Source organism: Sterolibacterium denitrificans, from assembly GCF_900174485.1.
Taxonomy (GTDB): domain Bacteria; phylum Pseudomonadota; class Gammaproteobacteria; order Burkholderiales; family Rhodocyclaceae; genus Sterolibacterium; species Sterolibacterium denitrificans.
Map to the genome: position 1 here is coordinate 2,931,721 of NZ_LT837803.1, position 57,671 is coordinate 2,989,391.

Consider the following 57,671-nt stretch of genomic DNA (forward strand, 5'->3'; position numbering starts at 1 on the left):
GTTGCCCAGATTGCCCATGAACCACTCGAAAGGCTGGCTGATCCACCAGGACTGGTTGCGGCAGCCCAGATCCTCGGCCAGCTCGACGGCGGCGATGTAGCCGGAGGCCAGATGCGTGGCGCCGAAAGGATGGATGGAGTTGGACAGATACAGGCCGGGAATGAAGGTGCGCGAAGCGCCATTGACGCAAACGCCGGGCAGCGGGCGGTTCTCGCCGGCCTGCTCGGGAATGGCCGAACCGCCGATCATGTTGCCGCGCACGGCGGAAGGATTGGAGTTCTCCTGATCCATGGGCGTGTTGATGTGGCGCTCGATGATCAGATCCTTGAAACCCGGCGCCATCTTTTCGTAGAGGTCGTCCATGGTGTCGGCCAGCGCCTCGCCGAAGCCTTCACGCCAGCTCGACCAGCCGTTGAGCGTCTTGTTGCCCCACTTGCGCGGCGACGGCGGCACGGTGATCCAGGTCGACACCACGTGGTGGCCGGCGGGTGCCTGCGACGGATCGGCCAGCGTCGGATTGAACCAGCCGCCCATGGTCTGGGTCGGCATGATGCCGGCCATCACCTGGCTTTGCGCGTTGCGCACGTCGTCGATCGAGTCCGGGCCGAAATAGCCGACCCAGCAACGCTGGATGGCCGGGTCGTATTCGGCGGACTTGAACACCGGCGCATCCTTCATGGCGTAATACATGCCCAGCAACTGCGGATCGTCGTAGTTGAAGTACTTGATGCGGCGCATCCAGTCGGGGCCGATGACTTCCTCGCCGAGCAGCTTGGTGAAGGTCGGCGTGAGCGTCAGATTCGAGACGATGTTCTTCGCGCGGATTTCCTCGCCGGGCATCAGCGCGTCCTCGGACAGCTTGATGCCGACGGCGCGGCCGTTCTCGACGATGATCTTGGAAACCGGACAGGTCGTCCAGATTTCGCCGCCATGCTTCACGAAGCAGCGCACCAGCGCGTGATTCAGCGCATGCGAGCCGCCCTTGGCGGTATGCACGGCCATCGGGTTCATGCCGCACAGCCCCAGCACGGTGGGCGCCACGCGGCGATTGAGCGGCCACTGGCCGGTGTACTCGCCCAGCGTGCCGGGCACCAGGCGCACCTTCTCGGATTCATAAACGAGTTCGAGCAGCTCGAAGCCGGTCATGCGCATCACGTCGTCGCCGTCGATCGGCAGGCCCAGATGCTTGCACAGGCCGTCGTTCAGCTTGGCGATGCGCTCGGCCAACGCCATGGTCGGGCGCGAATACTGCATCTGTCCATTGATTTCCAGCGCTTCCTGCATGTGCATCATGCCGAATTCCATGATGCGGCCGAGCAGCGCGGCGTCCTTCTCGGAATGCCGCGCGATGCTGGCCATGGTGATGCCGGGGTCCAGCGCCTGCACGGTATTCGTGCCGTCGGCGTGCGGCATGGCGAAGATCACGTCGGTGCCGAGCAGCTCCAGATTGAATTTTTCCAGCTCCAGATCGGCCATCGGCGGGCTCATCGCCGGCACCAGCCAGGTGGCGTGGGTGTTGAACAAAAAGCCGGGGCGGCCCAGCTCGATGGTGTCGCAGTGCGCGCCGCACTGGCCGCGCGCCTCGAACACACCGACCGACAGACCGGCTTTCTGCAGATAACAGGCGGTGGTCAGGCCGTTGATGCCGCCGCCGATGATGATGACATCGTAGTTTTTCATTTAGGCTCCATCGTTCCATCGCGCCATCCACCAACGGACGGCGCTTCATCAATCAATGCAAAACGGGTTGTGGCGCACGCACAGCAAGGTCTGCCGCACCCGGCAGGCCCGCGCGCAGCGCCGGCACGGCAACGGCTCAGGCCGCTGCTTCGATCTCGGCTTCGATGTCTTCGGCCGTCTCGACGGCCACCAGGCCGTTGCGGGTACGGCGCATCGTTTTGGTCGGCGCGTCGAACGGACGGACGGCATTCTGTACGCGTTCCTGCACGGTCTTGCGCACTTCGGCCAGCGACGCCTTGCCATCCGCCTGGTGCTGGACGCGCTCCTTGCCCCAGTGATGGCTCCTGAAGCGGTTCAGCATGGCGCGGAAGACGGCCTTCAGCGTCTGCGGATGGAAGGCCAGCTTGAAGACGGCCGGGTAATCGTCCTCGCAGAAGCGGATGGAAAAGTCCCAGGTCACCGGATCGCGGATGATGCCGACGACGACCAGCTCGTTGCCCTCGATGACCACTTCGTATTCACGAAAGTCCATCACCATCTCGCGGCGGCCCAGGCCCTTGGATCGCAGTCTCATGATATTTCCTCCCAAAAATTTACCAACTGACAGTTCAAAGATTCAACGACGCTGCACTGCGGCATTGCGACACCAGCCAATCAAACAAAGACCATGCAGGATCGAGCACGACAAGCGGTTTACAACGTACACCTGAGAATGTTTACATTGTAAGCATGATGCCGGCTTTGTCAAGAATCGCAAGTCTGTTTTTCGGCGCCAGCCTCGGCATGAATCACCCGGAACCACTTGGAGCCACCCCAAAAAATTCTGCCGCAGCGCTCTTGAAATCCACCTGCGCTACCCAAATCATTGGCACTCGTCAGCAGAGAGTGCTAACATTCCCCGCTGTTCCAAATTAGCCAGGGTGGCCTGCCACCCTTATCCCTTCGTTATCTACAGGAGAAACTTCATGAAAATCCGTCCCTTGCATGATCGCGTGATCGTCAAGCGCCTCGAAGAAGAACGCAAGACCGCCTCCGGTATCGTCATTCCCGACACCGCCACCGAGAAACCCGACCAAGGCGAAATCCTCGCCGTCGGCACAGGCAAGCTGCTCGACGATGGCAAGGTTCGCGCGCTCGAAGTCAAGGTCGGCGACCGCGTGCTGTTCGGCAAGTACTCCGGCCAGACCGTCAAGGTCGATGGCGAGGAGCTGCTGGTCATGCGCGAAGAAGACATCATGGGCATCATCGAAGCCTGAACCTGCCTCAACGAATACAACCTACTGACAATCAAGGAGAAATCTGATGGCTAAAGAAGTCAAGTTTGGCGATTCCGGTCGCAGCCGCATGGTCAATGGCGTGAACATCCTCGCCGATGCAGTCAAGGTCACCCTCGGCCCCAAGGGCCGCAACGTCGTGCTGGAGCGTTCCTTCGGCGCCCCGACCGTCACCAAGGATGGCGTTTCCGTTGCCAAGGAAATCGAACTGAAGGACAAGTTCGAGAACATGGGCGCGCAAATGGTCAAGGAAGTCGCCTCGAAGACCTCCGACATCGCCGGAGACGGCACCACCACCGCCACCGTGCTGGCCCAGTCCATCGTCCGCGAAGGCATGAAGTATGTGGCTGCCGGCATGAACCCGATGGATCTCAAGCGCGGCATCGACAAGGCCGTCATCGCCACCATCGAAGAACTGAAGAAGCTCTCCAAGCCCTGCTCGACCAGCAAGGAAATCGCCCAGGTCGGCTCCATTTCCGCCAACTCCGACAGCGACATCGGCGAGATCATCGCCAATGCCATGGACAAGGTCGGCAAGGAAGGCGTGATCACCGTCGAAGACGGCAAGAGCCTGCAGAACGAACTGGAAGTGGTCGAAGGCATGCAGTTCGACCGGGGCTATCTGTCGCCCTACTTCATCAACAACCCGGACAAGCAGATCGCCATCCTGGACAATCCCTTCATCCTGCTGTTCGACAAGAAAATCTCCAACATCCGTGATTTGCTGCCGGTGCTCGAACAAGTGGCCAAGTCCAGCCGGCCGCTGCTGATCATCGCCGAAGACGTCGAAGGCGAAGCCCTGGCCACCCTGGTGGTGAACAACATCCGCGGCATCCTCAAGACCTGTTCCGTCAAGGCCCCGGGCTTCGGTGACCGCCGCAAGGCCATGCTCGAAGACATCGCCATCCTGACCGGCGGCACGGTGATCGCCGAGGAAGTCGGCCTGAGCCTGGAAAAGGCTACCCTGGACGATCTGGGCCAGGCCAAGCGCATCGAAATCGGCAAGGAAAACACCATCATCATCGATGGCGCCGGTGTCGCCGACGACATCCAGGCCCGCGTCAAGCAGATCCGCAAGCAGATCGAGGAAGCCACCAGCGATTACGACAAGGAAAAACTTCAGGAGCGTGTCGCCAAGCTGGCCGGCGGTGTTGCCCTGATCAAGGTCGGCGCGGCCACCGAAGTCGAAATGAAGGAAAAGAAGGCCCGCGTCGAAGACGCCCTGCACGCCACGCGTGCTGCCGTCGAGGAAGGCATCGTCGCCGGTGGCGGCGTGGCCCTGCTGCGCGCCCGCGCCAATATCAAGACGCTCAAGGGCGACAACCACGACCAGGACTCCGGCATCAAGATCGTCCTGCGCGCGCTCGAGCAACCGCTGCGTGAAATCGTCGCCAACGCCGGCGAAGAGCCGAGCGTGGTAGTGAACAAGGTCGTCGAAGGCAAGGACAACTTCGGCTACAACGCCGCGACCAACGAGTACGGCGACATGGTGGCGATGGGCGTGCTCGACCCGACCAAGGTCACCCGCACCGCGCTGCAGAACGCCGCCTCCGTCGCCGGCCTGATGCTGACCACCGACTGCATGGTGGCCGAACTGGTCGAAGACAAGCCGGCCATGCCCGACATGAGCGGCATGGGTGGTATGGGCGGAATGGGTGGCATGGGCGGAATGATGTAAAGCTGCCCGTCGCAGCGGTTGTGCAGTAGTTCATTAGCGCAACCGCTCGCCACAATCGAGAAAACCCGACTAGTCGTCGGAATGCCGTTCACTTTAGCCAGTGAACGGCATTTTTCATTTCACTATGACTCCAGTGCCGCATTTCGCTGGACTACGCCAAAGCCAGATACAGCAGGTTTATCAATGACCTGGGCGAGTTCACCATATGCCGGTGCTTTCCGAAACCTGACCCGACTTTCCCGCCGAAGGCTCCTATGAGGCTCCCAGGAATCGGGCCATTCCGAGGAGTCATCATGGCAAAACTCAAGCTCACCAAGTCCGCCGTCGATGCGGCACAACCCCAGGCGCAGGCCGTCGAACTCCGAGATACGCTGGTGCCCGGCTTCCTGTGCAAGATTACCCCAGCGGGCCGCAAAGTGTTCATGCTCCAGTACCGCACGAACGCGGGCGAGCGCCGCAAGCCTGCCTTGGGCCAGTACGGGGAATTGACCGTCGAACAGGCCCGCTCGCTGGCGCAGGAGTGGTTGGCCCAAGTGCGCCGAGGCGGCGACCCCGCCGCCGACAAGGCAGCCGCCCGCAAAGCCCCCACGGTCAAGGAGCTATGCACGAAGTTCATGGAGGACTACTCCGAGCTACGCAACAAGCCAAGCACGCAGGAAGGCTACCAAGGCGTCATCGACCGCAACATCATCCCGATGCTCGGCCGTATGAAGGTTCAGGACGTGAAGCGCCCGGACGTGGCTGCAATGATGAAGAAGATGGTCCACAAGCCTGCCGACGCGAACCGCACGTTCAGCGTCATGCGCCGCATGTTCAATCTGGCCGAGGTGTGGGGCTACCGGCCCGATGGCACCAATCCGTGCCGCCACGTTCCGATGTTTCCCAACGGCAAGGCTACCCACCTCATCAGCGATGAGGACATGGGCAAGCTGTTCCGGCAATTGGACAAGACCGAGGCCGAGGGGCTGGAGAACTCCGTCATCCCGATGGCAATCCGCCTGCAATTCGCGTTTGCCGGTCGGCGCGGCGAAATCGTCACGCTTCAATGGGACTGGGTGGACTTCGAGAACCGGCGTGTCGTCTGGCCCGACAGCAAGACCGGCGGCATGTCCAAGCCCATGAGCGAAGAAGCCCACCGGCTGCTTTCCACGGCACCACGCCAAGAAGGCTGCCCTTATGTCCTGCCGTCCCCGACCCATCCCGGCCAGCACCTGACCACGGGCGAGTATTACAACGGCTGGAGCCGCGTGCTCAAAGCCGCTGGCGTGACGCATGTGGGTACGCACGGCATCCGCCACCGCTCTGCAACCGACATTGCCAACTCGGGCATTCCGGTCAAGGTCGGCATGGCGTTGACGGCGCACAAGACCGTGGCAATGTTCATGCGCTACGTCCACACCGAGGATGACCCGGTGCGCAAGGCTGCCGAACTGGTGGCGAACCGGCGCAAGACGATCACCGGCGCATCGCCACGCTCCGCCGAGGTAACGGCAGCATGACCCCGCAGCCGCTTGCGGCAGGCCAGTCCAATTCGCCAGTCGGTGTCTGGCGAATCCTGCGCAAGGCGCCGCCTGCCCAAGTTGTCGTGTCGCTGAAACGACAACTTGGGCATGGGTCGGCCATCCTCTCACCTTGACTTTAATTCGTCTATAAACGAAAATGGCCACACACCGAATCGAGCACTACCTGACAGCCGACGGGCAGAAGGATCTCTACATCGACTGGCTGGGCCACCTGCGGGATGGCAAGGCCAAGGTGGCGATCATCCGGCGTGTGGCCCGCATCGAGCAAGGCAACTTTGGCGATCACAAGTTCTGTCGTGATGGCGTGTGGGAGCTACGCATCGACGTTGGGCCAGGCTACCGAGTCTATTACGCCCAGTCGGGGCAGCGGCTCGTGCTGCTGCTCTGCGGTGGCGACAAGCGCACGCAAGACACGGACATCGACCGTGCGGTGGACTACTGGCAGGACTGGCAACGGAGAACCGACGAATGAGAAGCAGAACCCATGACGAAGCGATGGCCGAGTTGTATCGCGGCGATCCCGCGCTCGCGCTCGACGTCATCAACGGCATTCTTGAAGACGGCGACCAAGCCGAACTGCTGACCGTGCTGCGCCAGCTCGCGCAGGCGTTCGGCGGTGTGCAGGCGGTGGCCGAACAGGCGCACCTGAACCCGACGCAGCTTTACCGCACGCTTTCTCCGAAGGGCAACCCAGCCTTGAACAGCTTGACCGCCATCCTCAAGGCGATGGGCCTACGGCTGGCGGTACAACCGCTATCCCCTTCGGGTCCTCCTGCTCATATCGCCTGACCGATCATTGGCCATGCCAGCGTGAAATCAATCCCTGCGCCAGGACTGGAGGAAATCCGGAAGCGGAAACTGGCTCTCATGGCAGCCATAGAGAAGGGTCGTACACGCAAGTGGACTCTTCGGTTGTGGAGCCAGTTCATCAGAGCCCGGGATCTGCATCGTTGCGTGTGCTGTGATTCGAGCGACAGGATTCAGGCTCACCACGTCATTCGGAAGACGCTCTATCCGCTGGGAGCCTTTGAGACGGGCAACGGCGTTACTCTGTGCCACGAATGCCACTGTCGGGTGCATGCCGAGTTCAATGGCAGGCCCGACTTGTCTCTTCCCCTTGGTGCCGAGCAAGGGGACGATCAGGATGAATGGGCATTCCTCTTCGGGCTTCTCCGAGATGATGCTGTTCGGCGCGGCCTTGATGAGGACGAGTTCTACCATCTCGGCAACCATATTCTTGAGTTCTCCATGCGTTATCAGGGCTACGAAGAGCTCTATGAGATGGCTATGCGAGGCGAGATGAGCCGCATTCGATTTGCTCATGAGATCTGGAGGCCCATGCCACAAGCTTGGTACACGAACCTCGTCTCCGAGCTTGTTCGGTTGAACCTGTTGAGCTCGGGCGACGGGGAGAGTGAGTCGTAGCAGGCTCAACCACAATTTGTTAAGATCATGAAATCATGAAACATGGACGGAATTGATGTCTACAGGTGCTTCCGACAAAGTGGCCGATCAAGGTAGAAATGATGCCGAATCCAAGGATGTTTCCCTTCAGGTCATGGTGCCTGCGCATATCAAGCGGGAGGTGAGCTTGAAGGCAGCACAAGAGGGAACGACACAGAGAACCATCATTCTGAGCGCTTTGAAAGCCGTCGGATTCATGGTGAAGGATGAAGAGCTCTGCGACAAACGGAAGATGCGCTGATGGCAACAACCAGCAAACCCTCTGATGATTCGCTCAAGCTGCCATTCCGGCCGCGTGCACGATTGCTGCAGCTCCTGGGTGATCAACTCATCGGCACCCCCCGCTTGGCGGTCTTTGAACTCGTCAAGAATGCATACGATGCAGATGCTGAAACCGTCACGGTGACGCTCAAGGGTCTTCGCACCGCGAACCCAACCATCGTCGTAGAAGATGATGGCGATGGCATGGCACTTGCCACCATCAGGGATATCTGGCTCGTGCCTGCGCATGATCATCGTGAACTGCAGCGCAAAGCATTGAAAAGAACCCGGTTGAATCGCCTGCCCCTCGGAGAAAAGGGGCTGGGACGCTTTGCCGTGCATAAGCTGGGCGATCGCATTGAGCTGGTCACGCGAGCAAAGGGCCAGTCCGAGTGTGTTGTCCATATTGACTGGTCCGCACTTATCGAGAAGCAATTCCTCTCTGAAGCTGTCGTCAACGTGCTGACCAGATCACCTGAAGTGTTCAAGGGTGCGAAGACTGGGACCAAGCTGACTATCAGCAAGTTGCGTGAAGCGACATGGACCAGAGGCGAGGTGCGGCGCCTGCTTCGACAGATCACATCCATCGCATCACCTTTCACTGATCGCTCGGATCGCTTTGAAACCGAATTGAAGGTTCCCGATCACCCGGATTGGGTGTCGGGAGTACCGGATGTTGATGTGCTGCTCAAGCGTGCGCCTTGGCACTTTCGATTCTCATTTGAAGATGGGCGACTTGAATGGTCGTACGAATTCAGGGGCGTTACCGGTATCAAGCTGGCACCCAGGAAAATCCCAGACAGAACAGGAGCATTGCTGATCGCACAGGAGCGAGATACCGATGTTTATGGAACGGATCAGGGCACCAAGTCGGCAAAGCCGAAAAGGATAACGGCTGACGCTTCTCTCTCCGATGGCATCGGGACGGTGAAGGGCGAGTTCTATGTATTCGATCGCGATCACGACATCCTGACTAGGTTGGGAGACAGTCAACTTGTTCAGAATTTTCTTGATGAAAGCGGTGGTGTTCGCGTCTACCGAGACAGTATCCGTGTCTATAACTATGGAGAGCCAGGCGATGATTGGCTTGGACTGGATCTTCGTCGTGTCAACACACCCACGCGAAATATCAGCCGGAACATCGTGGTAGGCGCGATTGATCTTTCGCTTGAGCAAAGCCATCAGCTCACCGAAAAGACTAACCGCGAGGGTTTTGTTGAAAACGACGCATATCGGCGGCTCAGGCAGATCGTTCTTGGCGCACTCGCAGTTCTTGAGGTCGAGCGCAAGATAGACAAGGACAATATCCGCGCATTGACCGGAAAAGGTCACGATCCCGAAGCGGCAAACATTGCTCAGCCTCTTCAGGCTTTACGCGATGCTGCCAAGAAGCACCGCCTATCCAAAGAGCTCGATCCGCTGATCAACAAAGCGGAAAAAAACTACAACGAGATGCGTGACACGATGCTTCGAGCTGGACTATCCGGCATGGGGCTGGCCATCGTTTTTCATGAAATCGAACAAGGTGTTCGCGTCCTTCATGACGCCATAGAAGGGGGGCGGAGCCGTGAAGCTGTACAGGTGCAGGCGCGAGAACTGGTCCGCATCCTTGATGGGTTCAGCGAACTGCTGCGTAAAGGTGAGCAACGCCCAAACAGCATCAAACACCTGATCAAGCGAGCGAGGGATATCAACCGTGTCAGGTTCCGTAATCACGAAGTCAAATTCGTGTGCCCGGCTTTGGAAGACGGCGTTCCGGATATCGAAAGAAATTTCGCTTTCGGTCTGCTTCTTGGGGCGCTGAACAACCTGCTCGATAACGCTTTCTACTGGCTGCAAGTACGTTGGCCGGATGGCCAGGGGAAATCTCCCCGAAAGTTGTATATCAATATCGAAAAAGATTTTGCCGAGGGGCCTGCGATCATCGTTGCGGACAATGGACCGGGGTTTCAGGATGACCCTGAGCGCTTGAGACGCCCCTTCTTCAGTCGCCGACCCGATGGCATGGGAGTCGGTCTTTATTACACCAACATGGTCATGGAGCTGAATGGCGGCCGCTTGGTCTTCCCCGATGCTGACGAGGCCAATGTCCCTGATGGCTTTGATGGGGCAGTGCTCGCACTTGTATTTGGGAAAGGGGGCAAGAATTGATCTTCTCGGCACCGCGTTTCGTCGTCGTGGACGACAGGGACCATCATCTTCTGGCCATCACCAGAACGTTCCAGCTTCTTGGCACTCCGTGCATGGGTATAAGGTACGACCCGGCTGAAGAATTGAAGCAGGATCATTTCAAAGGGGTTCGATGCTTGTTCATGGATCTTCATCTTGTTGATGGTCAAGCGAGCACTGACCAGCGACGGCACTATGGTCTGATTGCATCAATTCTGGAGGACAACATCAGCAGGAATGGCGGCCCCTTCATTCTCTACAAGGGCTTCCCCGCGAAGGTCAAGGATGAAATTGCCGAGGGTGTTTCGTTGTCTTTCTCCTGAAGCGCGCAGCGCTTCACTGATGTAGATGTTGAATTGTTCGTGCCGTTGAATCTCGCCCGCAGGGCGCACACTGGCCGTATCGGTGTTGCTGCTCCGGTTTCGCAGGAACTGCGCATGCTGTGGGTGCAAGGTTCGCGACGGCGACACTACAAACGGTCATTGACGCGACTTTCTTGCCGCAGACCCTGATGAAAGACGCACGCCGGGGGCTCCATTCGTTAGTCGAGGATATCCTGCACGTAGGCAGACTCCTTGAATTAATCGAGCATTCCCCAGCGCAGGTCTTGAACCTGTTCCCATCAACGCAGCCATCCCACGTCACTTGGCACAACACCTTCAGCCATCGATCCCGGCGGGCACTATGCCCCCGCCGCAGCCTCCTGGCCGTACAACCGGAAATCGTCCCCGCGCCGCAATACCGCCCAGGCCAACCGCGCGTTCTTCGCCGCCATCGCCACCACGGCCTTCCAGTAACCACGCCGCCCTTCCACATCCCTCGTCCAGCGGCTGATGGCGTCTTCCTTCTTCCTGCCACTTTGCAGGACGGAACGGGCGCCCAGGATCAGCAAGGTACGCAGGTAACGATCCCCGGCCTTGGTGATCCTGCCAAGCCGTTGCTTGCCTCCGGAACTGTATTGCCCCGGCACCATCCCCAGCCAGGCGGCGAACTGCCGCCCGCTGGCGAAATCATGACCATTGCCCACCGTGGCCACCAAGGCGCTGGCCGTGGTCGGGCCGATGCCGGACAGTTGCATCAGGCGCCGGGCATCGGCGTTGGCCTTGGCGCACCCGGCGATATGCCGGTCGTATTCCGCAATACGCGCGTCCAGCCGTTCCAGGTCGGTGATCGCATCGGCGACGACGATGTTGCAGGAGCCGGGCAGGTCTTCGAGCAGATGGACCAGTTCGCGGCGCACGGTGTCGGCCTTTTGCGCCAGCACGATGCCGATCTCCGCAAGCAGGCCGCGCACGCGGTTGATGAGCGCCGTGCGCTGCTCGACGTAGCCTTGCCGGGCACGATGCAGGAACAGTTCGCTTTGCTGCTCGATGGTTTTTACGGGCACAAAGCGCATGGCCGGACGTGCCACCGCTTCGCAGATCGCCGCCGCGTCGGCGGCATCGTTCTTGCCGCGCTTGCCGGACATGCGATACGGCGCGACAAACTTTGGCGCGATCAGCCGCACATCATGGCCTTGCCGAGTCATCTCACGTGCCCAGTGGTGCGCACCGGAACAGGCTTCCATGCCAATCAGGCACGGCGCCAGACTGGCGGTCACCTCCAGCAGCTTGACCCGTTTCACCGCCGGACGTTGCAATACCACCTTGCCGGCGCCATCCACGCCGTGCAGTGCGAATATGTTCTTGGCAAGATCAATGCCGAGCGTTACGATTTCCATGATTTCCTCTCCCGAGTCGAGTTGATGAGCGTTGTCAGAAACCCCATCTTGGCACTTCGTTGCCGTTCCCGTGCATTTCCCGCACGGCCGGCTCGGGACGGGGAAGTCCCTTTCATTCGTTGTATGGACGGAACATGAGCACCTCAGTGCAGAACTTCGGGATTATCTCGATCAGAACATAGACGCCGAGAAACCCTATGCGAGGCCACTTGCCGTTCTCAGTCTCGCAAAGGAGAAGTTCATCAATGTCGGGGATGGAGACATCGCCAATCCGGAAGAGTTGAAACAGGCAGTCCACGACGCAGTTGTCGCGAATCCGCAGATTGCAGCATTACTTGGATGGGAAGCGGATGTGTTGCTCGCTGCAGGAGATACGCTCGCCGAATTGCTTAAGCTCGTTCCTGCTCAGGAGCGGGTTAGTGCTTCCTTCCCCGGGGCGCTCGACACCATTCTCAGTCGTCTTGCGCGCGAGGCAGTGGGCCGCCCCAATGTCGAGGTCAATCACCGCACTGCCATCACGACCGCGTTGGCTCCCATTCTCGCCGACCGAGTGCTGAATCAGGAGGTGTCTCCAGAAACCGCCGAACTCTGGAAGAAGGCTGTCACGCGGCACAACGACGATTCCCTCAAGGATGCATCAAACCAGGAGGCCGGATGTGTCAATCGGATGCTGCATGTGGCGGTTCCTGGCTCGGAAACCATTCTGGCGACAGATTGGGGTGCTGTTGTCGAGTTGAGCGAAGACATCTGGAATTCGGACGAGCAACTGCGTCAAGTGTTCGATGGTACTCGTATTGAACTTCTTGAAGAGGAGTTCAAGATCAAGGCTGCCGATCATGACAAATGTCGACCTTATTTGGTTAGGGTCGGAGCCGCTTGTGATTATGCTCAGAAGCGGCGAGGCCCTTTAACTTATCTTCTGGGGCTTGAGATTCCCACCGACTTGAAGCGTAGTGCTTCAGCACCTGCGGCAGAGTGGAAGTCTCCGGCTCTCGTGTTGGATGGAACGCCATCTCCATTCCGTTTGCATGTGAACGTGCGATTTTCCTTGAGCCGCCCTGCAAGTGCCTGCGAGGCTTGGAAGATCAGATACCGTCTCCGCGAACAGTTGCTGATGCTCCTTCTTTCGCACTCCAATGGGTATACGTCCCGGCCGGGGATCGTACAGTTGCCGTCCAAATGATAGCGCTGCCCATGGACATTTTTTCGCCAGATCAACGATCCAGGCTGATGTCTCGTATCAGAGGCAAGGATACGAAGCCGGAACTATTGGTCCGACGAGCAGTGCATGCTCTCGGTTTTCGCTTCCGGCTGCATCGTCGCGACCTACCTGGGAGTCCGGACTTGGTGTTTCCATCTCGGCACAAAGTCATCTTTGTTCATGGGTGTTACTGGCATCGGCATCCGGGCTGCCAATACGCCTACACACCGAAATCGAACATGGCGTTCTGGCAGTTGAAGTTCGACGCCAACGTCACCAGAGATCGGCTGGCCCTCAGCACGCTTGAATCTCTCGGATGGGGCGTTCTGGTGATCTGGGAGTGTGAGACGCATGACGCAGAAGCCTTGCGTGCTCGGTTGATCGAGTTCTTGAGGGGAGATGAAGCATCGGAAGAGGGTAGCCATGGAAAACAATGAACACTTGGCAAAGCGTAAGCTCGAAAGACTGGCGTCCGGGGCCGCCCCGAAAGTACTCGAACTATGTTCGGGTTGCGGTGGACTGTCGCTGGGCTTGAAGACTGCAGGCTTCGAGCTTGCAGCTCATGTAGAGAGCAACGATGAGGCAAATGCCACATACGCACTGAATTTCGCTCCGGAGAATCCTGCGCAGGCGAAGCAGTGGGCTATCTCCCGTGACATGGTGGCTCAATCAATGAGTGATCTCATCACAGATTTCGGATTGACCGGAGGGCCACGCGAAGCTTTCGATGTCCTGGCGGCAGGACTGCCATGTCAGGCGTTTGCCCGTATCGGAAGATCCAAACTTCGATCTGTGACGGGAGATGAGGATGCATTCAAGAACGATCCCCGCGCATCCCTTTATCGCCGCTTTCTGGAAATTGTGGACGAAACCCGACCTCTGGTCATTCTGGTTGAGAATGTTCCGGACATCATGAATTTTGGCGGTCACAATGTACCTGAAGAGATCGCAGAAGGGCTCCGGGTTCGTGGTTATGTTACTCGTTATACACTGCTTAATGCGGCGTTCTATGGCGTTCCTCAGCTTAGGGAAAGGCTCTTTCTTATTGCTGTTGACGTCACCCTTGATGTGATTCCGGAATTCCCTTCGCCGACCCACTTCATGGAATTGCCGCGTGGCTATGAAAGCAGCCGTGCTGTAGCTCTTAAACACGTCAAGGATGCGGGTTCGCACTTCTCCCCCATCCCTTCCCCTGCAAGCAAGTTGCCTTCTTCGATAAGCACCGAATTGGCCTTGGCTGACCTTCCCTTCATTTCCGATCATCTGAGGGATACGACGATCATCAGAAAGCGGAAGGTCGCAGACAAGTTGCCGTATCGTGAAGGCAGCACACCATCCGCGTACGCCCGCCTGATGCGCGATTGGCCCGGGTTCTCTGCTTCCGATAACGTGAGCGGCAATGTCGTGCGCCTGACCACACGTGACTTTCCGATCTTTGGTCGCATGCCCCGTGGAGCAGACTATCCTGTTGCACTGCGCATTGCGCAGCAACTTCTGGAAGAAAAGCTACAGCAGGAACATTTGCCGCCACGGCTAGGGACTATTCGTTACCGGGCTCTGGAGAAGGCAACGATTCCTCCTTATGACGCAAGCAAGTTTCCCAACAAGTGGTGGAAGCTTGATCCGGATGCTCCCTCTAGAACCCTGACAGCTCATCTTGGAAAGGACACGTATTCGCACATCCACTATGACGGACGCCAGAAACGCATGATCTCCGTCCGCGAGGCAGCACGACTTCAGTCGTTTCCCGATGGATTCGAGTTTGCTGGAGCCATGAATGCGTCTTTCCGTCAAATTGGCAATGCGGTTCCTCCGATGCTTGCACTCGCTGTCAGCAAGGCACTTATGGAGACTATTGAGCAGGCGATTGCAGGACGGGATTCCTCCAACCGTCGAGTAGCATGATTTCGCTCTGACTGTGCCGCTAGAGCTATCGCGAAACATAGGCATGCAGCTGTAGTAGCGCATCTTGCCAATACTGCGTCCCGGCGTGCCGCCGTCGGATTCGCGGGCTGCGCCAGCACTTCATGCCGAATCGCGGTCATTCGGCTTTGCCCCATGACACCTCCGGCCCGGCTTGCAGCTTTGTCCACCTAGAAACGGGCAAACTGTTCCTGTTGAGCGTGATGAATCTGACATCGTTCGACAGCCGGTATTTCAGGCCGGCCAGCGCATCACGTGATCTGCGTTGCACGGCGGGTGCGGCTGGAGTCCCACCCATGATGGCAGCCGACTCGCTGCACGTTGCCATGCATCTTCTCGTGCCATCGGGCGTGCCGACCCAGTGGTTTTCCGCCTGTCATCGCGCGTGCAGTGCGAGCGCATCCGCGCCGCACTTCACGCTGCCTTCCCATGTGCAGGTGTCTTACCTCGAACGCGTTCGGCCTATGGCTGTCACGGCATTTGCCGGCGCTCTGCCTGCTCGCGCAGCAGCGCCGCCGGGCCGCCGATGCCCGGAGCGCCAGCGAGGGAAAAAGGCGGAAGGCAAGACAAAAGGACGCGGCACCGGGCCACGTCGAAAGCCTGTCTGCACATGGAGGAAGCACGGCACCCCGTGTAGATGGCATCGTGCCTTTGAAATGCGTTAAGCCGCATGGATGCTGGCTTGGTCGCGTACCAGCTACGCGGCAGCACGCCACACAACGCCAGGGCTGCATAGCGTCTAATGGCGTAAATAGGCGTCAGGAGCGAGGGGTAGATGGCGCGGCAACGGCGCGCGCGATGAACCGAGCCAGCGGCCCGGAGGCGGCCTTGTCGGGCCGCAGCAGGTAGGTCTTCAACCGGGGAGACGGCCCTGCCAGTGGGCGACTGGTCACATCGGCAGTTCGGCAGGCAGCGACTTGCAAAGCTCCGACCAGCGCCAATGCGTAGCCGGCCGAAACCAGGGTCAGCATCAGGTCGAGTGAGGCGACCTCCTCGGCCACCAACGGTTCGATGTCAACGGCACGAAGGACGCGCGCAATCTGGCGGCAGTAGCCCTCGCAGATGTGCGAGTCGCACAGCACCAGCGGATAGCGCAGCACTTCCTCCAACGGGATGCGCTTGTGGGTCAGCAAGGGATGGCGCGCGGGAACAGCCACTACCAGCGGATCGCTCCATGCCAGTTCCGCTAGCAGGCCATCTCCCACCTCGTCGGACTGGGCGAAACCCACGTCGTACAGGTCATCGTGCAGCCCCTTGATCTGCTGCGATAGCGGCACTTCGACCAGATGGATATCGACTTCGGGGTCATCCTCGCGGCACTGCATCAGGAAGGCGCTCAGGCGCGGCGGCGTGATACCGTCTGAAAGCGCGACACGCAATTGGCCATCATAGCCAGCAGCGACGGCCTTCACGCTCTCGCGGGCCTGCTGCAAAGCGGTGAAGATGCGTGGGACATGCTCCAGAAACATCTGCCCAGCGCGGGACAGGCGAGTGCTACGCGAGTTGCGGATGAATAGGCGCGTGCCAAGGTCTTCCTCCAGTTCCTTGATAGCGCGCGACAGCGGCGATTGCTCGATGTGCAACCGTTCAGCAGCGCGGGCGAAATGGAGTTCTTCAGCTACGGCAATAAAGCAGCGTAAATGTCGAAATTCCATTGGCAGCCACTTCTACGCGGTCGGAATCGTTCCGCCATCAATCACATACTCCGCCCCTGTGATCGTTGCAGCGCAAGGGGAAGCAAGAAATGCAATGAGGTTTGCCACTTCGATGGGTTTCGATGGTCGCCCAATCGGAATGCCCCCCAACGACTTCATGATGATCTGCTTACCACCCTCGTAGTCGGTTCCAGCCTGTAAGGCGAGTCTTTGTGCCAGGGCGGCGGACGCTTCCGTCTCAATCCATCCAGGAGCCACTCGTACGACACGAATCCCCTTGGGCGCGACCTCCTTCGACAGACTTTTGCTGTACGTCGAGAGAGCCGCCTTCGCCGCCGCGTAGGCGGTAGTCGATTCAGGTAAAGGCAGTTCGCGCTGGATCGAGGTGACGTGAATGACAACGCCTGCGCCTTGCGCCAGCATGCCAGGCAACAGCGCGCGATCTAGCCGGACGGCGGGGAGGAGGTTGAGGCTCAGTTCGTGCTGCCACTCATCCTCCCCCAAGGCAGCAAAGCCACCGCCTGGTGCCATCGAACCACCCACGACATGGACGATGATGTCTACTCCACCAAAGTTGGTCAGCACTGCCTTTGTCACAGTGTTGCAGCCTTCGATGGTCATCAAGTCAGCCGTCACGAAGAAGTCTGCCAACGTATCGGCTGGTTGCTCTCGCGCCGTGGTAAGCACCTTTGCACCGAGTTCGTGGAATAGACCGACGACGGCTTTGCCGACACCCTTGGTTCCCGCTGTCACCAAGACGCGCCTGCCCTGTAGTTCCAGGTTCATGGACATCAGCCGATCTCCAGTGACTTGATCTTGTCGCCATCCAGGCCGAACACGTGATCGAGTTGCGCCGGGCTGCCAGGGAAATTGCCGACGACTTTGGCTGTGACCTTCAAGCGATCTCCTTCTCGGGAGAGGCTGATGGGCTCAACCGTGTACTGGAATGCCTTCTGTGCCTCACGCTGCCATGCTTGGATGGCTACATGCCCCCTATGCGTCTTGCCTTCGTCCACAACGATCGCATCCGATGTGAAGCAATGGGAAATTTGAGAGATGTCCGAGCCATTGCTGATCTCGAAGTAAACGGCGACTGGATCCGGTAGTGAAAGGGGCATGGTTGCGTTCTCGCTGTGATTTACTGTACAAGAATTTTCGCCATATACTTTCAAACTATCAAGAACGCACTAAAAAGTAAGTTACTGAGCCATGGGAAAGATATACACACCCGCCACTGCCGCAGTTGGCGTAGAAGAAGTCCTTCGGCTACTGGAAGGCCGATGGAAGCTGATCATTCTTTTCCATCTATTCGGTGGGCAAGTGCAACGCTATTCCGACTTTGAGAAGCTGATCCCCGGGATTTCTCAGAAGATGCTGGCCCAGCAACTTCGTCAGCTGGAAGCGGACGGGATTGTTTCACGCAAGCTTTATCCGCAGGTACCCCCAAAGGTTGAGTACCGACTGACAGAATGGGGGCAGGCCTTGTGCCCCGCTTTGGATGCAATGCTGAAATGGGCGGAGAAGCGCGAATCGTTGTTGTCAGCACACGACGGAGACGCGACTCAAGAGTCCTCTTGAGCTTTGCGAAGCCTATGCCGTCAGGTATCACGTAGCGCCCGCAGGTAGTGGCAAGGGAAGCACGCCCACACACCAATGCTGGCAGGAAATTCCCGATTTACACGGCACACTGCCGCGATATCTTCCGTGCCGCGCGCCCTGCAACGTGCAGACTGGTTTGCCGTACACCTTGATGCTGCACCCTTCAATCTTGCCTTCCGCCTTCGCCCCTCGCTATCGCTCCGGGCAGCGGTGGTCTATCTAGCGTTGCCGCACGTATACGGTCAGTCAGTTGGCGAGTAGTACAACGGTGATCGCAGGCAAGGCAAGACACCAACGACGGATGGTTGCGTAGAGCCAGCGTGAGATGAAGGTCAAGGCTATGATGATGTGACCTCGCATGCTGCAAAGCCCCTAGGCTTACCGCCGCGAAGCACCTATGCTGCACCTAGTTCGAAAGGTCGTAGCGGCCAACAATGGTCGGAATCTGGCCTAACCGTTTGCCCCACAAGGCCTTTCACGCCGCCGCGTGATCGCACAAAAAACTTGACAGCGGACATTTTTCATTCCTGGTGCAGATCCTGCTGCATGTCCCGACCAAATAGATGAGTTGGGCGCATTGCCGCTTCCTGAATAACGACGGACATCATTGCCCCCGTGCTGTAAAAAAACCACCGTCCCAGCAGGTACGGTGCGCGGCGGCAACCCCGGTCGGCAAGATCGCGCCGCAGCCATCACCCGCCGCCGGCCTTTGTCGCCGAAACGCAGATGGAACACCCCCGGCGCAAGCGCGGTGGGAAATCAAATCGACTCCAGACGGAGGCAGCGCTTCAAAGCCGCGCCTTCCCAATTGCACCTGGCCACCAGGAAAGCCTTGATCGGCGCATCACAAAGAGCTTTCTGATTAGAGCTTTCTAATTTTTGATAATCATTCTCATTTATAATACGGCCTGTTTGCCCTCTAGAACACATGGCTGGGCATGAAATCCGGCATAGAAGGGAATACGCGATATAACCACCCCAAGTTTTCAACCACTGACCTAAGGAGCATATCCATGCCTCAAAAATCCAGGATCTTCCGACGACGTGTTTTCGTTCCTGCCCAAACCACCATGGCCGTCATGCTGGCCATGGGCTATCCGGCGCACGCCTTATCCTCAGAAATCGTGTTGCCGCGCATCAACGTGGTCGCTGGTGGAGAAGACGCCATCGTCAAGCAGCCCGGCTCGGTGAGCATCGTCGGCCCCGCCGATCTCGAACGCATCCAGCCGCTATCCACGGAAGATGCCTTGCGCACGGTGCCGGGCATCCACATCAAGGGGGAGGAGGAATCCGCCATTGTCGCCAATATCGGCATGCGCGGTCTGAGTGCGGCGGACTACAAGTCGCTGATCCTGGAGGACGGCGTGCCGGTCGCCCCCGGCCTGTTCGTGGGTAACCAGCGCTACTACAACCCACGCATCCAGCGCATGGAAGAAATCGAAGTGCTGAAAGGCGCCGCCGCACTGCGCTACGGCCCCAACACCATTGGCGGAGTCATCAATTACAAGACCAAGGAACCGATCGATGGCGTGTCGATTGCAGGACGCATCGGTTCACACAACTATCGGGAAGCCACGCTGGAAGCCGGCGGCAAGTCGCCCTCGGGCGAGGCCAAGGCCGGCCTGTTCTACACTCGCGCCAAGAGCGATGGCTTTCAGGGCAAGGGCTTCGATATGGAAGACCTGATGCTCAAGGGTGGCATGGCACTGGGGAACGACCAATGGGTCAGTTTCAAGTTCACGCACCATGAAAACGACGCCAACATTTCCTATCGTGGGCTGTTTCTGGATGCCTACAAGGCAGGCGCTTCGTACAATCCCGCTCCGGACGACTGGTTTCTGACCAAACGCAAGTCGCTCGACCTCAATCATCAGTGGGAAATCAACCCGGACACGACCCTCAATACGCTCGTATACTGGAGCGACATGAGCCGCGACTACTGGCGGTTCGCGGTCGACAATGCCGCCTCGACCGCCGCCGGACGCTGGGTTTATACCAACACCGTCAATGGCAACAACCGCGCCTTCGAGCGCGTCGGCCTGGATTCGCGCCTCACCATCAACCACAAGAGCTTTGGCTTCAATAACAAGGCCGAGATCGGCGTCCGCATCATGGACGAGGAGATGGTCGATCAGGGCGTTACCGCCACCCGCGCCAATCCGCGTTCGGGAACGATCAGCACAGACCGCGTGGATTCCGCCACCGGCTATGCACTGTTCGGCGAAAACCGTTTCGACGTGACGGACAAGCTTTCGATTACACCGGGCCTGCGCATCGAGCACTACGAGCAGAAGAGGCATGATCGACAAAACAGCGCCAACGACGGAAAAAGCTCCAACACGGAGTACCTGCCGGGCATCGGCGCGACGTACTGGCTGAGCCCGGGTACGCAGCTTTACGGCAGCGTTTACAAAGCATTCTCCCCACCGCTGAACAGCCAGTCGATCGTGACCGGCCTCGATCAGCAACTGGATGCGGAAAAATCACTCAACATCGAAGCGGGAATACGTGGCCAGTCAGGCAAACTCCGCTATGAACTGACCGTCTTCCAGATGGACTTCGACAATCAGATCACCCCGGCCATTTCCGGTGGTCTGACGAATGCCAATGCAGGCAGCACCCTGCATCGCGGCCTGGAAACCGCGTTTGGATACAGTTGGGATAATGGCTTCAGTCTGGATACGAACCTAACCTGGATACCCACCGCAGACTACCGCGAGGATCGCGGCGGCGGCGTAAACAAGGGAAATCGTTTGCCCTATTCGCCGGAGTGGCTGGCGAACGTCACCTTGGCCTATGTCTCTGGGCCGATGCAGGTCGCTCTTGCCGGAAGGTATGTCGATGAGCAATACGGCCACGGCGACAACACCGATCCTATTACCGGCAGCGGCAACAACATCTGGAAAGGCAAGCTCCCGAGCTATCACACCTTCGACCTGACCGGCACTTACGCGCTCAGCAAGCAGTTGAAGCTCACGGCGGCAATCAAGAACCTCACCGACGAGCGTTACATCGCCGGATTGCGCCAAGGCATTTACGCCGGTGCCGAGCGTTCGCTCGAAATCGGGGCCAAGTACGTCTTTTGATCGTCGGATGGCATGCGGCAATACGGCGGCATATGCTGCTCGCCGCATTCCATCTGCTCCTGCCACAACCGGCGCGCCATATAGGGACGGCAGGCGGCCGTCTGTTATCGTCTGCGCGCCAGCAACAACGACATTCCCATCATCATGATGGCCGCCAAATCCACCGTCAGTTACCGCCAGATTGAAATAGACGCAGTGAGACAAAGATAGACGACAAAAAGGCCGGAACCCTTGATTTATCCAGGTGTTCCGGCCTTCATGAGACTGCGTGAGAAGTGTTCTTGGTGGAGACAGGCGGGATCGAACCGCCGACCTTCTGATTGCGAACCAGACGCTCTCCCAACTGAGCTATGCCCCCGTTACTGCATTCTGCCGGCATCCGTGCACATTGATCATACGACCCGGATGCAGGCGGAAATTCTATAAAGCGTTGCAACTGCGGTCAAGACAAGGAGCCCAGGCAAACTTGCCCTGACCGCGGCTTCATGATCAATCGCCGAGCGCTTCGATCGGCGGTGAATCCAGATCGGTCGCATCGGTCTTGCCGCTCGGCATGTTGAGCCAGGCAGCCAGAGCCGGCAGGAAGAAGATAGCGCCGAGCATATTGACGAGGAACATGAAGGCCAGCAGCAGGCCCATGTCGGCCTGGAACTTGAGCGAGGAAAACGCCCAGGTGCCCACACCGATCGACATGGTGATGGCGGTAAATACCGCCGCCGTGCCGCGCTGGCACATCGCCTCGTAGAAGGCCGTGCGCAGATCGTTACCGAGGTGCTCCATCTGATGCTGGATACGTTCGAACAGATAGATGCCGTAGTCGACACCGACACCGACGCCCAGCGCAATCACCGGCAGCGTTGCCACCTTGAGACCGATGCCCAGTGCCGGCATCAGGGCGTTGCAGAGGATGGACACCAGCGTCAGCGGGACGATGATGCACACCGCCGCGCGCCAGGAGCGGAAGGTGATCAGACAGAGCAGGGTGATGGCGCCGAAGATCGCCAGCAGCATGGTGATTTCGGCGGCCTCCACCGCTTCGTTGGTCGCCGCCATGACCCCCGCGTTGCCGCCTGCCAGACGCAGCAGAACGTGATCGTTCTTCTCGTTGGCGATAAAGCGCTTGGCCTCCTTGACGACGTGAGCCAGGGTGGCCCCCTTGTGATCCTTGAGGAAGATCATGACCTGTATCGTCTGGCAGGCTTCGGTATTGATGCCGTATTCGGGATCGTAGGCACGTCCGCCCTGGCGCAGGGCATCGTACGTCCGGCCGATCGCGCCCCAGCGCGGACTACCCTCGTTCTGCGCAGCAACCACGATCTTGCCGATGGTCGGCGCGCTGATGACGGACTGCACGCCATCCACTCCGCGCATGAACAGTTCGAGACGTTCAAGGCTGTTCATCAGCGGATAGTCGAGACAACCCTCTTCCAGTCCCTGCGCCTCGGCGATCACGGTCAGTACGTCCGTACCGATCTGATAGCTCTCGGCGATATCCTTGGTGTCCTGATTGAGGCGCGAGGATTGGCGCAGCTCGGGGAAACCGATACCGATATCGCCGACCTGCAGCTTGCGCGATTCGAGCACGCCGACGACCAGCAGCGCGCCGGCAATGGCGAAGATCACCAGCGCCGGCTTCGGCAAGGTGAATACCGACAGGCGCCACCACAGCGGATGCTTGCCCAGGCCGTCCATGGTGGTCGGCTTCATGGCGCGCTGCTCCAGACTCAGATGCGAGAGGATGATCGGCAGCATCATCTTGTTGGTGACGATCATCAGGAGCACGCCCAGACAGGCGGTGATACCCAGCTCATGGACGATGGGAATCTCGATGTTCATGATCACCATGAAGCCCAGGGCATTCGTCACCAGCGCCACGGTGCCCGGAATGAACAGCTTGCGGATGGCGCTGTGCGCAGCCTCCACCGAGGTCGCGCCTTTCAGCATTTCCAGCTTCCAGGCATTGGTCATCTGCACGGCATGGGAGACGCCGATGGAGAAGATCAGGAAAGGTACGAGCATGGAAATCGGATCGATCCCCATATTGATGACGGGCAGCAAGCCCAGCAGCCAGACCACCGGGAGCAGCGCAACGATCAGGGCCACCACGGTCAGCTTGAGCGAGCGGCAGTAGAAATACAGCAACAGCGCGGTGATGACGAAGGCGATGCCGAAGAAGGTGAATACGCCAAGCAGGCCGGCAACCACTTCACCCACCAGCATGGTGAAACCCATGATGCCGATGTCGATGTTCGGCGTCTCGTACTTCTGCCGGATTTCCTCCATCTTCTTGGAAACTTCGTAGAGGTTCAGGCGCTGTCCCGGATTGTTCGGATCGGTTTCCTGCAATTCGGCAGAGACCATGGCCGAACGCAGATCGGAAGCAACCAGTCGTCCAACTTCACCCGAGCGGGTGACATTGACGCGCACCTGTTCGAGGTCTTCCGGATTGTCGGAAGAAAACTGCGCCGGCACGACCACGTCGCCACGAAAACCCTCTTCGGTCACCTCGACATATTTCACGTTCGGCGTGAATAGCGACTGCAGCTTGCTGCGCTGCACGCCTTCGGTGAAGAAGACGGCTTCGGTCACCTTCTGCAGGGTATCGAGAAACTCCTTGTTGTAGATGTCGCCCTCGCCCTTCCAGCGGACATTGACCAGCACCTGGTTGGCCCCCGGGAAGACGGTCATGTATTTCTCGAACGTCTGCATGTAGGGATGGGTCATCGGGATCATCTTGAGGAAGCCCGGATCGAGCTGGATCCGGGTCATCGACCAGCCAAACCCCAGCGTCATCGCAACGAAGACGACAAACAGCGACTTGCGATGATTGATCAGGAAATCAGCACACAGATCTACAAAGCGACGGAAATACGAAGGCGTCGCGCGGCGGTCTACTGTCGTCATTTCTGCTCCCCCTGCTGGCCGCCATCGAAGTTGTGTATGCCACCGAGACCCGCCGTCAGCAGACGGCCATCCGGCAGGGCGACGATGGCAGTCAGGTTGTTGCCCTTGTTTTCCTGGATCACGTTGAAATTGGCGCCGTTGTCACGCGACTCGAGCATGACGCCGCCCTGGCCGACGATCATGATGCGGCCATCCGGCAACACGGCATGGCCGAACAGGCCAATCGACAGATGAGTCGGAATCTGCGTCCAGGTCGCGCCAAAATCCGTCGTCCGGAAGATGTTGCCGCGCAGGCCATAGGCGATCCATTCCTCGGCGCTCAGGCGAATCAACCCGAACATGGTGCCGCGATAGAACTCGGGAATCGCCTGCCAGGTCTGGCCGAAGTCCGTGGACTTGAATGCCAGGCCATGCTCGCCCACCATCATCAGGTGGCCATCGGCAGCGCCATTCATCGCATAGATGTGGGCATCGCCGATGCCTGGCTCGCGTTTCTCCCAGGTACGGCCATGGTCGTTGGAAACGAAGAAGCGGCCAAAGCTGCCATAGGCAAATACCGGGCCTTCCGCCAACCCCCAGACGCCCAGCAGCGGCTCGGAGAAATCCTTGTCGAACAGCGTTTCGCGCCAGTTCAAGCCGCCATCTTCGGTGAACAGCGCCCAGGCGTCGTGACCAACTGCAACGCCTTCCTTGTCGTTGAAGAAAACCACCTGCGTCAATGCGGAACCACGGCTATCCTTGACCTGCGCTTCGCCCCAGGTCTTGCCCTGATCGTCACTGAGAAGTATGTGGCCCAATTCGCCAACGGCAACCAGACGCTCGCCGGCCATCGTCATGCCAGTTACCGCAAAGTGCTCTGCCGTGATGCGCGTCTCGGCAAACACCGGTGGCGGACGCGAGGCAAAGGAAACATAGGCACCGATTGCCACGATCAATGACATGCCCAAACCAATCAGTAGCCGCATGCTCCCCTCCTTGGCTGGTAAACCAGACGTGTTCGCACTATCCGCACTGTCTTCCCCTCCTGCTTTTAATAATAAATTTTTTGGAATCTAAGATGCCCGCTGCCACCCGGCATCGTCCATACAGAGTAAGACCCGGCGTATGGATTGTGCCGGCATCAGCCTTGCTCCTCAGTTCATCGGTCTCCGCTGAAAAAAAGGGGAGCCGAATACGCTCCCCCTCTTTTCTGATGACATTCGGCAATACGGACAGCGACGGACGCTTGACACTTAGAAGTGATAGGTCGCGTTGAAGGCGACGAGATCACGATCCGAATAGCTGTTCATCGTATGCGAACGCAGATCGTAATCGCCCAGCCACCACGTTGCCGACACACCCAGCGTCAGGTTCTGGCGATAGGTGAAATTGGCATCGATACTGGTCCGCGCGCTGCCCTTGCCCATCAGACCGCTGTTCCAGCCGCCCTGCACGGCACCATTCCCCACCAGTTGGCGCCAGTAGAAGACCGGAATCGACAGATCCCATTCCGGCCAGGGAGTGTAGTCGAACTGCGCGCGCACGACATAGGCCGCCGCATTCTTGTCGAAACGCGGCTCGGCTGGGCCGATGACGTCTTCAACCGACATGCCCGCGAACTTCGGATTGGTCTTGACCTGGTTGAGTATCCAGGGATTGACCGAATAACCCGGCTTTTCGAAGCTGTTGAGGTGCTGCAACGCCAGCTCGCCACCGAGAATCACGTTATCCGCCCTGGTCGCTCCCCAAAGGAAGTTGCCGCCCGACCAGGCGCGCAGGAAGGACACGTTGCCGCTGGTGATATTGGCTCGCGCCAGGTTGTAGTGCAGATTGTTGATCATCATCGGCGCGCCACGGCGATAGGACAGCTCGCCTGCCACCTGCCAGTCACCGAACAGGGTCGAGAAGCTGCCACCCAGCAGCTTGACGTCGTTCATGTAACGGACGGCAAAGTTCGAGTTGAACGGCGTCAGCGCGTTGATCAGATACTCCAGTATTTGCGCGTTGGGATTTGGATTCGGCCCATCGAAATAAGCGAGACCGCCACCTTTCTTCGCATACGGCGTACCAAAACCAAACTCAGGGAAGCCGACGGTTTCCGTGTAGTTCAGGTAATACAGCCCGACATCGGTCATGTCGGTCAACTGATACTTGGCCGCCAGACCCCACTGACCTTTCGAGGTGCGCCCGATATCCTCCGCCCGCCAGGCGCCGTAGTTACCCCAGCCATTCAAGCCCCCCAACTGCAGCCAGCCTAGAGGAATGGTAATGGGGGAAGTATTCGGCAGGAGTTGCAGTTGGGCTGCCAGATTGCTGCCATTGAACCCGGCCAGGCCCTCCCAGGGAAACGCCGACTGGAAGCTCGCACCCGGCCCAAGGAAGTCGCTGGCACTGAAGTAGGTTCCGACCGGCGCCAGCTCGGTTTCACGGAAGCGCCACTTCTTGTAGGCCATCACCGTCAACTTTTCACTGATGCCCAGGGTGCCGTAAATCTGCTCCGTCGGCAAAAAGGCTTCCTGTGCCGGCACCCCCGGCGTCATGCCCTTGACCTGATCCATCGGGTTCATCGAAGAACCGATCCCCTGGAAGAACAGGCCCTCACCCCAGTTGACCACCTGACGACCGACCTTGACGAACAGCGGGTAACTCCCGTCATCCCCCAGTTTCCAACGCCCCTGAACATAGGCATCGAGCAGACGCGTGCGCTGGCCGATCAGACGCCGCGCTTCTTCGGAGTATTCGTTGTGTGGTCCGGTACCGTTGAATGTACCCGGTGCATTGTGGTCGTTGGTCTGGAACAGCTTGGCATCGCGGAAGGCGTTCACCCGGGCAAAGGCACGGTAGTTGTCCTTCGTCACATTCACATCCATCAGGGCGCTGACACGGTTGCTGATCGTACCGTGTTTGTTGGCGACCAACTGGCCATCGTCAGTGTTGTTCTTGCTTTCCATCTGGGTGAACACATCGACCGCCGGGCCCCACATGCTGCCTGTCAGCGGCCAGGTCTTTTTCACCACCCCCGGCGATCTGGAATACTCCGTTTTGTAGTTTTCCATGCGCAGAGGTTCGGCCAGGCGCTTCAGGTTCTGATAGCTGACCTGCAGCGACACATCGATGACCGTGCCATCGTCAAGCTTGATCGGCTCGAAAGCGAGCGCCGAACCACCATACATCGCCAGTAATGCAGGCAACACTTTTGTAACCAAGCCGGTTGATTTGCGATTCATGCACTCCCCCCTGTCAGCTCTTTTATTTATGACAAGCCAAAACTTCTTGCGGATCCGGAGGCTGAAACACTGAACCCGCCTTATCAATTGTCAAGCATGCTGCATCCGCCGATGGTACATCAATCCGGATCGGCGGATTCTACGATGCAATCCGGAATTATGCAAAACCCGCTTTTCGATCGGCGGCTGCCTGCGTGGCCATGACTCCAGCAGCAGCCGGCCTCCTGCATCTGCACTCGTTTCATGTACCCGTTTCATTGCGCGGCAAGATAATTCCCGGTAGTATCCGGCGACTATTGATCCGGCACGGTGATGCGTCGACTCCGTTGGCCCTGAGCCCTTCGATGTGTTCAGGCCGGGCTGCCAAAGGGCCTGGCCTCGACACAGCCCCGGCCCGAACGGAACTGCAAATTTCATCTCACCGGCTCGATAATCTGGCGCTGCCGCCGTGCTGCATCGATTGCCCGGCGCTATCGGCGCCCCCTGCTTTCACATGACCTTTCTCGGCCCCATGGCCGAAGCAAGGTTCATCATCAAAACAACAAACGACATCAACAGGAGAGTAGCGAAATGTCTGATACACCGGATCTGACCCAGGTCAAGACCTCCACCCGCGATCTGGCCGTCATCCAGGAGCGGCTCACGGCCTGGATGGCCAAAACCCTGGGGCCGGGCTCCGAACCCCGGCTATCGGACGTGCGCAATCCCGGCAGCGCCGGCATGTCGAGCGAAACCTTGCTGTTCGAGATGAGCTGGAAGGAAAACGGCGTGCAAAAAACGGGTTCTTTCGTCGGCCGCCTGCCGCCGGCGGAGGATGCTTTCCCGATATTTCCCAAATACGATTTCCCGCTGCAGGTCGGCGTCATGCGCCTGGTCGAGCAGCGCAGCCAGGTGCCGGTGCCCAAGGTGCTCTGGGATGAGCCGGGCTCGGAGGCGCTGGGCATGCCTTTCTTCATCATGGCACGCGCCAGCGGCGAACCGCTGCCGGATCTGCCGCCCTACCCCTACGGCGGCTGGCTGGCCGAGGCCACGCCGGAAGAGCAGCAGCGCCTGCAGAACAGCTCGGTGGCGATGATTGCCGGCATCCATGGCGTCAAGGCCAGCGCCGGGGAAGTCGCCTTTCTCCAGCCCAAGCGCCAGGACGGCTCGCTGATGCGGCGCATCGTCGATGACTGGAAGGATTACTACGAGTGGGCGCGCGAAGGGCTGGACGTGCCGCTGGTCAACGAAATGGCCGCCTGGCTGGAAGCGCATTGGCCGGCGAACGATGGCGGCAATGAAGGCGTGATCTGCTGGGGCGATGCCCGCCCGGGCAACATCCTCTGGGAAAACTTCGAGCCGACAGCCGTGCTCGACTGGGAAATGGCCACCTTCGGTCCGCGCGAGATGGATGTCGCCTGGCTGATTTTCTTCCACAAGTATTTCCAGTACATCGCCATGACCCTGGGCTTCCCCGAAGCGCCGATGGCCGGCTACATGAAACGCGCCGACATCATCGCCGAATATGAACGCCTGAGCGGCGTCAAGCTGCAGAACATGGACTGGTTCCTCGGCTTCTGCGTGCTGCGCATGGCGATGTTCGATGTGCGCATCAGCCAGCGCCAACTGCGCTTCGGCGAGCGTCAGCCGGAAGAGGATCACAACAACTACCTGTTCACCCGCGAGATCATCCGCAAGATCCTGCGTGGCGAAGATCCCTGGGATTTCTGAACGACTGTCCGACAGAAACAACCAGGATCAACCAAGTACAAACTGCAAATCAGAAATCACGACAAACCTCCCGCAGCGGCAGCAGCGCCTGCATCGCTTGCCGCAGCGGAATAATTCAAAGGGAACGGAGATGGCATTCAAAGGAAAAGTGGCCTTGGTCACCGGCGGCGCCAGCGGCATGGGGCAACTCGACGCCCTGCGTCTGGCACGCGCAGGCGCCCAGGTTGCGATCATGGATCTCAACGACAAGGGCCTGCAGGAAACGGCCGCGCAATCGCCGAACATCAAACCTTATCGCTGCGACGTCAGCAATCTGGAAGAAGTGCGTGCCGTGGTCGGGCAGATCGAGAAGGAAGTCGGCCCCATCGACCGCCTGGTGCATTGCGCCGCCATCATGCCGGGACAGTCGATCAAGGACATGCCCGCCGAGCTCCACAACAAGGTGATGGCAATCAACTACTTCGGCACGGTAAACCTCACCAAGACGGTGATGCCGCTGATGGAAGCGCGTGGCGGCGGCGACATCATCCTGTATGGTTCGATGGCCGGCTCCGTGCTCACCCACAATCTGGGCGCCTACAGCGCAACCAAGGCGGCGATCAATGCCTGGGCGGAAACACTGGTGCGCGAAAACCTGGACAGCCCGATCCGTTTCCTTCTGGTCTGCCCGCCGATGGTCAATACGCCGCTGGTCAACCAAGCAACGGAGCATGGCCCGGAAAGCCTCAAGGACTCCGCCAAAACGGGCAAGAACATGGCCCAGCCGCAGGAAATCATCGATGCCGTCGAAGCCGCACTGGAACGCGGCGACTGGGTCGTGCGGCCCAAGCCCGCCGGCTTCATGATGCTCTGGCGCCGCCTGTTTCCAGGTTCGCTATGGTGGGTGATGGAGAAAGCCAACAAGGTCAAGTAGCCCCGCCTCGCGGCTCATTGTCCAAAACGGCACCCCGCATTTTGCGGCGTGCCGTTTTCTTTTGTCCGCCGCGCCCCGGCAGCCGAAATTGGACATAAAAATAGCCAGCTGCATCCAGCCGGCTATTTTCAATGCACTGATTTTTGATTTGTTTGGTCGGGGTGAGAGGATTCGAACCTCCGACTCCTGCGTCCCGAACGCAGTACTCTACCGGGCTGAGCTACACCCCGAACCGATGACACCATGATCCTTGCGCGACCCTCCGGGAAAGGGGGAAAACCGCCGTACCGGCCGTTCACCAGGTTGCGCGAATGAAGCTAGTGATTCCGCGCTATCGCAAAGGCCGCTAATTCTAGCAGGGCTTTTTTGTAATTTGAAGCTTTTAATGTGTCGAGCGCCAAAATGGCTTGCTCAACTTCGTACTCGGCCTGCTTGCGAGTCACGGTCAGTGCGTCGGTACTCTGAATCGCGGCCAGAACCTGGCTGAACTGTTCGCGCCCGCCGGAAAGCAGCGCATTGCGCACACACTCGGCCTGCGCCGCGTTGCCATGCTGCATGACGTGAATCAGCGGCAGGGTCGGCTTGCCTTCGGCCAGGTCGTCCCCCAGGTGCTTGCCGGTATCGGCTTCCTCGCCGGAATAATCGAGCACATCGTCGATCAACTGAAAGGCCGTCCCCAAATGCATGCCGTAACGCGCCAGCCGCTCTTCCATGTCGGCATCGGCGCCGCCCAGCAACGCCCCGAGACGGGCGGCCGCTTCAAACAGCTTGGCCGTCTTGTAGCGGATCACCTGCAGATAGGCTTCGATTTCGATATCGACATTGCGGCAATTCATCAACTGCAGCACTTCGCCTTCGGCAATCACGTTGGTGGCGTCGGCAAGTACCTGCATGACGCGCATGTCGTCCGCCACCAGCATCATCTGAAAGGCGCGGGAATACAAAAAATCACCCACCAGCACGCTGGCCGCATTGCCGAACAAGGCATTCGCGGTTTCCTGCCCGCGCCTGAGTTCCGACTCATCGACGACATCGTCGTGCAGCAGGGTGGCGGTATGGATGAACTCGACCACGGCGGCGAGTTCATGCCGATGGCTGCCTCGATACTCGAGCGCACCCGCCGTAAGCAGCACCAGCGCCGGACGCAGCCGCTTGCCGCCGCCGGCAATGATGTACTCGGCAACCTGGCGAATCAGGAGGACATCGGAATGCAATCGGGCGCGGATGACCCGATCGACCTCGCGCATGTCGGATTCGATCAATGCGCTGACGGAGGTCAAGGAAGAAGCGGAGGACACTAGCGGCAATTCTCGGAAAACCGCGATGTTAGGCGGCACCCGCCGACGCGTCAAGCCATTTTGCAGGCCAAGCGGTTTACTCGAAACATCAAGCCCGCTATAATCCGCGCTCTCAATGCTTCAGCATGGCCAGTTAGCTCAGTTGGTAGAGCAGCGGATTGAAAATCCGCGTGTCCGTGGTTCGATTCCGCGACTGGCCACCACTATTCAGCGCCCAACCGTTTGCGGTTGGGCGTTTTCATTTCTACCTCCCACACACACGACACGCGGGGTGCAGTAACTTTGGTTCGGGTTCTGGGGCCGAGGGGTGAAGGGATGGGCACAGGCATTGCAGGTTTTCTCCATACGAGTCTCCATGAAAAAGACTGTATGGAAACGCCCTCTGAGCAGGAGGATAGCTTGCCAGCGAGCAGCCAGATCCTTCTGCGGCATCATTTTCTCTTCAACCTTTGGCCCCCGTGGGCGTTTGCCGGACTCGGGGCGCTGGTGCTGTTAACAATGAGAGTCGAGCTGTAGAAGTATATTAAAAGCGTAGATATTTGTATATTAGACGAACAATGACGCTTCTACAAATTGACCAAGTACATTGTGAGCGCCATAATTCGCAAAATATGAGATTAAATGCGCCATGGGAAACGTAAGCCATCACCTGTCTGGTCTAGGCAAGCTTGACCGCGAGCGCTTGTCCGCCGTCATGCGCGGCACAAAGGGAACGATCACCAACGAGCAAGCCGCTAGGGTCATGGGGCTTGACCAGGCTGACGCATCGAAGCTGCTGGCACGGTGGTGCAAGAAGGGCTGGTTGTCGCGGGTAGCTCGAGGGCTTTACGTGCCTGTGCCGTTGGAGGCCGAGCGGTCTGATTTGCCACTCGAAGATTCCTGGCTGGTCGCCGTCAGTCTCTACTCGCCGTGCTACATCGGCGGCTGGAGTGCGGCTGAGCATTGGGATCTGACCGAACAGATTTTTCGGACGACGGTGGTGATGACCACGACGCGTCCACGGAATAGAAAGCCCACGCTCAAAGGGGCGGCATTTTGGCTCTCCACCATTGCTCCGGAAAAAATGTTCGGCCTGAAGACGGTTTGGCGTGGATCGGTAAAAGTCTCCGTTTCCGACCCCAGCAGAACCATGCTGGACATGTTGTCCGATCCCCAGCTTGGCGGTGGCATTCGGTCCGTCCAGGACATGTTCAGAAACTACCTCGGTTCCGATGCCAAGAACCTCGGCCAGTTGATGGAGTATGCCGAGCGTCTGGGCAACGGCGCGGTATTCAAACGCCTAGGGTTTCTGTTGGAAACAAACGCTCCGCAGGAGGCCGAGGCAATCGAACGATGCCAGCGCCATCTGACGATGGGCAACGCGCGCATCGATCCGAAAATGCCTGCCGAGGCATTGGTGGTGCGGTGGCGACTCTGGGTGCCTCACGACTGGAAGACGGGGGTGAAGTGATCGAAAAGCAGGAAATCTCGGAATTGGCGCGCGAGCTTTCGCTGGATTTGCACGTCGTCGAAAAGGATTACGTCCTCGGCTGGCTGCTCGCCGGCATTGCCGCGAACCCCGAGCTCTCGGAAAACTGGGTTTTCAAGGGTGGAACATGCTTGAAGAAATGCTACTTTGAGACGTACCGGTTTTCCGAGGATCTGGATTTCACGGTGACCGAGGAAGCCCAGCTCGACGAGGACTACCTGCTGCAGGCATTCCGTCAAATGGCGGAATGGGTCTATGAGCAGAGCGGCATCGAGATTCCTGGAGAACAGATTCGGTTCAAGTTGTCAGTGCTCGACGGCGGTCGGTACGCGGAGGGGCGCGTCTATTACGTCGGCCCTCTCATGCAGAAGCGCAATCTGGCTCGGATCAAGTTCGATCTGACCAGCAAGGAGAAGCTCGTACTACCGCCACAGAAAAGAGCTGTCCATCATCCGTACAGCGACTGCCCGGATGATGGTATCCATGTCTTGAGCTACTGTTTCGAGGAAGTGTTTGCCGAGAAGATTAGGGCCTTGGCAGAACGGGAGCGTCCGCGCGATCTGTACGACGTCGTGCATCTATACCGGCATGATGAGATTCAGCCCGATCGGGGTGTGGTACTCAAAACACTGCAGGAAAAATGCGCGTTCAAGGGTATCCCCGTCCCGACCATTGGGAGCCTGCAGCGCGAGGATGCCAAGATCAAGTTGGCCGCCGAATGGGAGGACATGCTTGCCCATCAGTTACCCGTCTTGCCGGACCTCGAGCAGTTCTGGAATGAGATCCCGAATGTTTTTCGCTGGCTTCATGGCGATGTCGAAAAGCCCTCACTGGCATCGGCGCCAATCGTTGGGTCGTTGGACAATGCGTGGCAACCGCCCGCAATGGTCTATGCATGGCGCACAGCAGTCCCGCTGGAGTCCGTGAGATTCGCTGCCGCCAACCGCCTGTGCGTCAATTTGCGTTATCAGGACTCTTGGCGACTGATCGAGCCGTACTCGCTACGCCGCAGCATGGACGGAAACCTGCTGCTTTGTGCCGTCAAGCATGAAACCGGGGAATCCAGAACTTACCGGGTGGATCGGATTCAAGGTGTCGAGGTCAGCAGAACGCCATTCACCCCCCGGTACCAGATTGAGCTGACCCCGACCGGGCCATTGGCGGCACTGCCCGTTCAACGCCTTGCCGCACCAAGACAATCAATCAACTCGAGACCAAGGGTCTCGGGCAGCCCCACAAGAACGTTGACCGGGCAGACTGGGCCCACCTATGTGTTCAAGTGTCCGAGTTGCGGGAAGCAATTCCGCCGAAAAACCTATGACGCAACATTGTCATCCCACAAGAACAAAAATGGCTTCCAGTGCTTCGGGGGCTTCGGTTCGTTGGTGAAAACGGAATATTGAAAATCGGCATCAGGTACGTGGGCGGGCGTGGTAGAAGCCCGGCCGCTCTCCTCTGAAGCCCCTTCTGGTTGTGATTCTTCCTACAATACCCGAAATGCTTCAAGACACTGGTTCTTTCGGTGAGGGTTCTCCGTCACCAGAATTCGACGCCCAACCGTTTCCGGTTGGGCGTTTTCATTTGCGCTTCCCAAAATTGCATTGCCTTGCCCGTCAATCAGATCGACAGCGCGGTCGCCGATTACCCGCAACCGCCGGATACGGCGCGGTCATCCCGGCCGGACATGAAACAGACGGCGAATTTGTTGACGGCACGCGCGAACAAGCGCGTCAGCGCTCATTCCGTGCGCAAAGCCTCGACCGCGTCCATGCTTGCGGCGCGGCGTGCGGGCAGGACGCCGGCGAGCAGGCCGATGGCGATGGCGATTCCTTCGGCAAGCGCGACGAACTCCAGCGGGGTATGCACCGGCAGGTCGGGCAGCGTGGCGTGAATGATTTGCGCCAGGCCGATGCCGATCGCCAGGCCGAGGAATCCACCGATGGCCGAGAGCACCACGGCTTCGCCGAGGAAGATGCCAAGGATGGTGCGGCGTGGCGCGCCGAGTGCGACCATCAGGCCGATTTCACTGGTACGCTCGGTGACGGCGATGGTCATGATGGTCACGATGCCCACCCCGCCGACGAGCAGGGAGATGCTGCCCAGCGCGCCCACCGCCATGGTCAGGATGTTGAGGATCTTCGACAGCGAACGCAGCATGTCGGCCTGGGTGATCAGGGTGAAGTCCTCGCGGCCATGCCGCGCCTTGAGCGTCGTTTTGATGGCGGCGGAGACATGATCCACCGAAACATTCTCCGGATAGGCGACGCGGATTTCCGATACGCCATCGCGGTTGTAGAGTTCCATCGCGCGGGCGGCCGGGATGAACAGCGTGTCATCGACATCCACGCCGAGTACTTGTCCGCGCGCCTCGAGTACGCCGATCACCGTGAATTGCATGTTGCCGATGCGTACCCGTTCGCCCAGCGGATTGGCGTCGCCGAACAATTCCCGCTTGAGCTTGGCGCCCAGCACCGCCAGCGAGCGGGCGCTGCCCGATTCTTCACGCGGGAGAAACTGGCCGATGCGAATGGCGATCGTCACCACCTTGGGCATGTCGGCGCCCACGCCGTAGAGCGTCGTGCGGCGCACGCGCCCATTTCCGGAGACTTCCGAATTGCCCCAGATCCACGGCGTCACGGCGAGGATGTTGGGCAGATGCTGGAGCGCTCGCGCATCCTCGATGGTCAGCGGCCGCACCGAGCTGGGAATGCCGCTGGCGTGCTGGCCGCCGGTCTTGGTCTTGCCCGGTGAAATGAAAATGGTGTTGGTGCCGAACTGGCTGAATTCACTGAGGATGAAACGGTGGATGCCTTCGCCGATGGAAGTCAGCAGGATCACCGCCGCGATGCCGACGGCAATGCCCAACAGCGTCAGAAAGCTGCGCAGACGCTGTGCCGTGATGGCACGCAAGGCAAGCAGGATGCTGTCGCTGGTTCTCATGGCTGCGTCGTCATGCGCTCATCAATGCTTGGCCAGCGCCGCGACGGGATCGAGCCCGGCCGCATTGCGGGCCGGCGCGACGCCGAACAGAATGCCGCTCACCATGGCGGTACCCAACGCGGCCAGCACGGCCCAGTCCGGCGGAAAGGCAGGGAAATTGGGATACATGTCACGAATCAGCGCAGCACCCAGCAGGCCCAGCACGTAACCCAGGAAACCGCCGGCAATCGAAAGGATGCCGGCTTCGGTGAGAAAGGCGAGCTCGATATTCCGCCGGGTGGCACCCAGCGCCTTGAGCAGGCCGATTTCCGCAGTGCGCTGCACGACGGAAACCAGCATCACATTCATCACCAGGATGCCGGAAACCACCAGGCTGATCGCCGAGATGCCGGCCACGCCCAGCGTCAGCGCGGTCAGCACGCGGTCGAAGGTTTGCAGTACCGCATCCTGGGTGATTACCGTGACGTCGGCCTCGCCTTCATGGCGCTGCTTGATGATGTCGAGCGCCTGCGTTCTGGCCGCTTCGATCGACTCGCGGCTCTTCGCCTCGATGAAAATACGGAACAGGGTATTGCTGTTGAGCATCGACTGCGCCAGTGAGACCGGAATCACCACCACTTCATCGGTATTCGTCCCCAGCGAATTGCCGCTCGGCGCGAACACGCCCACCACCCGGTAACGCCAGCCGCCGATGCGCACCAGCCGCCCCAAGGCCGGCTCCGCGCCAAACAGTTCGCGGCGGATGGTGGAGCCGATGACCACCTCGGCCTGGCCCTGTCCCCATTCGCTCGCCGCAAGAAAGCGCCCTTGGGCAATCTCCAGGGAACGGATGCGCGTGTATTCGGCCGTCGTCCCCAGCACGATGGTTTCGCGCAGTTTGCCGCCGATGCCGATTTCGGTATTGCCGATGGCCAGCGGCGCGACACGGCTGATGGCCGGCGAACGCAGCAGGGACTGGGCATCGTTCAGCGTCAGGTCGCGCGGCGTACTGGTGATTGCATTGGCGGGATTGAAGCCGCCGGTCGATGAGCGGCCGGGCATGACGATGAGCAGATTGGTGCCCAGCGAGGAGAACTCGCGCAACACGTACTGCCGCGCACCGTCACCCAGCGCGGTCAAGGTGACCACTGCCGCCACGCCGATGGAGATCGCCAGCACCAGCAGAGATGTCCGCAACGGACTGCCGAGCGCGGCGTCGCGGGCGAAGCGGATCAGGTCACTCGTGCGCATCGCCCGACTCGGCGGCCCTGGTGGATTTGGCGGATTCGGAAGATGCAGCGGATGCGGCACTGTCATGCTGGAGGCGGCCGTCTTCCATGCGCAACTGGCGACGGGCGCGCTTGCCCAGGTTCATGTCGTGCGTCACCACGATCAGCGTCACGCCACGGCTGTTGAGTTCTTCGAGCAGACGCATCACCTCTTCGCCCGTCGCGCGGTCGAGGTTGCCCGTCGGTTCATCCGCGAGAATCACCGCCGGTTTCATCACCAGGGCGCGGGCGATGGCGACGCGCTGGCGCTGGCCGCCGGAAAGCTCGTTCGGCCGGTGATGGCCGCGATCGTCCAGACCGTAATCCTTGAGCGCCTGGGCCACGCGCAACGAACGCTCCTTCGGCGGAATGCCCGCCAACGTCATGGGCAGGGCGATATTCTCGGCCGCCGTCAGGCGCGGCACCAGATGAAAGCTCTGGAAGACGAAACCGATCCGCTCGCTGCGCACCCGCGCCTGTTCTTCCGCGGACAGCGTGGTCACATCGCGGCCTTCGAGCCGATAGGTACCGGCATCGGGACGATCGAGCAGACCCAGCAGGTTCAGCAGCGTGGATTTTCCGGAGCCGGACGGCCCCATCACGGCGACGTATTCGCCGGCGTCTATGCTGACGTTCAGTTCGCGGAGCGCGTTGACCTTGCTGTCGCCGAGATAGAAAACGCGCTCGATGCCCTTCAGTTCGATCAGGGGTGAGGTCATCGCCTGAGCACCGTCCGGAATCAACGCTGCGTCGCAATGAGCGCCGGCTCTTCGGCCTCGAAGTAGGCGCCTGCCTTCACTCCTTCACGCTCCAGCGAGGTCACGACCCGGTCGCCGGCAGCCAGACCTTCGAGCACTTCGGTGTATTCCCAGTTCGACAGCCCAGTCTTGATCGCGCGCTCTTCCAGCTTGCCGCCGACTCCCGCCACCAGCACCCGGCCGCCTTCCAGCAGGGCCGAGGTGGGAACGCGCACCACCTTGTTGCGCACGTCGAGGATGACTTCGATATTGGCGGTATAGCCGACCAGCAAGCGGGCAACCTCTTCAGGGTTGTCGAATACCGCCTCGACATCGACCGTGCGCGATTGCTTTTCGATGGCCAGGACGTATGGCGCAACCCGCTTGATGTGACCCGGAAAGGATTTCTTCGGCAACGCGTCCAGCGAAATGCGCACCGGCTGGCCCTCGTGGATCTTCGTCGAATCGACCTCATCCATCGGCGCCTTGATGTAGAGGCAGCTCTCGTCGATCAGATCGATGGCCGGCGGCGTCGGGATACCCGGTGGCGAAGGCGTGGAATACTCGCCGATCTCGCCGGTGATCTTTGCCACGGTGCCATCGAAAGGCGCGTACAGGAAGGTGCGGCCCTGCTCGACCTTGACCACATTGACCTGCGCCAGCGCCTGGGCCACGCGCGCCTTGGCCGAGTCGCAGGCGGCGCGCCTGGCGTCGGCTTCCGCCTGGGCGGACTCGCTGCGCGAACTGGAAACATAATTCTGCGCATGCAGCAGATCGAGGCGCTGCGCCTCGCGTTCGGATGCCGCTGCCAGGCTGCAGGCTTCGGCCACGCCCTGGCGCGCCGTATCGACCTGCGCATTGGCCAGATTCTTCTGAGCAAGCTGGTCGTCATTCCAGAGCTTCATCAGCAATTGCCCCTTCTTGACCCGCTCGCCCTCCTTGACCGGCAACTGCTCGATGCGTCCTCCCATCAGGGTCGCCAGTTTGGTGCGGCGGCAGGACTCCACCTCGCCAGCACGCGTGTTGGCAATCGAGGATTCGACCTTGCCAACATCGATTCCCGCAAATACCACCTTGATGGGCTTGGGCTGGGTCAGCTTCCACCAGGCACCGGCAATTGCCGCGATCACGATAAGCCCGAACAGCAGGCGGCCAAGTATGGACGATGTCTTTGAGCTAGTCATGATTACCGGTAGCTGTCAGTACATGGGTTGTCATGGAATGGATCCGGAGCGGGGCGGAGACAAAAACGACGCTGGACGCCGCCGCTCCGCCGAAGCAGGGAGGCCCCATTCTACCCGACTCATTCCACTTGGCTTACATCAATTCCGACGATTTCCGGCGACGTCATTCCTGGCATCCCGGCACCCGGGTGGGCTGCACTTTATAATTCCGCCGTGCCACCCTCATCTTCCAGGCGGAACGCCGCTACCCTGCCCCCGACCCATGCCGCGCCCACCCTCCCGGCGGCGCCGCGCGCGATTCTGCTCGTCAAGACCTCGTCGCTGGGCGACGTGGTGCACAACCTGCCGGTCGCCAGCGACCTGCGGCGCCATTTCCCGCAGGCGCAGATCGACTGGGTGGTCGAAGAAACTTTCGCCGACATTCCACGCCTGCATCCCGCCGTGCGCCGGGTCATTCCCGTCGCCTTGCGGCGCTGGCGCAAGCGCTTGCTGCAACCGGCCACCTGGGGGGAAATCGCCGCCGCGCGACGGGCGCTGCGGCGCGAAGCCTACGATCTGGTACTCGACACCCAGGGACTCCTGAAAAGCGCCGTGCTGACCAGCCAGACACGACTGGCCCCGCATGGCCGGCGTTGCGGCCATGCCGCCGAATCCGCCCGCGAGCCGATTGCCGCACGCTGCTACGACACCGGCTACGCCATCCCAAAAAACGTCCATGCCGTCGAGCGCAACCGCTGGCTGGCGGCCGCGGCCTGCAATTACCCGCCCGACCTGCCGCTCGACTACGGCCTCGCCGCGCTGCCCGCATCGGTGCCGGAAGCATGGCACGACGGCGCGGCCTATGCCGTGCTGCTGACCGCCACCAGCCGCGACGACAAGCTCTGGCCGGAAGCGCATTGGCATGCGTTGATCGGCGCGCTGGCGGCGCAGGGACTGCAGTGCATACTGCCGGCGGGCTCGGCCGGCGAACGCAGCCGCGCCGAGCGGCTTGCCGCGACGATTCCCGCTGGCGCGGCCCGCGTTGCGCCGCCCCTGTCGATCGCCGAACTGGCCGGCCTGTGCGCCGGGGCCGCGCTGGTGGTCGGCGTCGATACCGGCCTGACCCATCTGGCCGCCGCCCTGGCGCGGCCGACACTGGCATTGTTCTGCGCCTCGAATCCGCAACTGACCGGCGTGTATACCGGCGATCCGCCGGCCAGCCCGGCCATCAACCTGGGCGCGGCCGGCCAGCCGCCCAGCGCGTTCGCCGTCATCGACGCCGCGCTGGCCATGCTGGGCTGAACTTTTCATCATGAGCATGGCGCGCTTCCTCTATACCCTGTCGCTGCTGCTGACAGCGCCGCTGGTGCCGCTCTACCTGCTCTGGCGCGCGCGCCGGCAGCCGGAATATCTGCGGCACTGGAACGAGCGCTGCGGCTTTTTTGCATCGCGGCTGCGCCCGGCGGTCGGCCAGACGACCCTCTGGCTGCATGCCGTCTCGGTCGGCGAGACGCGCGCCACCCAGCCGCTGGTCAAGCTGATCCGCCAGCGTTGGCCGCAGACGCGCATCCTGCTGACCCACATGACGCCCACCGGGCGACAGACCGCCGCCGAGCTGTATGGCCGGGATGCGGCCATCGCCAGCGTGTATCTGCCCTACGACTTTCCCTGGGCGATGCGGCGCTTTCTGCGCCACTTCCGCCCGCAACTGGGCGCGGTCATGGAAACGGAACTGTGGCCGAACCTGGTGGCGGCCTGCCGGTACCAAGACATCCCGCTGCTGCTGGTGAATGCCCGCCTGTCGGAAAAATCCGCCCGCGGCTATGCCCGCTTTCCCCATCTCACGCGCGAGACCTTGCAAGGACTGCGCGCCATCGCGGCCCAAAGCCCGGAAGATGCCGCCCGTCTGGAAGGACTCGGCGCCGCGCACTGCCACGTCACCGGCAATCTCAAGTTCGACATCAACCCGCCTGACGAGCTGCTGCGGCGCGGCAAGCACTGGCTGCGGCAATGGCGCAAGGATGCGCCGCGGCGGCGCGTGCTGCTGGCCGCCTCGACCCGCGAAGGCGAGGAAGCACTGATCCTCGACGCCTATCTGCGCCACCTCGACGCGGCGCTTCTGCTGGTCATCGTCCCCAGACATCCGCAGCGTTTCGACGCCGTTGTCGCCCTCGCCACGGCACGCCGCCTGAAGACCGTCCGCCGCAGCGCGCTGGACGAAACGGCGCAACTGGACGGCGGAACGCAAGTCCTCATCGGCGACAGCATGGGCGAACTGTTCGCCTACTACGCCGCCTGCGACGTGGCTTTCATCGGCGGCAGCCTGCTCGATTACGGCTGCCAGAATCTCATCGAAGCCTGCGCCGTCGGCGTGCCGGTGCTGCTCGGCCCATCGACCTACAATTTCGCCGACGCCGCCCAGGCCGCGCTGGCGGCCGGCGCGGCACGGCAGATTCGCGACGCCGATGAATTGTTCGACCGCGCCCTGTGCATGCTCGCCGCGCCCGGATCGGCCGACACTTCACCCGGCGCCACCTTCGCCGCCGGGCATCGCGGCGCCAGCGAGCGCACGCTGCAGCTGATGGCCGACATTCTGGAATAACTGTTGCCGGACGAGTCCCGGCGCAACAGCACATGTTGCAATTGCCGGCCTGCGACGTTATGTCACACGACAAGCGCAGTGCGGATTTCTAGAATCCCGGGTTTTGCTCGATCTGCCCAGGAGTTCCGCCGTGTCACTGCGCCGCCCCACACCATCATTCAGCTTCTCGCCACGCACGCTCACGCCGCTTGCGTTATTGATCGCGGCACTCTTCCCTGCCGGCAACGCCCTGGCCCAACAGATGCAGCAGCCGCCGGAACGACTGGCCCGCCTCGACGAAGTCCTGGTCACCGCGCCGGCCGAACGGCCGCTGCCCGCCAATGCAGCCGCAATCAGCGGCGATGAACTCAATGCCCGCCGCGCCGCCAGCAGCGATACCGCCAGCCTGTTGCGCGACGTACCCGGCGTGAGCCTGCAGGGCGCCGGCGGCGTCTCGTCCCTGCCGGTCATCCGCGGCCTGGCCGACGACCGCGTGCGCACCAAGGTGGACGGCATGGATCTGATCGCCTCCTGCCCCAATCACATGAATCCGGCGCTGTCCTATCTCGACCCGAGTCAACTCGAAACTATCAAGGTCTATGCTGGCATCACGCCGGTCAGCGTCGGCGGCGACAGCATCGCCGGCACCATCGTCGCCGAGACGCAGGCGCCGGTGTTCGCCGCGCCGGGCCAGGGCAGCATCGTCAAGGGCGAAATCGGCGCGTTCTACCGCAGCAACGGCAACGCGCAGGGCGCGAATCTCTCCGCCACCTACGCCACCGAATCGCTCAATCTCACCTACGCCGGCGCCACGGCCAAGTCCGACAACTACACCGCCGCCCGCGATTTCAAGAACACCGTGGTCACCGGCCGCGCCGGCCACGAGTTGCCGCGCGACGAAGTCGGCTCGACCGCCTATGAAACCCGCAACCACACGCTGGGCCTGGCCTGGAAAGGCGGCGACCATCTCGTCGAAGCCAAATTCGGCTTCCAGGACATGCCCTACCAGCTCTATCCCAATCAGCGCATGGATCTGCTCGACAACAGCCAGCATCGCGTGAGCCTGCGCTACCTCGGCCGTTTCGACTGGGGATCGCTGGATGCGCGCGCCTATCATGAGGAAGTCGATCACGCCATGGACTTCGGCGCCGACAAGCAGTTGCTGTATAGCGGCCGGCCCGGCATGCCGATGAGAACGGCGGGCAAGACCAGCGGCGTCAGCGTGAAGGCCGAGATTGCCCAAGGCGAGCAGGATATCGTGCGCCTGGGCGGCGAATTCCAGCGCTACCGCCTGGACGACTGGTGGCCGCCGGTGGCCGGCAGCATGGGCATGGGCCCGAATACCTTCATCAACATCAACGACGGGCGGCGCGACCGTGCCGCGCTCTTCGGCGAATGGGAGCAACGCCTGAATCCGCAATGGCTGACGCTGCTCGGCCTGCGCTACGAGCAAGTGAAGACGAATGCCGACAAGGTGCACGGCTACAACCAGGCCACGTTTCCGACGACCGCGCCGATGATGGACATGATGAACCAAGGCCGCGATGCCAGCGCCTTCAACAACGCCAACCGCAGCAAGACCGACCACAACTGGGATCTGGCCGCGCTGGCGCGCCATACGGTGGACGCCACGCAGGAAATCGAATTCGGCTATGCCCGCAAGGTGCGCTCGCCGAATCTCTATGAACGCTATACCTGGTCCACGGCCAGCATGATGGCGATCATGAACAACTACGTCGGCGACGGCAACGGCTACGTCGGCAATCCCAACCTCAAACCGGAAGTCGCCCACACCCTGGCCGCCACCTTCGACTGGCATGCCGCCGACCGCGCCTGGGAACTCAAGGCAACGCCCTACTACACGCGCGTCAGCGACTATGTCGATGCCGTGAAGACGGCAACCTTCAGCGCCAACCAGTTCAACGTCCTCGCCTATGCCAACCAGTCGGCCCGCCTGTACGGCCTCGACCTGCATGGCCGCATGCCGCTGGCCAGGAACGGCTTCGGTGAGTTCGGCCTGAAAGGTCTGCTCGCCTACACCAACGGCAAGAACCGCGACACCGGCGACGATCTGTACAACATCATGCCGCTCAACGCCAGACTGACCCTGACGCACAAGCTCGGCGGCTGGGACAACGGCATCGAACTGGTCGCCGCCCGACGCAAAAGCGCCGTCTCCGACGTACGCAACGAAATCCGGACGCCCGGCTACGGCCTGATCAACCTGCGCGCCAGCTACGCCTGGGATCAAGTGCGCATCGATTTCGGCATCGAAAACCTGTTCGACCGCTACTACGCCCTGCCGCTCGGCGGCGCGTATACCGGGCAAGGCACGAGCATGGGCATCAACAGCATCCCCTGGGGCATCGCCGTACCGGGGATGGGGCGCTCGGCTTATGTCGGGATCAATATGAAGTACTGATGCCGGGTTTCGCCCGGCGGACGACCTACTTTCTTGTCATGCGACAAAGGGGAAAGAAGCCAGGGGCGGTGTTTTGATATTTCGGTGAGTTTTCTCTGGCGGTGCGCTGAAGCCGGGACTCGCCCCGGCGGGCGACCTCCTTTCTTGTCGTGCGACAAGAAAGGAGGCAAAGAAACGCACCCCGGTGTCTCGGCCCTTCGGGCTGCCCGAGTTTCGCCGCCGTCGAGCGGCCGGTTTCTAAACTCGCTGCGCTCGGACAACGAAACCGGAAAGCCCCGCTCGGCGGCGGCGAAACTCGGCAAGACACAGGGGAAAGGGGGAGCAGCTCAACGCGTGGTGGTTGAAAAGCCAAACACCAAATCGGCTGGAATATATCGGCTTCGTCATTCCCACGCGGGTGAGAATCCAGCGGCACGGCCTACCCGACGAAGCGCGCATCGTCGTCATTCCCGCGAAAGCGGGAATCCAGTACGTTCCTGGGTCCCCGCTTTCGCGGGGACGACGAATGTATGTATCAAGCAGCATGTAACACTGCACCAGCTTACCCGGCGCAACGCGCCGCGCTCTATCCGTCGGACTGTGACGCCTTTCATTCCCCTCTGCGCCGCCGAACGAAGCTGGCCTCGGACGGGGATGTCCTGCTTTGCTGTTCGAGCGCAGCGAGTTTGCAAAGCAGGCCGGCCGAGGGTAGCGCAGTGAGGGCAGCCCGGCTTCGCCGGGCCGGCAAGGCGGGGCGCGCTTTTTGGTTACTTTTTGCCGCGTGGCAAAAAGTAACTCGCCCGCCGGGGCGAGTCCCGGCTTCAGCGATCCGTCAGAAAACAACCCGCCAAACGCCGAATCACAGCTTCGAAAATATCGCCCCAGGGCGAAACCTGGCCTTTGAAAACCCCACCACTAACTGTCCAACTTTATGGGTTCAGTTCATGCCGAACGCACACAAAAACGGCCACCAGAAAACCGGCAGCCGTTTTTGTCGAATGAAGCCATGTCGCGCAGCTTCGCAGCTTCTTCGCAGCTTATCTCCGAACCATGATCCTTTCCACCCAACCCTCGCCATCCTGGCTTTGCACCTGAATGAAGCTGCCCTGATCCTGGCCGGTGTAGATCACTTCCTCGCCGCGCCCGATCGTGCCGACCACCTTTGAGGTCTTGCTGGGCTGCGCGTAAATCTTGAGCCCGGCAATCTTGCCAGTGATGGTGTCGCCCTCTTCCAGCACCAGACCGGCCTTGGTCGGCTGGCCCGAAGCGCCCTTGAGGCTGATATCCTGCCGCGCGAGCTGCGGGTTGTTGCGGATCGAGCGCACGATGTTGTTCCAGTTGTCGAGATAGCTGGCGGCAATCACCTTGCCTTCCGGCGTGTTGGTGTAACCACCGAGCGCGCCGACGCCGGCACCGCCGGCAAACAGGCCGCCGACGCCCCAATCGGTCTTCTCCGCGCTGCCGGTCGCCGAGGCGATCTGCAGCGATGTCCGCGAATCCGACAGGATCATGGTGGTCTGCGCCGACTTGAACTTGAGCCCGGCAGCCACCACCCCCGCCACGGCGCCGAACAAGCCCAGGCCGCCCAGCGCGCCGCCGATCCCGCCGGAGTCCTTGCTGGAAAAGACGGCATCCGGCGTCAGCACATAATCGGCCGTCACCATCTGCCCCTTGCCCATGTTGGAGCCCCTGCGCAACTCGCCGGATTCGGCAAGCTGGCGCTCCTGCATCAGGTTCTGCATGGCGCGGCCGCGCTCGACCAGAACGAAGCAACTGGACTGCTGCACCATCATGCGGATGAGGCCGGTCGGCGACTGCAAGCCATATTGCAGCAGATGGGAAATCACCGCATCCTGTGGCTCGACCACCGCCAGCGTGCCATAGGGCTTGTCGCACTTCTCGAGTTCCTTGGCCTCGCCCGTCGCGCCGTCCGGGCCGGCAGCGCCGGAGGGCTGCCCTTGTTCCTGATTGTTCTCGCCGCCAAGACTGAAACCGAACGCATGCACGGGGGTCACCACCTGGGCCAGCGTCATCCCGAGAATTACGGCCCGAGTCATTGTTTTCATGTAGCTTCTCTCCTTGTCCTTGTTATTGAGCCGGGAAATTATGACAGATTTGCCATCATTCTTCGGCTAGCTCTTCCGCTTGCGCGCGGGCGGCAGGTCGGTGCAACTGCCGTGCGCGGCTTCGGCGGCCAGGCCGATGGTCTCCCCCAGGGTCGGATGGGGATGGATGGTCTTGCCGACGTCGATGGCGTCCGCGCCCATCTCGATGGCCAGCGCCACTTCGCCGATCATGTCGCCGGCATTCGGCCCGACGATGGCGCCGCCGACGATGCGGCCATCCTGCCGATCGAAGAGCAGTTTGGTGAAGCCGTACTCGGCGCCGTTGGCAATCGCCCGCCCCGAGGCCGCCCAGGGGAAAACGCCTTTTTCAACGGCGACGCCCTGCGCCCCGGCCTGGCTTTCCGTCAGTCCCACCCAGGCGACTTCCGGCTGGGTGTAGGCCACGGCGGGAATCACCCGCGCATCGAAAGCGGATTTCCCGCCAGCCGCCGCCTCGGCCGCGACATGGCCTTCATGCACCGCCTTGTGCGCCAGCATCGGCTGGCCGACGACGTCGCCGATGGCGTAGATGTGCGGGATATTGGTGCGCATCTGCCGGTCGACCGCAATGTAGCCTCGTTCATCGACCGCCACCCCGGCGGCTTCGGCGCCGATACTTTTGCCGTTCGGCGTGCGGCCGACGGCAACCAGCACCATGTCATAGCGCTGCGGCCCGGCAGGCGCCTGCTCGCCGGCGAAACTCACCTGTATGCCTTCCGGCAGCGCTTCGACCGCCGTCACCCGCGTCTTCAGCATGATGCTGTCGAAACGCTTGGCATTGCATTTCTCGAACACCTTCACCAGATCGCGATCCGTGCCCGGCATCAGGCCGTCGGTCATCTCGACGATACTGAGCTGCGCGCCCAGCGCGGCATAGACGGTCGCCATTTCCAGCCCGATGATGCCGCCGCCGATCACCAGCATGCGCTTGGGCACGAACGGCAGCGCCAGCGCGCCGGTGGCATCGACGATGCGCGGATCCTCCGGCACGAACGGCAGTTTCACCGACTGCGAACCGACCGCGATGATGGCCTGCCTGAAGGCGATGGTCTTTTCGCCCTCATTCGTGGTGACGCGCAGATGCTGGCCATCGACGAAGCGGCCCGTGCCCTGGATCACATCGACCTTGCGCACCTTGGCCATGCCGGCCAAGCCTTGAGTGAGCTTGCCGACCACGCCGTTCTTGTGGGCACGCAGTTTGTCCAGGTCGATTTTGGGTACGCCGAAACTCACGCCGAATTCATTCCCCCCGCGCGCCTCGTCGATCACTGCCGCCACATGCAGCAGCGCCTTGGACGGAATGCAGCCGACGTTCAGGCAAACGCCGCCCAGCGTCGGATAGCGCTCGACCAGGGTGACCTTGAGGCCCAGATCGGCCGCGCGGAAAGCGGCGGAATAGCCGCCGGGGCCGCCGCCCAGCACCAGCAGATCGGCTGCAGCGTGAGGCGTGGATGCCGCGGCAGTGGCCGGCACCTCGGGCGCTGGCACGGCAGCCGACGTGACCGCCTCGGTTCCGGCGCCGCCCGACTCGCCCACCTCGTCCGCATCACCCACTTCCAGCAAGGCAATGATGCTCCCCTGCGATACCTTGTCGCCCACCTTGACTTTCAACTCGCGCAAGATGCCGGCCACGGGACTGGGCACGTCGATGGTGGCCTTGTCGGACTCCAGGGTGATCAGGCTGTCTTCGGCCGCCACCGCATCGCCTGGCCTGGCCATCACTTCGATGACGGGTACCGCCTGAAAGTCGCCGATATCGGGAACCTTGATCTCGATCGTCCGGCTCACAGCAGCACCCTCCGCATGTCGGTCAGCAACTGGCCCAGATGGCTGGTGAAACGCGCCGCCGCCGCGCCGTCGATGACGCGGTGGTCATAGGACAGCGATAGCGGCAGCATCAGGCGCGGCTGGAACTGGCTGCCGTCCCACTGCGGCTGCATCTCGCTCTTCGAGACGCCGAGGATGGCGACTTCCGGCGCGTTGATGATCGGCGTGAAGGCCGTGCCGCCGATGCCGCCGAGGCTGGAAATCGAAAAACAGCCGCCCTGCATGTCGGCCGGCGAGAGCTTGCCTTCGCGCGCCTTCTTCGCCAGTTCGGCCATTTCGGCGGCGATGTCGAACACGCCCTTTTTGTCGGCATCGCGGATCACCGGCACCACCAGGCCATTCGGCGTGTCGGCGGCGAAACCGATGTGGAAGTAATTCTTCAGCACCAGACGCATTTCCTCGCCCTGGCCGTCGAGCGAGGCGTTGAACTCGGGAAACCTCCGCAGCGCCGCGACGCTGGCCTTGACGAGGAAGGCGAGCATGGTCAGCTTGATGCCGGATTTCTCGTTTTCCTTGTTGAGCGCGACGCGGAAATCTTCCAGCGCGCCGATATCGACGCGATCGAACTGCGTGACATGCGGAATCATCGCCCAGTTGCGCGCCAGATTGGCGCCGGAAATCTTCTTGATGCGCGACAGCGGGCGGATTTCGATTTCACCGAACTTGCTGAAATCCACCTTGGGCCAGGGCAGCAGATCGAGGCCGCCCGCGCCAGCACCCATACCCGCGCCGCCGGCCGTCGCCGCCGGCGTTGCCAGCACGCCCTTGACGTAGGCCTGCACATCCTCGCGCAGGATGCGGCCCTTCGGCCCGCTGCCGCTCACCCTGGCCAGATCGACGCCCAACTGACGGGCGAAAGTACGGATCGACGGGCTGGCATGGGGCAGATTGCGGGCCGCTGCCCGTTCATCCACGGCCTCCGCTGCATCCGTCGCCGGCGCGACAGTGAATGCCGAACGCGGCGCCAGCGGATCGCCCTGCATGCTGCGGAATTCCGGCGCGGTCAGAGCAGCGGCGCCGGCCGCATTCCCGGCCGAAACCGCTGCCTGGGTGTCTGCCGACGCCGGTGCCGTGGTCACCGGATCAGCCGGCTTGGCAAGCGGGGCCGGAGCCGGCGCGGGTTCGGCCGCAACCTCTGCCGATTCAGCCGAGGACTCGATCAATGCGACCAGCACGCCTTCGGCCACCTTGTCGCCGACCTTGACGCGCAGTTCCTTCACCACGCCCGCCACGGGCGTGGGCACGTCCATCGTGGCCTTGTCGGATTCCAGCGTCAGCAGCGTGTCCTCCGCCTGCACGGCATCGCCGGGCTTGACGGCAATCTCGATGATGGGAACATCCTGGAAACCGCCGATGTCCGGCAACTTGACTTCGATGATCTGGGCCATGGTTCACACCTTCAATGGATTGGGCTTGTCGGCCGACATGCCGTATTTGGCCAGCGCCTCCTTGACGCGCCCGGCATCGATCTGTCCCTCGTCGGCCAGGGCGCGCAGCGCGGCCAGGGCGATCCACTGCCGGTCGACCTCGAAGAAATCGCGCAGCGTCTCGCGCGTGTCGGAACGGCCGAAACCGTCGGTGCCCAGCACGCTGTAGACACGAGGCACGTAAGGGCGAATCTGCTCGGCGAACAGGCGGATGTAATCCGTTGCCGCGATCACCGGGCCGCGCGTATCGGTCAGGCAGTTCGCCACATGGGAAACCCGCGGCTTGTCGCCAGGATGCAGCAGATTCCAGCGCGCGCAGTCCTGGCCGTCGCGCGCCAGCTCGGTGAAGCTCGGGCACGACCACAGATCGGCCTCCACGCCCCAGTCCCGTTTCAGCAGTTCGGCGGCGGCCATCACCTCGCGGAAGATGGTGCCCGAACCAAGCAACTGGACGCGCGGCGCATTCGAGGCGGCCGCCTTGCGGAAGCGATACATCCCCTTGAGGATGTCCGCCGCCACCTGCTTGCCGGCCGGCATGTCGGGATGCTCGTAGTTCTCGTTCATCACCGTGATGTAGTAGAAGACATCCTCCTGCTCGGTGAACATGCGGCGCAGGCCGTCCTGGACGATCACCGCCACCTCGTAGGCAAAGGTCGGATCGTAGGAAACGCAGTTGGGGATGGTTGCCGCCAGCACGTGCGAATGGCCGTCGGCATGTTGCAGGCCTTCGCCGTTGAGCGTGGTCCGCCCGGCCGTCGCGCCCATCAGGAAGCCGCGCGCGCGCTGGTCGGCTGCCGCCCAGATGAGATCCATGGTGCGCTGCATGCCGAACATCGAATAGAAGATGTACACCGGCAACATCTGCACGCCATGCGTGGAATAACTGGTGGCCGCGGCGATCCAGTCGGCCATCGCGCCCGCTTCGTTGATGCCTTCCTGCAGTATCTGCCCGGTCTTCGACTCCTTGTAGAACATCAACTGCTCGGCATCCTGCGGCGTATATAGCTGGCCGAGCTGGTTCCAGATGCCCAACTGGCGGAACATGCCTTCCATGCCGAAAGTACGCGATTCGTCCGGCACGATGGGCACGACGCGCGCGCCGACGTGCTTGTCCTTGACCAGCATGTTGAGGATGCGCACGAAGGCCATGGTGGTCGAAATTTCCCGCCCCTCGCCGGGAGACTTGTGGAACGCCGCATAGGCCTCCGGCGCCGGAACTTCCGGCGACTGCACTTTCTGCCGCCGGACCAGCAACGGCCCGCCCAGCGCCTGGCGATGGCGGCGCATGTATTCGAGCTCGGGGGAACCTTCGGGAAATTTCAGGTAGGGCATCTTTTCCAGATCCCCGTCGGCGATCGGCAACTGGAAGCGGTCGCGGAAATCCTTCAGCGAGGTGGTGCCCATTTTCTTCTGCTGATGGGTGATGTTCTGCGCCTGGCCGGAATCGCCCATGCCGTAACCCTTGATGGTCTTGGCGAGGATCACCGTCGGCTGCCCCTTGTGGTGGAGCGCCGCGTGATAGGCGGCATAGATCTTGTGCGGATCGTGGCCGCCGCGATTGAGATTCCAGATGTCGTCATCCGGCCAATGCGCCACCATCTTCGCCAGCGCCGGATACTTGCCGAAGAAATGCTTGCGCACGTAGGCGCCATCCTTGGACTTGAAAGTCTGATAATCGCCATCGACGCATTCCATCATGCGATGACGCAGCAGGCCGCTCTTGTCCTGCGCCAGCAGCGGATCCCAGTAGCTGCCCCAGATCAGCTTGATGACGTTCCAGCCGGCACCGCGAAAATCGCCTTCCAGCTCCTGGATGATCTTGCCGTTGCCGCGCACCGGGCCGTCGAGCCGCTGCAGGTTGCAATTCACCACGAAGATCAGGTTGTCGAGATTCTCGCGCGCCGCCATGCTGATCTCGCCCATGGATTCCGGCTCGTCCATTTCGCCATCGCCCATGAAGGCCCAGACCTTGCGCTGGGCATGAATGGCCGGATCGAGATGGCCGCGGCACATCATGTACTTGATGAAACGCGCCTGATAGATCGCCTGCAACGGCCCCAGGCCCATGGAAACCGTCGGGAACTTCCAGAACTCCGGCATCAGCCAAGGATGCGGATAGGAAGGCATGCCCTTGCCGCTGACGTCATGGCGGAAATGATCGAGCTGCGCCTCGCTCAACTGGCCGAGGAGAAAGGCGCGGGCGTACAGGCCGGGCGAGGAATGTCCCTGGAAAAAAACCAGGTCGCCGCCGTGCGCTTCCGTCGGCGCATGCCAGAAGTGATTGAAGCCGACGTCGAACAGCGTGGCGGCCGAGGCAAAGCTGGCGATATGCCCGCCGATGCCCGGTGAGCGCTGGTTGGCGCGCATCACCATGGCCATCGCATTCCAGCGGATGTAGCTGCGGATGCGCGCCTCGATGGCGTAATCGCCCGGCGCGGCAATCTGCTGCTCGACTGGAATGGTGTTGATGTAGTCGGTATTGGCGCTGTAGGGGATGTTGATGCCGGTACGGCGCGCCTGACCGATCATCTGCTCGATCAGGAAGTGGGCCCGCTCCGGGCCTTCGCGTTCGATGACGGCGCTGAGCGCATCCAGCCATTCCCGGGTTTCCGGCGCATCGGTATCTACAGGCAGGCCATTGTGATCTTGTGGCTCAATGGTCATGGACATTGCGACTCCTCATTATGTAAGGATCGATATTGCAGCAGCAGACGAGGGAAGTTTAGTCCGATTCCCCCGGCCTGCCGGCAATAGCGAGGGTTATTGTCTCGCAACTTGCGGGCCGAGCAGGAACATATCACATCATGAAAGAACAATCCACAATGTGCGATAACCTGGCTGACACCCTTCTGTCGCACGACTGCTGCGACAACGCATGCTGCCGGCGCCAAACGGATTGACCGACGATCGAAACCATCCAAAAATCATTCCAAAACCGCTCCAAAATCATTCCATCGGCATGGCACCATCATTCCGACAGCATGACACGACAACTTACTTTAGTGATAGAGTGGCAACCCCTGCAAATCGAACCCAGAGCACGAATCCACCGCGCCATCCACCATGGATCCCCTGCGGAAAAGCAGCCCCTCCCTTGCATGAGTCACTCTCGAAATCCGGCCGTCGCTGCCATGAGTCTGCCACCCACCCGGCAAACATCCGGAACCGGCCAGAACGCGCCCTACCGCAGGTCGATCAAAACCCGGGTGACGCTGTTTACCCTGGCCATCTTCCTCGTCAGCATCTGGGCGCTGGCGCTGCACACCAGCCAGACCCTGCGCGAAGACATCGAGCATCTGCTCAGCAAACAGCACCTGTCGATCGCCTCGATTCTCGCCAGAGACATCAATCACCAGATGAGCGAGCGTCTGGAAGATCTGCAGACCATTGCCGCCACGATCGACAACCTGCAAGCGCATGACCTTGCCCGCCTGCAGCGGCGGCTGGACGGCCTGAGGATACTCCAGCGCCACTTCAATGGCGGCATCTTCGTGGCCGCTCCCGACGGCACGGCGCTTGCCCGCGTCCCGGCGAACAACGACTATCCGCCGCTATCCCCCCACCGCAGCGATGCCGCCGCCATGGCGCTCGCCAGCGGCCAGCCCGCCATCGGCGGCCCGCACCGGGACGCGCTGCTCGATGCGCCGGTCTTTCACATGGCGGTACCCATACGCGATGCGCAGGGTCACGTCATCGGCGCCTTGAATGGTGTCGTCAATCTCGCCACGACCAATTTTCTCGACCAGATCAGCCAGAATCGCTTTGGCAACAGTGGCGGCTACCTGCTCGTCGATCCGCAGCATCGCCGCATCGTGACCGCCACGGACAAGCAGCGCATCATGGAAGCCAGCCCTGCGCTGGAAGACTATCCGGAAATCGCCCGCTTTCTTGCCGGCGAGGAAGGTTCGGCAATCTTCACCAATCCGCTGGGGGTGGAAGTGCTGCAATCGGTACACCGGGTGCCGGTCAGCGGCTGGTATGTCGCCGTCGCCCTGCCCACCGCGGAAGCCTTTGCGCCGATCCGCGAACTGCAACGGCACATGCTGACCGCGGCCCTGCTGCTCAGCCTGCTCGCCGGCAGCCTGACGTGGTGGATGCTGCGCCGCCAGTTGTCGCCCATCTTCGATACGCTGAAAACCATCTCCACCCTGGCCGCAGACCCCGATCGCACGGCGCTCGTGCACAACCTGTCCATCCGTCGCAACGACGAGATCGGCCAACTGATCGGCGGCTTCAATCAATTGCTGAACACGCTGGGCGAACGCGAGGCCGAACTCTGCGCGAGCACCGAAGGCCTCAAGGAAGCGCAACGGATTTCGCACGTCGGCAGTTGGTCGTACGACTCGGCCACGGGGCAACTGGACTGGAGCGAAGAAACCTTCCGCATCTTCGGTCTGGACCCGCAGCGGCAGCCCTCCTATGCGGACTTCCTCGATGCGGTGCACCCTGAAGATCGCGGCAGGCTGGAAGCGGCTTACTATGAATCGCTGCAGAAACGCGCGCCCTTTGAACTCGACCACCGCATGCAACTGCCGGACGGACGCATCCAATGGGTGCGCGAGCACGGCCTGACGGAATTCGACGATAGCGGCAATGCGCTGCGTTCGGTCGGCACCGTCCAGGACATCACCGCACAGAAGCAGACCGAAACGGAATTGCGCATTGCCGCGGCCGCCTTCGAATCGCAGCTCGGCATCATCGTGACCGATGCCCAGTGGATCATCCAGCGCGTCAACCCGGCCTTCACGCAGATCACCGGCTACACCGCCGCGGAACTCATCGGACAAAGCCCGCATCTGGTCCGCTCCGAACGCCATGGCGATGAGTTCTACGAGGCCGTATGGCAAAGCGTGCTAACGACCGGCAATTGGCAGGGCGAAGTCTGGCACCGCCACAAGCAGGGACATGTCTATCCAAGCTGGCTGACCGTCACCGCCGTCAAGGATGCGCAGGGCAACACCACGCACTACGTCGGCACCCAGCAGGACATCAGCGACCGCAAGCATGCGGAGGAGCGCATCAACCAGCTCGCCTTCTTCGACCAACTGACCGCATTGCCCAACCGCACCCTGCTGCTCGACCGGCTCCGCCAGGCCATTGCCGGCTCGACGCGCAGCCATACGCTCGGCGCCCTGCTGTTCATCGATCTGGACAAGTTCAAGGCGCTCAACGACACGCTCGGCCACGACAAGGGCGATCTCCTGCTCAAACAGGCCGCCGAGCGCCTGACCGGCTGCGTGCGCGGCGGCGATACCGTGGCGCGCCTGGGCGGCGACGAATTCATCGTCATGCTGACCAACCTCAGCGCCAACGCGCAGGAAGCGGCAACGCAAACCGAAATCGTCGGCGAGAAAATCCTGGCCGAACTCAACCGCCACTACCTGCTCGACGGTACGATCTTCCACAGCACCGCCAGCATCGGCATCACGCTCTTCAGCGCGGAAAACGCCAATATCGACGCCCTGCTCAAGCAGGCCGACCTGGCCATGTACCGGGCCAAGACGGCCGGACGCAACATGCTGCGCTTCTTCGATCCGGGCATGGAAGCCGACGTGGTCAACCGCGTCGCACTGGAAAGCGACCTGCACGAAGCCCTGGCCAAACAGCAATTCCAGTTGCACTACCAGGCCCAGATGAGCGGCGGCGTGCTCTCCGGTTCGGAAGCCCTGGTGCGCTGGCTGCATCCGCAGCGCGGCCTGGTGCCGCCGGATGAATTCATCCCGCTGGCCGAAGAAACCGGCCTGATCCTGCAACTCGGCGCCTGGGTGCTGGAAACGGCCTGCGCGCAACTCGTGCAATGGGCCGCCAATCCGGAACTGAGCCACCTGAGCATTGCCGTCAACGTCAGCGCCCGCCAATTCCGCAAGCCCGATTTCGTCAGCCAGGTCGGCGAGATTCTCTCCCGCACCGACGCCAATCCCAAGCGCCTCAAGCTCGAACTGACGGAAAGCCTGCTGGTCGAGGACGTGGATGACGTCATCGAAAAAATGCACGAATTGAAAAACATCGGCGTCGGCTTCGCCCTCGACGATTTCGGCACTGGCTACTCCTCGCTGTACTACCTCAAGCACCTGCCCTTCGATCAAATGAAGATCGACCGTTCCTTCGTGCGCGACATCCTCGACGACACCAACGACGCCACCATCGCCCGCACCATCGTCACCCTGGCGCAAAGCCTCGGCCTGGGCGTGATCGCCGAAGGCGTCGAAAGCCTGGAGCAGCTCGAATTCCTCGCCGAACTGCACTGCCACGCCTACCAGGGCTACTACTTCAGTCGACCGCTGCCGATCGACGAATTCGAGGAATACGCGCTGGGTTACTGAACCGGCGACCATCCGTTCATTGCCCCTGGCGCACGCTGGAGCAGACGAGATACTCGACGCGACGCAAGCGCAGCACGGCTGAAACCACCCTCCGGAGCCGATGCAGAATGTTTAGCCGGCCTATATCTAACGTCATATTGACATTGCGTTGAATAGCCAGCAGAATGCCCAGCTTTCATAAATTCAAGATGGGTGATTCAAATTCTCGGGCCAAAGCTGGAGTCTCAGGAATTGCTCTGGCTGCTCGGCAGCCTGTGCAATCTCTATCGTTTGCCGTTCGATCCCAAGCTGGTCGAGCAGGCTTTTCCACCACCGCATAATCTCGCCACGCTGCACGAAGCAGCGCGCTCCCTCGGGTTCAAAACGGGAACGTCAGCCCATCCGGCCGACTGGACCAGGCTGCCCCTGCCGGCCGTGGCGCTTCTGCGCGCCGCGCCGGAGGGCGAAGCGCTGCCGGAAGCGCCCGGCGCCCCGGTCCTCATTCTCAAGACCGACGGCCACAAGCTCCTGTATTTCCGCGCCGGCTCCCAGACCGCGGAAACCTTGCCGGCGGACGAAGCCGGGCTACGCCTTGAACCCGAGCTGATCCTGCTGGCCCGCGAAGCGCAGGGGCAGGACGAAGCCACCCCCATCCCGGGTTTTGAAACGGAGCGGAAATCCTTCGGCTTCGGCTGGTTCGTTCCGGAACTCCTGAAACACAAAACCATCTGGCGCGACGTACTGCTCGCGAGCCTGACGATCCAGTTGGTCGGCCTGGCGACGCCGTTGTTCACCCAGGTGATCATCGACAAGGTGATCGTCCATCAGGCGAACAGCACGCTGATCGTGCTGGGTGTCGCGCTCGCGATGTTCATGCTCTTCACCAGCGGCATGACCTGGCTGCGCCAGTACCTCGTGCTGCACACCGGCAACCGCATCGACGCGGTACTCGGCAGCCAGGTCTTCCAGCATCTGCTGCGCCTGCCGCTGCCGTATTTCGAGCATCGCCCGACGGGAACCCTGGTCGCACGCCTGCAGGGCGTCGAAACCATCCGCGAATTCGTTTCCGGCGCAGCGGTCACGCTGATTCTCGACCTGCCCTTCCTGTTCATCTTCCTGGCGGTGATGTTCGCCTACTCGTGGCAACTATCGCTGATCGCCGTTGGCCTCCTTGGCGCCATCGGCCTGATCAGCTTCCTGGTCGCACCGCTCTTCCGCGACAAGCTCAACCGCCAGTTCATGCTCGGCGCCCGCAACCAGGCCTTTCTGACCGAATACGTTTCGGGCATGGCGACGGTGAAATCGCTGCAGATGGAAGCGGACATCGACAAGAAATACGGCGACTACCTCGCCCAGTACCTGGCCGCCGGCTTCTCCACGAAGCAGGTCGGCAACACCTACAACGTACTCAGCAACGGGCTCGAGCAAGTCATGACGCTCGCCATCCTGATCGTCGGCGCGCTGCTCGTGATGCAGAACGACGGCTTCACGGTCGGCATGCTGGTCGCCTTCCAGATGTTCGCCGGCCGCATGAGCCAGCCGCTCTTGCGCCTGGTCGGGCTATGGCAGGAATTCCAGCAGGCCAACATTGCCGTCAAGCGCCTCGGCGACATCCTCGACATGCCGCAGGAACCGCACACCCTCACCCCAACCCGGGAAAACCAGGGGCCGGGCCGCATCGAACTGCAGCACCTGGCCTTCCGCTACGCCGAACATCACCCGTGGCTCTACCGCAACCTGAACCTGACCTTGAAGCCCGGCCACCTGACCGTGCTGATGGGCCCATCCGGCTGCGGCAAAAGCACCTTGGCCAAACTGCTGCTCGGCTTCTATCAGCCCAATGAAGGCCAGATTGCGCTGGATGGCAAGGACATCCGGCATCTGGCCGCCAACGAACTGCGGGCCACCTTCGGCGTGGTTCCCCAGGAAACCGTGCTTTTCGCCGGCACGCTGTACGACAACCTGGTCATGGCGCACCCGCATGCGAGCTTCGAGGATGTCATCCAGGCCTGCAAGGCGGCGGAAATCCATGAAGTCATCGAACAACTGCCCGAAGGCTACCAGACGGAAATCGGCGAGCGGGGCACCGGGCTATCCGGCGGGCAGCGACAGCGCATCGCCATCGCCCGCGCACTGCTCAAGCGGCCGAAGATATTGATCTTCGACGAAGCCGTATCCAATCTGGACCAGCAGACGGCGGAACACTTTG

At 61.0% G+C, this 57,671-nt stretch carries 41 protein-coding genes and 3 tRNA genes (2 of these 44 only partly in view); 23 read left to right on the top strand and 21 right to left on the bottom strand.

Going from position 1 to position 57,671, the window contains the following annotated elements; translation table 11 throughout:
- On the bottom strand, window positions 1-1,680 hold the 5' portion of the coding sequence (locus SDENCHOL_RS13240; protein ID WP_067170564.1) for a phytoene desaturase family protein. Its footprint begins 42 nt before the window's first position; only the first 1,680 of its 1,722 coding nucleotides appear in the window; the start codon lies at window positions 1,678-1,680; the stop codon falls past the left edge of the window.
- A 136-nt stretch (window positions 1,681-1,816) separates the two neighbouring features.
- Complete coding sequence (locus SDENCHOL_RS13245) at window positions 1,817-2,254, bottom strand: hypothetical protein (protein WP_067170566.1); 438 nt, start codon at window positions 2,252-2,254, stop codon at window positions 1,817-1,819.
- 391 nt (window positions 2,255-2,645) lie between these two features.
- Here SDENCHOL_RS13245 and groES point away from each other — a divergent pair, with 391 nt between their 5' ends.
- The 5 genes from groES (at window position 2,646) to SDENCHOL_RS13270 (ending at window position 6,944) form a co-directional block, all read left to right on the top strand.
- Entirely contained in the window at window positions 2,646-2,936 is a 291-nt protein-coding gene (groES, locus tag SDENCHOL_RS13250; RefSeq protein WP_067170569.1) for a co-chaperone GroES, read from the top strand.
- Window positions 2,937-2,979: 43 nt separating this feature from the next.
- Window positions 2,980-4,632, top strand: a complete 1,653-nt coding sequence (gene groL, locus SDENCHOL_RS13255; protein WP_067170571.1) for a chaperonin GroEL — start codon at window positions 2,980-2,982, stop codon at window positions 4,630-4,632.
- A 293-nt stretch (window positions 4,633-4,925) separates the two neighbouring features.
- A complete protein-coding gene (locus SDENCHOL_RS13260) occupies window positions 4,926-6,131 on the top strand; it encodes a tyrosine-type recombinase/integrase (RefSeq protein ID WP_067170574.1) in 1,206 nt (401 codons plus the stop codon).
- 160 nt (window positions 6,132-6,291) lie between these two features.
- Window positions 6,292-6,627 carry a type II toxin-antitoxin system RelE/ParE family toxin gene (locus tag SDENCHOL_RS13265; protein WP_067170577.1) on the top strand — a complete coding sequence of 112 codons (336 nt, stop codon included), beginning with the start codon at window positions 6,292-6,294 and terminating at the stop codon, window positions 6,625-6,627.
- A gap of 23 nt (window positions 6,628-6,650) precedes the next feature.
- Entirely contained in the window at window positions 6,651-6,944 is a 294-nt protein-coding gene (locus SDENCHOL_RS13270; protein WP_231912991.1) for a DNA-binding protein, read from the top strand.
- Between the two features lie 27 nt (window positions 6,945-6,971).
- Here the strand turns inward: SDENCHOL_RS13270 and SDENCHOL_RS13275 are convergent, their stop codons facing one another.
- Window positions 6,972-7,478 carry a hypothetical protein gene (locus tag SDENCHOL_RS13275; RefSeq protein ID WP_154717261.1) on the bottom strand — a complete coding sequence of 169 codons (507 nt, stop codon included), beginning with the start codon at window positions 7,476-7,478 and terminating at the stop codon, window positions 6,972-6,974.
- 157 nt (window positions 7,479-7,635) lie between these two features.
- Between SDENCHOL_RS13275 and SDENCHOL_RS13280 the strand changes: the two genes are divergently transcribed.
- The 3 genes from SDENCHOL_RS13280 to SDENCHOL_RS13290 are packed head-to-tail and all read left to right on the top strand — an operon-like array spanning window position 7,636 to window position 10,372.
- The gene (locus SDENCHOL_RS13280) at window positions 7,636-7,860 is read left to right on the top strand and encodes a hypothetical protein (protein WP_083522866.1); all 225 of its coding nucleotides are present in this window, start codon (window positions 7,636-7,638) and stop codon (window positions 7,858-7,860) included.
- Window positions 7,860-10,031 carry an ATP-binding protein gene (locus SDENCHOL_RS13285; RefSeq protein WP_083522867.1) on the top strand — a complete coding sequence of 724 codons (2,172 nt, stop codon included), beginning with the start codon at window positions 7,860-7,862 and terminating at the stop codon, window positions 10,029-10,031. Before SDENCHOL_RS13280 ends, SDENCHOL_RS13285 begins: the two co-directional genes overlap by 1 nt.
- Complete coding sequence (locus SDENCHOL_RS13290) at window positions 10,028-10,372, top strand: hypothetical protein (protein WP_197706918.1); 345 nt, start codon at window positions 10,028-10,030, stop codon at window positions 10,370-10,372. Before SDENCHOL_RS13285 ends, SDENCHOL_RS13290 begins: the two co-directional genes overlap by 4 nt.
- A 359-nt stretch (window positions 10,373-10,731) precedes the next feature.
- On the opposite strand, the gene SDENCHOL_RS13295 is transcribed toward SDENCHOL_RS13290, so the two are convergent.
- Entirely contained in the window at window positions 10,732-11,769 is a 1,038-nt protein-coding gene (locus SDENCHOL_RS13295) for an IS110 family transposase (protein ID WP_154715863.1), read from the bottom strand.
- Window positions 11,770-11,800: 31 nt separating this feature from the next.
- Between SDENCHOL_RS13295 and SDENCHOL_RS13300 the strand changes: the two genes are divergently transcribed.
- From SDENCHOL_RS13300 to SDENCHOL_RS13310, 3 genes are read left to right on the top strand one after another with little or no spacing between them, the layout of a single operon-like run.
- Entirely contained in the window at window positions 11,801-12,952 is a 1,152-nt protein-coding gene (locus SDENCHOL_RS13300) for a hypothetical protein (RefSeq protein WP_197706919.1), read from the top strand.
- Between the two features lie 11 nt (window positions 12,953-12,963).
- Window positions 12,964-13,407 carry a very short patch repair endonuclease gene (locus SDENCHOL_RS13305; RefSeq protein ID WP_067170806.1) on the top strand — a complete coding sequence of 148 codons (444 nt, stop codon included), beginning with the start codon at window positions 12,964-12,966 and terminating at the stop codon, window positions 13,405-13,407.
- Window positions 13,394-14,875 (top strand): DNA cytosine methyltransferase, encoded by a 1,482-nt coding sequence (locus SDENCHOL_RS13310; protein WP_197706921.1) that lies wholly within the window; start codon window positions 13,394-13,396, stop codon window positions 14,873-14,875. Before SDENCHOL_RS13305 ends, SDENCHOL_RS13310 begins: the two co-directional genes overlap by 14 nt.
- A 776-nt stretch (window positions 14,876-15,651) precedes the next feature.
- Here the strand turns inward: SDENCHOL_RS13310 and SDENCHOL_RS13320 are convergent.
- Genes SDENCHOL_RS13320 through SDENCHOL_RS13330 form a run of 3 tightly spaced genes read right to left on the bottom strand, consistent with a single transcriptional unit; the run spans window position 15,652 to window position 17,666 of the window.
- Entirely contained in the window at window positions 15,652-16,548 is an 897-nt protein-coding gene (locus tag SDENCHOL_RS13320; protein ID WP_067170597.1) for a LysR family transcriptional regulator, read from the bottom strand.
- Between the two features lie 12 nt (window positions 16,549-16,560).
- Entirely contained in the window at window positions 16,561-17,340 is a 780-nt protein-coding gene (locus SDENCHOL_RS13325) for an SDR family oxidoreductase (protein WP_067170599.1), read from the bottom strand.
- A complete protein-coding gene (locus SDENCHOL_RS13330; protein WP_067170602.1) occupies window positions 17,340-17,666 on the bottom strand; it encodes a nuclear transport factor 2 family protein in 327 nt (108 codons plus the stop codon). Before SDENCHOL_RS13330 ends, SDENCHOL_RS13325 begins: the two co-directional genes overlap by 1 nt.
- Window positions 17,667-17,757: 91 nt before the next feature.
- Here SDENCHOL_RS13330 and SDENCHOL_RS13335 point away from each other — a divergent pair, with 91 nt between their 5' ends.
- Window positions 17,758-18,126, top strand: coding sequence for a winged helix-turn-helix transcriptional regulator (locus tag SDENCHOL_RS13335; RefSeq protein WP_067170604.1), 369 nt, complete (start codon window positions 17,758-17,760; stop codon window positions 18,124-18,126).
- A gap of 1,034 nt (window positions 18,127-19,160) precedes the next feature.
- Window positions 19,161-21,233, top strand: a complete 2,073-nt coding sequence (locus SDENCHOL_RS13340; protein ID WP_067170606.1) for a TonB-dependent receptor family protein — start codon at window positions 19,161-19,163, stop codon at window positions 21,231-21,233.
- Between the two features lie 282 nt (window positions 21,234-21,515).
- On the opposite strand, the gene SDENCHOL_RS13345 is transcribed toward SDENCHOL_RS13340, so the two are convergent.
- The 4 genes from SDENCHOL_RS13345 to SDENCHOL_RS13360 all read right to left on the bottom strand — a co-directional run bounded on the left by SDENCHOL_RS13345 (window position 21,516) and on the right by SDENCHOL_RS13360 (window position 27,343).
- Window positions 21,516-21,591, bottom strand: a tRNA-Ala gene (locus SDENCHOL_RS13345).
- A gap of 131 nt (window positions 21,592-21,722) precedes the next feature.
- A complete protein-coding gene (locus SDENCHOL_RS13350; RefSeq protein ID WP_154717262.1) occupies window positions 21,723-24,137 on the bottom strand; it encodes an efflux RND transporter permease subunit in 2,415 nt (804 codons plus the stop codon).
- Window positions 24,134-25,102, bottom strand: coding sequence for a WD40/YVTN/BNR-like repeat-containing protein (locus tag SDENCHOL_RS13355; protein ID WP_154717263.1), 969 nt, complete (start codon window positions 25,100-25,102; stop codon window positions 24,134-24,136). The genes SDENCHOL_RS13350 and SDENCHOL_RS13355 overlap by 4 nt, the downstream gene beginning before the upstream one ends.
- Before the next feature lie 267 nt (window positions 25,103-25,369).
- Window positions 25,370-27,343, bottom strand: a complete 1,974-nt coding sequence (locus SDENCHOL_RS13360; RefSeq protein ID WP_154717264.1) for a DUF1302 domain-containing protein — start codon at window positions 27,341-27,343, stop codon at window positions 25,370-25,372.
- A 570-nt stretch (window positions 27,344-27,913) separates the two neighbouring features.
- Between SDENCHOL_RS13360 and SDENCHOL_RS13365 the strand changes: the two genes are divergently transcribed.
- Entirely contained in the window at window positions 27,914-29,053 is a 1,140-nt protein-coding gene (locus SDENCHOL_RS13365) for a phosphotransferase family protein (RefSeq protein ID WP_154717265.1), read from the top strand.
- 130 nt (window positions 29,054-29,183) lie between these two features.
- Complete coding sequence (locus tag SDENCHOL_RS13370) at window positions 29,184-29,966, top strand: SDR family NAD(P)-dependent oxidoreductase (RefSeq protein WP_172955083.1); 783 nt, start codon at window positions 29,184-29,186, stop codon at window positions 29,964-29,966.
- Window positions 29,967-30,119: 153 nt separating this feature from the next.
- On the opposite strand, the gene SDENCHOL_RS13375 is transcribed toward SDENCHOL_RS13370, so the two are convergent.
- Together SDENCHOL_RS13375 and SDENCHOL_RS13380 are read right to left on the bottom strand one after the other, a co-directional pair.
- A tRNA-Pro gene (locus SDENCHOL_RS13375) sits at window positions 30,120-30,196 on the bottom strand.
- An 87-nt stretch (window positions 30,197-30,283) separates the two neighbouring features.
- Entirely contained in the window at window positions 30,284-31,213 is a 930-nt protein-coding gene (locus SDENCHOL_RS13380; protein WP_154717450.1) for a polyprenyl synthetase family protein, read from the bottom strand.
- A 178-nt stretch (window positions 31,214-31,391) separates the two neighbouring features.
- On the opposite strand from SDENCHOL_RS13380, the gene SDENCHOL_RS13385 reads away from it, so the two are divergent.
- The 3 genes from SDENCHOL_RS13385 (at window position 31,392) to SDENCHOL_RS13395 (ending at window position 34,135) form a co-directional block, all read left to right on the top strand.
- Window positions 31,392-31,467: transfer RNA gene (locus SDENCHOL_RS13385), tRNA-Phe, on the top strand.
- A 425-nt stretch (window positions 31,468-31,892) separates the two neighbouring features.
- On the top strand, window positions 31,893-32,714 hold the full coding sequence (locus tag SDENCHOL_RS13390) for a type IV toxin-antitoxin system AbiEi family antitoxin domain-containing protein (protein WP_154717267.1): 822 nt from the start codon (window positions 31,893-31,895) through the stop codon (window positions 32,712-32,714).
- Window positions 32,711-34,135 (top strand): nucleotidyl transferase AbiEii/AbiGii toxin family protein, encoded by a 1,425-nt coding sequence (locus SDENCHOL_RS13395; RefSeq protein WP_154717268.1) that lies wholly within the window; start codon window positions 32,711-32,713, stop codon window positions 34,133-34,135. The genes SDENCHOL_RS13390 and SDENCHOL_RS13395 overlap by 4 nt, the downstream gene beginning before the upstream one ends.
- A 334-nt stretch (window positions 34,136-34,469) precedes the next feature.
- On the opposite strand, the gene SDENCHOL_RS13400 is transcribed toward SDENCHOL_RS13395, so the two are convergent.
- Genes SDENCHOL_RS13400 through SDENCHOL_RS13415 form a run of 4 tightly spaced genes read right to left on the bottom strand, consistent with a single transcriptional unit; the run spans window position 34,470 to window position 38,840 of the window.
- Window positions 34,470-35,672, bottom strand: coding sequence for an ABC transporter permease (locus SDENCHOL_RS13400; protein WP_154717269.1), 1,203 nt, complete (start codon window positions 35,670-35,672; stop codon window positions 34,470-34,472).
- A gap of 21 nt (window positions 35,673-35,693) precedes the next feature.
- The gene (locus SDENCHOL_RS13405; RefSeq protein WP_154717270.1) at window positions 35,694-36,902 is read right to left on the bottom strand and encodes an ABC transporter permease; all 1,209 of its coding nucleotides are present in this window, start codon (window positions 36,900-36,902) and stop codon (window positions 35,694-35,696) included.
- The gene (locus SDENCHOL_RS13410) at window positions 36,889-37,638 is read right to left on the bottom strand and encodes an ABC transporter ATP-binding protein (RefSeq protein WP_154717271.1); all 750 of its coding nucleotides are present in this window, start codon (window positions 37,636-37,638) and stop codon (window positions 36,889-36,891) included. The genes SDENCHOL_RS13405 and SDENCHOL_RS13410 overlap by 14 nt, the downstream gene beginning before the upstream one ends.
- 20 nt (window positions 37,639-37,658) lie before the next feature.
- On the bottom strand, window positions 37,659-38,840 hold the full coding sequence (locus SDENCHOL_RS13415; RefSeq protein WP_154717272.1) for an efflux RND transporter periplasmic adaptor subunit: 1,182 nt from the start codon (window positions 38,838-38,840) through the stop codon (window positions 37,659-37,661).
- A 213-nt stretch (window positions 38,841-39,053) separates the two neighbouring features.
- Between SDENCHOL_RS13415 and waaC the strand changes: the two genes are divergently transcribed.
- The 3 genes from waaC (at window position 39,054) to SDENCHOL_RS13430 (ending at window position 43,822) form a co-directional block, all read left to right on the top strand.
- On the top strand, window positions 39,054-40,121 hold the full coding sequence (gene waaC / locus SDENCHOL_RS13420; RefSeq protein WP_231912992.1) for a lipopolysaccharide heptosyltransferase I: 1,068 nt from the start codon (window positions 39,054-39,056) through the stop codon (window positions 40,119-40,121).
- 10 nt (window positions 40,122-40,131) lie between these two features.
- Entirely contained in the window at window positions 40,132-41,421 is a 1,290-nt protein-coding gene (gene waaA, locus SDENCHOL_RS13425) for a lipid IV(A) 3-deoxy-D-manno-octulosonic acid transferase (protein WP_331844124.1), read from the top strand.
- A gap of 130 nt (window positions 41,422-41,551) precedes the next feature.
- Window positions 41,552-43,822 carry a TonB-dependent receptor gene (locus tag SDENCHOL_RS13430; RefSeq protein ID WP_331844125.1) on the top strand — a complete coding sequence of 757 codons (2,271 nt, stop codon included), beginning with the start codon at window positions 41,552-41,554 and terminating at the stop codon, window positions 43,820-43,822.
- A 1,016-nt stretch (window positions 43,823-44,838) separates the two neighbouring features.
- Here SDENCHOL_RS13430 and SDENCHOL_RS13435 read toward each other — a convergent pair.
- From SDENCHOL_RS13435 to aceE, 4 genes are all read right to left on the bottom strand, one after another.
- Window positions 44,839-45,867 carry an SH3 domain-containing protein gene (locus SDENCHOL_RS13435; protein WP_154717273.1) on the bottom strand — a complete coding sequence of 343 codons (1,029 nt, stop codon included), beginning with the start codon at window positions 45,865-45,867 and terminating at the stop codon, window positions 44,839-44,841.
- Window positions 45,868-45,933: 66 nt separating this feature from the next.
- A complete protein-coding gene (lpdA, locus tag SDENCHOL_RS13440; RefSeq protein WP_154717274.1) occupies window positions 45,934-47,694 on the bottom strand; it encodes a dihydrolipoyl dehydrogenase in 1,761 nt (586 codons plus the stop codon).
- Window positions 47,691-49,121: a dihydrolipoyllysine-residue acetyltransferase gene (locus SDENCHOL_RS13445; RefSeq protein WP_154717275.1), complete on the bottom strand. Its 1,431-nt coding sequence runs from the start codon at window positions 49,119-49,121 to the stop codon at window positions 47,691-47,693. Before SDENCHOL_RS13445 ends, lpdA begins: the two co-directional genes overlap by 4 nt.
- A 3-nt stretch (window positions 49,122-49,124) precedes the next feature.
- Window positions 49,125-51,830, bottom strand: a complete 2,706-nt coding sequence (aceE, locus tag SDENCHOL_RS13450) for a pyruvate dehydrogenase (acetyl-transferring), homodimeric type (RefSeq protein ID WP_231912993.1) — start codon at window positions 51,828-51,830, stop codon at window positions 49,125-49,127.
- Window positions 51,831-52,291: 461 nt separating this feature from the next.
- Here aceE and SDENCHOL_RS13455 point away from each other — a divergent pair, with 461 nt between their 5' ends.
- On the top strand, window positions 52,292-55,483 hold the full coding sequence (locus SDENCHOL_RS13455; protein ID WP_154717276.1) for an EAL domain-containing protein: 3,192 nt from the start codon (window positions 52,292-52,294) through the stop codon (window positions 55,481-55,483).
- 231 nt (window positions 55,484-55,714) lie between these two features.
- Window positions 55,715-57,671: the 5' portion of a peptidase domain-containing ABC transporter gene (locus tag SDENCHOL_RS13460; protein WP_231912994.1), read on the top strand. It continues 149 nt past the right edge of the window; the window shows 1,957 of its 2,106 coding nt (coding positions 1-1,957); the start codon lies at window positions 55,715-55,717; the stop codon falls past the right edge of the window.

What these genes read in the sequence shown, in the direction of transcription:
- SDENCHOL_RS13245 (WP_067170566.1), bottom strand. Translation starts at nt 2,254, where the DNA reads ATGAGACTGCGATCCAAGGGCCTGGGCCGCCGCGAGATGGTGATGGAC.
- groES (WP_067170569.1), top strand. Translation starts at nt 2,646, where the DNA reads ATGAAAATCCGTCCCTTGCATGATCGCGTGATCGTCAAGCGCCTCGAA.
- SDENCHOL_RS13260 (WP_067170574.1), top strand. Translation starts at nt 4,926, where the DNA reads ATGGCAAAACTCAAGCTCACCAAGTCCGCCGTCGATGCGGCACAACCC.
- SDENCHOL_RS13265 (WP_067170577.1), top strand. Translation starts at nt 6,292, where the DNA reads ATGGCCACACACCGAATCGAGCACTACCTGACAGCCGACGGGCAGAAG.
- SDENCHOL_RS13270 (WP_231912991.1), top strand. Translation starts at nt 6,651, where the DNA reads ATGGCCGAGTTGTATCGCGGCGATCCCGCGCTCGCGCTCGACGTCATC.
- SDENCHOL_RS13275 (WP_154717261.1), bottom strand. Translation starts at nt 7,478, where the DNA reads ATGAGCAAATCGAATGCGGCTCATCTCGCCTCGCATAGCCATCTCATA.
- SDENCHOL_RS13280 (WP_083522866.1), top strand. Translation starts at nt 7,636, where the DNA reads ATGTCTACAGGTGCTTCCGACAAAGTGGCCGATCAAGGTAGAAATGAT.
- SDENCHOL_RS13285 (WP_083522867.1), top strand. Translation starts at nt 7,860, where the DNA reads ATGGCAACAACCAGCAAACCCTCTGATGATTCGCTCAAGCTGCCATTC.
- SDENCHOL_RS13295 (WP_154715863.1), bottom strand. Translation starts at nt 11,769, where the DNA reads ATGGAAATCGTAACGCTCGGCATTGATCTTGCCAAGAACATATTCGCA.
- SDENCHOL_RS13305 (WP_067170806.1), top strand. Translation starts at nt 12,964, where the DNA reads ATGGACATTTTTTCGCCAGATCAACGATCCAGGCTGATGTCTCGTATC.
- SDENCHOL_RS13310 (WP_197706921.1), top strand. Translation starts at nt 13,394, where the DNA reads ATGGAAAACAATGAACACTTGGCAAAGCGTAAGCTCGAAAGACTGGCG.
- SDENCHOL_RS13320 (WP_067170597.1), bottom strand. Translation starts at nt 16,548, where the DNA reads ATGGAATTTCGACATTTACGCTGCTTTATTGCCGTAGCTGAAGAACTC.
- SDENCHOL_RS13325 (WP_067170599.1), bottom strand. Translation starts at nt 17,340, where the DNA reads ATGTCCATGAACCTGGAACTACAGGGCAGGCGCGTCTTGGTGACAGCG.
- SDENCHOL_RS13330 (WP_067170602.1), bottom strand. Translation starts at nt 17,666, where the DNA reads ATGCCCCTTTCACTACCGGATCCAGTCGCCGTTTACTTCGAGATCAGC.
- SDENCHOL_RS13335 (WP_067170604.1), top strand. Translation starts at nt 17,758, where the DNA reads ATGGGAAAGATATACACACCCGCCACTGCCGCAGTTGGCGTAGAAGAA.
- SDENCHOL_RS13340 (WP_067170606.1), top strand. Translation starts at nt 19,161, where the DNA reads ATGCCTCAAAAATCCAGGATCTTCCGACGACGTGTTTTCGTTCCTGCC.
- SDENCHOL_RS13350 (WP_154717262.1), bottom strand. Translation starts at nt 24,137, where the DNA reads ATGACGACAGTAGACCGCCGCGCGACGCCTTCGTATTTCCGTCGCTTT.
- SDENCHOL_RS13355 (WP_154717263.1), bottom strand. Translation starts at nt 25,102, where the DNA reads ATGCGGCTACTGATTGGTTTGGGCATGTCATTGATCGTGGCAATCGGT.
- SDENCHOL_RS13360 (WP_154717264.1), bottom strand. Translation starts at nt 27,343, where the DNA reads ATGAATCGCAAATCAACCGGCTTGGTTACAAAAGTGTTGCCTGCATTA.
- SDENCHOL_RS13365 (WP_154717265.1), top strand. Translation starts at nt 27,914, where the DNA reads ATGTCTGATACACCGGATCTGACCCAGGTCAAGACCTCCACCCGCGAT.
- SDENCHOL_RS13370 (WP_172955083.1), top strand. Translation starts at nt 29,184, where the DNA reads ATGGCATTCAAAGGAAAAGTGGCCTTGGTCACCGGCGGCGCCAGCGGC.
- SDENCHOL_RS13380 (WP_154717450.1), bottom strand. Translation starts at nt 31,213, where the DNA reads ATGCGCGAGGTCGATCGGGTCATCCGCGCCCGATTGCATTCCGATGTC.
- SDENCHOL_RS13390 (WP_154717267.1), top strand. Translation starts at nt 31,893, where the DNA reads ATGGGAAACGTAAGCCATCACCTGTCTGGTCTAGGCAAGCTTGACCGC.
- SDENCHOL_RS13400 (WP_154717269.1), bottom strand. Translation starts at nt 35,672, where the DNA reads ATGAGAACCAGCGACAGCATCCTGCTTGCCTTGCGTGCCATCACGGCA.
- SDENCHOL_RS13405 (WP_154717270.1), bottom strand. Translation starts at nt 36,902, where the DNA reads ATGCGCACGAGTGACCTGATCCGCTTCGCCCGCGACGCCGCGCTCGGC.
- SDENCHOL_RS13410 (WP_154717271.1), bottom strand. Translation starts at nt 37,638, where the DNA reads ATGACCTCACCCCTGATCGAACTGAAGGGCATCGAGCGCGTTTTCTAT.
- SDENCHOL_RS13415 (WP_154717272.1), bottom strand. Translation starts at nt 38,840, where the DNA reads ATGACTAGCTCAAAGACATCGTCCATACTTGGCCGCCTGCTGTTCGGG.
- waaA (WP_331844124.1), top strand. Translation starts at nt 40,132, where the DNA reads ATGAGCATGGCGCGCTTCCTCTATACCCTGTCGCTGCTGCTGACAGCG.
- SDENCHOL_RS13435 (WP_154717273.1), bottom strand. Translation starts at nt 45,867, where the DNA reads ATGAAAACAATGACTCGGGCCGTAATTCTCGGGATGACGCTGGCCCAG.
- SDENCHOL_RS13445 (WP_154717275.1), bottom strand. Translation starts at nt 49,121, where the DNA reads ATGGCCCAGATCATCGAAGTCAAGTTGCCGGACATCGGCGGTTTCCAG.
- aceE (WP_231912993.1), bottom strand. Translation starts at nt 51,830, where the DNA reads ATGTCCATGACCATTGAGCCACAAGATCACAATGGCCTGCCTGTAGAT.
- SDENCHOL_RS13455 (WP_154717276.1), top strand. Translation starts at nt 52,292, where the DNA reads ATGAGTCTGCCACCCACCCGGCAAACATCCGGAACCGGCCAGAACGCG.